Origin of the sequence: Bacillus sp. FSL K6-0073 (genome assembly GCF_038006085.1) — a bacterium.
In the GTDB taxonomy this organism is placed as follows: domain Bacteria; phylum Bacillota; class Bacilli; order Bacillales; family Bacillaceae_G; genus Bacillus_A; species Bacillus_A cereus.
This window is the reverse complement of record NZ_JBBOUN010000001.1, coordinates 2,702,287-2,758,408: the sequence shown is the minus strand read 5'-3', so window position 1 is coordinate 2,758,408 and position 56,122 is coordinate 2,702,287. Positions and strand designations below refer to the sequence as shown.

The following is a 56,122-nucleotide window of genomic DNA, read 5'->3' as shown; positions in this document are numbered from 1 at the left end:
ATATTTGTAACTTAATATAGCATTACTGGAACTTCAAAATTAGTAGTTAAGGTTGTTACCTTTTAGAGTGTTATATATAACTTAGCTAAAAAAGCACAAATCATATAATTTGCGCTGTTCATTATCTGTTTTTTGGTAAAAAATTATAGTTTTTGTCACATTAATACTGTACGATACATAGTATAAAACACATACTGTATGACATATAGTAATGGAAATGAGGTGAGTGAATGGATACTTTATTAAACTCGTTAATTACTGAGTTAAGAAGAGGGACATTAACGTTAGCTGTTTTAAGTCAATTAAGAACGCCGCAGTACGGATATTCACTTGTCCAGTTATTGGAGCAATCAGGGGTTACAATTGATCAAAGTACTTTATATCCACTACTTCGCCGATTAGAAAAGCAGGAATTAGTGACGAGTAGTTGGGATAAAACGGAGAGTAGACCTCGTAAGTATTATGTTTTAAGTGATTATGGATTAGAAATATTTTTGCAGTTGAAAAAAGAATGGATAAAGGATTCGAAAGAACTTTATAACTTATTAAAGGAGGAGGAAGAGAATGAATTTAATTGATCTCTATATCCAAGAGGTTGCGAAGAGATTACCTGAAAAAAATCGTGAAGATATTACACTTGAACTAAGGTCAACTATAGATGATATGTTACCTGAAGATTATAATGAGAAAGATGTAAAGAGCGTTCTCGAAAAATTGGGGAGTCCGGTTTCATTGGCTAATGGTTATTTGGATAGACCGATGCATTTAATTGGACCACGTTATTTTGATGTATATACAACGTTGTTAAAAATGATTATACCAATCGCAGCTGTCATTGCACTCATATCAATGGTTGCAGAAAATTTTATAGGCAATAGTGGTGATCAAGCAGTATTAAATGTTATTTTTCAATTGATAGGTAAAGGCATTGGGGAAATTTTTGAAGTGGGCCTCCATGTATTTTTCTGGTTGACACTTGTGTTTGTTATTTTAGAAAGAACAGATACAGACAAAGGTATCGAGCCGTTGACGACAAGTTTAAAAAAATGGACACCAGATGATTTGAAAAACATCTCGTATATTCCAAAGAAAAAAGCAATCTCGAAGTTTGAAGTTTTTGGAGGTTTAATGTGGACAGCAGTTTGGGCTACACTTTACTTTTATGCGAATCATCTTGTTGGCGTATATAACGGTACGGCAAATGGACTGAAGTTTGTCTCGCCAACTTTTAATCAAGATGTTTTATTGCAGTACTGGCCAATCGTTGTAATTATGATCGTTTTTGAAATATGTATATCCCTTTATAAATTAGTGCAGGGACAATGGACGCAAAGATTGGCGATTGGGAATGCTATTCTTCAGGTAGCTGGGACGATAGTATTCATTGTAATTGTAGTAAATCCACATGTATTTAACGCAGGGTTTATTACGTATTTGGCAAATGCATTTACTATTTCCCTAGAGGGATTTAAAACGTGGTTAGTTGGCGGTGGAATTGTAATTTACACATTATCTGCTGCAATAAATATATTTGACGGTTTCCGAAAAGCTAGTATTCGTATGTAGATAAAAATCGGAAATTTCGATAAAATAAAACTATTGAAAAGATAGTGATATAAGGTGAACATGATGAAAGGAAGAAAACAATGATAAGGGAAGCAACGAAAAAAGATTTAGCATACATTTTAGATATTTATAACGATGCGATACTTTATACAACAGCTGTATATGCGTATAAACCTGTAACCCTTGAAAATAGAATAGATTGGTATGAACAAAAAAAGGCTGAAGGGTATCCAATTTTTGTATATGAATTAGATAATAAAGTAGTAGGATTTGCGACATTCGGCCCATTTAGAACGTGGCCTGCTTATAAATATTCAGTTGAACATTCTGTGTATGTAGATAAGGCATATAGAAAAAATGGCATTGGGTCTTCATTAATGAAGGAATTAATCAAAATTGCAAAGGAAAGAGAGTATATGACCTTAATTGCTGGAATTGATGCAGAGAATGAGAAAAGTATTGCCTTGCATCAAAACTATGGATTTGTTCATGCAGGAACAATAAAAAAAGCTGGTTATAAGTTTAATAAATGGCTAGATTTAGCTTTTTATCAGCTGGAACTTAACGGTCCTGAAAATCCTATAGAAGAATAAATATTTTTCGGTAGCAAGAAAAAATTCATGCTACCTTTTTCTTATTTTAATAGCTAATGAAAAAGTTTTTTACATTCAATGTTGAAATATTAGAAGTTAATATAACGATATAAAAAGAGGGATAGAAATGGAAACTGTTATAAATAAAATAAAAGAGGTACAATCTAATTATGTGGGAATGGCAATTTATTCTACAAAAAATAATCGTATAGTTGCTTCGTATAATAGTGAATTAAATATTCCGTTAGCATCAGCAGCAAAATTAGTCATTGGATTTGTAGTAACGCAAATGGTGAAGGAAAATAAACATAATTGGAATGATATACTTCATTACATTAAATTTAATCCACATGAAGATAGTGCGCAGTTATATCCGCATTTACAAGGAAGAACTTCTTTAACACTTAGTGAAGCGGTAGAGGTAATGATTGCTTGTCATGATAGTTACGTTGCACAGTCAGTTGTAATGCACTGTGGTGGATGGGATGCTGTGAAAATGTACGCACAAACGTACTTTTCAAAAATTCATATACAAGAGAATGCTAGAGATGAGAAAAATGTTGGAGAATTAAGTGAAGTTCTTGCCCTTTTCATACAAACCTTTCAAGGTTATAAATCAGAACCAGAATTATGGGAACCAATTATTAGCGGCATGGTAAGACAGCAAGGAGAGTATGAAGAAATTCCATATTATCATATAGCTCATATGACAGGTGGATTACTCACAGCTACAATAAATATTGGTATTATAGGAATGTTTAACGAATTTCCACTTCTTTATGTGATTGGGGGAAAAGATTTACCGAATCGCCGTGAAAATAAAGAGGTAGATGAAGCTTTTGCAGTAGTTTTAAAGTACATATACAAAGAATATAGTGAAAGCATGCTAGGAGTGAGCGATTGAAAAGAAACTTAAAGACTTCAACAATCATTATTTTAATTTTAACGATTATTGCTCTTGAAGTTGGAATCGTACTATATGATCACAATTTGTCATTAGATACAATTTACTTTGCAGCAATTCTTATTTGTATTGTATTGCTTTTTGGCACACGTGTTTCTGAAGAGAAAGAAAGTACATCGAAACGAGGACGAAGAAAAATAGCTGTTATATTTTGGCTATCTATTTCATTGTCTATCGCTTGTTTTGCAGTTATAAGTTACATAAGGGTAGGCTATGTCTCTGTACCAGGGATAATTGGCTTTTCATGCTTTGTTACATATGGTGGATTCGTTTTGATTAGTATTTTAAAGGGGAAAAATAAAATGTAGCTTACTAAGTTGAAAGGAAGCAATGTATATGAAACATATAGAGAACGGTACACGTATTGAAGGAGAATACATTAAAAATAAAGTCATTCAATATAATATGTCCATCTTAACAGATGAAGTAAAACAGCCGATGGAAGAAGTAAGTCTCGTAGTAAAAAATGAAGAAGGAAAAATATTTGGTGGTGTAACAGGTACGATGTATTTTTATCATCTTCATATCGACTTTTTATGGGTTGATAAATCAGCTCGTCATGACGGTTGGGGGAGCCAACTTTTACATAAAATTGAAGAAATTGCGAAGGAAAAAGGGTGCAGATTAATATTGCTAGATTCATTTAGTTTTCAAGCGCCAGAATTTTATAAAAAGCATGGTTACCGAGAGTATGGTATCGTTGAAGATCATCCGAAAGGTCATAGTCAGCACTTTTTTGAAAAGAGATTATAATAATATTATGTATACTGATTGATGGGAGAAAGCATATGTACACGTATAAATTGCAACAAGAACAACCAATCTGTGCAGAAAAAATAAAGAAGCTTTATGATTCTGTCGGTTGGTGGCCAGAAAGAAAAGAAGTCGATATTGAAAAAATGTTAAAGAATAGCATAGCCATTGGAGTATGGGAAGAAAATGAATTAGTTGGATTTGCTAGAGTCGTTTCTGATGGTGTTTTTCGAGCATACATTGAAGATGTTGTCGTACATGAGAATGTAAGAAATAAAGGTATTGGAGAGAAAATGCTTACAATATTACTTCGAGAAATATCTCATATTGATATTGTTAGTCTATTTTGCGGAGAGAAGCTAATAAAGTTTTACGGTGAGCAGCAATTTCAAGCAACGAAGCAAATTGTGATGCATCGTAATCAAACAGGGAAAGAATAAGAGGTGCCAATTAAAATGAATGCAACAAGAGCGTACTGTTTATCGAAAAGAAAAGCGACAGAAGATTCTCCAGATGGATGGAGTGCAACATGTATGAGGCTTAATAATAAAATATTTGCGATAGTAAATCATGAAGAAGGTGAAAAGGCTGCGATTACATTGAAGTGTGATCCAGAAGTCGCATTAAGAATAAGAGAAGATTATCCAGAAACAATTATTCCAGGGTATCATATGAATAAAAAACATTGGAATACCGTTTATATTCATAAGGGTATAGAGCAGGAGCAAATTAATAAAATGATTGATTGGTCGTATGATTTAGTACTACAATCATTTTCAAAGAAAAAGCAGCAGGAGTTAATGGATTAATATGTATTAGGAGTGTGTGTAATGAAAGATTCGATTAAAGATACGTATGATAAATTAGCGAGTACATATAAAGAAAATCTAGATTTCGCAAATCCATATAACAGTTATTATGAAAGACCGGCGATGATGGAGCTTATTCCAAAGGAACTAGAAGGAAAAAAGATATTAGATGCTGGATGTGCAGCTGGATGGTATACTTCTCAATTCATAGGAAGAGGAGCAAATGTTACAGCAATTGATGTAAGTCCTGAAATGGTAAAAGCAGCAAAAGAAAATATAGGAAAAGAAGCGACGTTCCTTTGTCATGATCTGCAAGAAACATTGCCATTTGAAGATAATACGTATGATGTGATTGTAAGTTCATTAACTCTTCATTATATAGAAAATTGGAATCAAGTATTTCAAGAATTTCGTCGTGTATTGAAGCCAGGTGGAGAACTTATATATTCTATTCATCATCCTTTTATGGATTTCACAAAGTTTCCATGTGAAAATTATTTTGAAAAACAGTTATTAATAGATACTTGGGTTAAACCGAATATTACTATTGAAGTCAAGTTTTTTAGAAGATCATTACAAGACATACTAAATGAAACTACAAATTATTTTGTATTAGAAGAGATAGTGGAACCGAAGGCAATTGAAAAAATGAAAGAAGTAAGCGAAAAATCATATCATTATTTAAATATGAATCCACATTTTCTTATCATAAAAGCAATCAATAAATAGCTAGTAAAATAACTTTGTTTTACTAGCTATTTACAGTTTTACATTACATATTAGGAGACTTTAAAATGAATACGAAACGAAATAGAGTAGTATATGCACTATTTACTATAGTTGTTATTATTTTAGGTCTTAGCTCAAGAAAGTTTGCTTTTGCACTACCACATCTATTAAATGATTATTTAGGTGATGCATTATGGGCATTAATGATTTTCACTGGCTTTGGATTTTTGTTTCCTAAAACAGAGACGAAGAAGTTGGCTTTTATTAGTTTAATGTTTTGCTACGGGATTGAAGCGAGCCAATTGTATCATGCGGAATGGATAGATAGCATTCGTGGAACGACTTTGGGCGGACTCGTGTTGGGATACGGTTTTTTGTGGAGTGATTTAGTGGCTTATACAATTGGTGTTGGAGTGGGAATACTGTGTGAGGTTATTTTTCGGAAGAAATAAGAATTGTAAAAGGGGTATTGTAAATGGAACAAGCACTGGAAATTGCAAAGCTTTGGTTTCGAAATGAACATGTCACAGCTACTGTAATGCAACCAAAAGTAGCGAAGGTTTTATGCAAGAATAAAGAGTACATTTTAAAGAGAACGGGATCGATAAAGCAACTTCTAGTTGAATTCGATGTTTTGAAGCAACTGTATGAAAAGGGAATTAAAGTACAGAGAGTAGTAAAGACAGAAAATGATGAACAATATGTATTATATAAAGAAAAATATTATTGCTTATATGAGTATGTTGCCGGAAGTGTTTTAGAAATAAAAGATACGAATAAGCTGGAAAGGCTAGCAAGTACAATTGGAGAAGAAATAGCTAATCTGCACAAAGCATTACATTCGGTGAATAGTGACCATGAGTTAATAAAAAGAGATTTATATAAGATGGTATTTGAATGGGCTATACCGATTTTAGAAAAGAATGAGCATGTTCATCGAGAGGTAATTCAAAAGATGGAGCGAATGCACGCAGCTTTCAAGGAAACGGTCCATCCATTACCGAGACAAATTATTCATCGTGATATGCATCTATCAAATGTAATCTTTAAAGATGATAAACTGGAAGGGTTTATAGATTTTGAGATTTTAGAAAATAATGTAAAAATATTTGATTTATGTTATTGCTGTACAAGTATATTAAGCGAGCTATTTAGTGATGAAAAATTAAGAGGGAAATGGTTACATATCGTTAGCAAAGTCTTTGAAGGTTATTATAAACAAAATGATTTAACGAAAGAAGAACTAAAAGCCATTTGGTATGTTATGCTTTCAATTCAAATTATCTTTATTGCTTATTTTGTCCAGTTACCAGATTTATTAAAGTTAAATGAAGAAATGTTCTTCTGGATTTTTGCTAATAAGGAAGCTATTGAAGAAGTTATAGAAGGTATCGTAAAGGTATGAAAAAAATAATATTAATTGGTTCTGGTGGTTCAGGAAAATCTACATTAGCAAGGCAGTTAGGAAATAAATTAAATATTAAGGTGCATCATCTTGATGCATTATTTTGGAAACCGAATTGGGAAGGTGTTCCGAGAGAAGAACAAATAGCAGTTCAAAATAACTTAATTAAAGATGAGAAGTGGATTATTGATGGGAATTATGGCGGGACGATGGATATCAGACTGAATGCAGCTGATACAATTATCTTCCTTGATATTCATAGAACAATTTGTATTTATCGTGCGTTTAAAAGAATTGTAAAATACCGGAATAAAAAAAGACCAGATATGGGCGCGGGATGTGAAGAAAGATTTGATTTGCAATTTTTTAAATGGATATGGAAATATCCTAATGCTAAACGACCTACAATTTTAAAAGGGTTAGAGCAATTGTCCGAAGAGAAAAAGGTTATTGTTTTAAAATCTCCAAATGAGGTTCGGAAATTTTTAGAGCACATATAATAATAGAATGTGACACAACAATTCTTTTTGAATCTTACCGATTAGTTTAATTAAACTAATCGTTTTTTATTATGGAAAATTTAACGCTTTTGAAAATTGTATTTTGTAATGAGTATATGACTATAAATTCATATAAAATGAACGTTTGGAGGAATAGAAAATGACTAATGATTTAATTCAACTAATTGATTCATTAATGGTAAATATTCCAGCTGGAGAGGTAGTATTAAGAGATGATCGAATAAAAAAAGAATGGCTAGTGCAAATTCAACCATTTCTTCTTGCGAAGTATGCTGTAACAATCGAACTATATGATGCTATTACAAATAGTACATTAAATAATTTTGATAAAAATCATAAACCAGTTGTCAATATTTCATGGAACGATGCCATTGCGTTTTGTAATGTACTTTCAAAAAAAGCGGGATTAAAAGAATATTATTCTATTAGTGATGGTGGTCAAATTGTGAAATGTAATTTAGATTCAAATGGCTACCGATTACCATGTGAGGCAGAGTGGCAATATGCATGTAAAGCAAGTACAACCGGATATACATACGGGAAACTTCATGATATAGCGTGGTATAATGAAAATTCAAATGGAGAGATTCATGACGTTGGCCAAAAAGAACCGAATGCATGGGGACTTTATGATATGCTAGGGAACGTTTGGGAATGGTGTTATGATTTGTATGATGAAACAGTGTACGGATCATACCGCATTTTTCGTGGTGGTAGTTGGGCTGAAACAGCGAGAGGGTGCGGCGCTACTTGTCGTCGTCGAAGCCATCCTACATTTCATATAGATGATCTCGGTTTTAGACTCGCTAGGTCAATTTAGTAGGAACATGCTACGAACAACTAAGAAAAGGGTATGGAGAAAATCCGTACTCTTGCCAACATAGAAACGATTTAACGTAAGGAGTGTTTATTATGGCGCGTGTTTTATTTATTAACGCTGGATCAGAAGGACATATAAATCCAACTTTACAAGTTGTAGAAGAATTGATTTCTCGTGGTGAAGAGGTCGTTTATTTTTCAATAGAAGCTTTCAGGGAGCGGATTGAGAAGACAGGTGCTACTGTACGAACGATTGATGATCAAAAATTTATAAAAGCGTTTCTATCTGGAGGCAGAAATTATTTACAGGAAAGAATAAACGGCCTTCTACATACAGCGAATATTGTAATATCTAGCGTTCTAGAACAAATTGAAGGTGAACATTTTGATTACATGATTCATGATTCTATGTTTGGTTGTGGCCATTTAATTGCTCAAATTCTTAAACTTCCAGCCATAAATTCATGCACATCTTTTGCGCAGGATGAAAAATCCTTTGAGCAAATGTTAGGTCATCTGTCAAAAAATATCCCAGTAGAAATTCATGATAAAATACAGAATGATTTTCAAAACTTAACAAAGGGAATTACTGAAAAATATGGTGTTGAAATAAAATCATCGTATGAAGTTTTCTGTAATCCTGCACCCCTTACTATTGTGTATACAATTAAGGAGTTCCAGCCTTTTGGTGATACGTTTGATGAAACATATAAATTTGTAGGACCATCTATCTCTGCACAAATGAAAAACAGAGACGTTCATTTTACTTCAATTGAAGAAAAAAGTCCGATTTATATTTCATTAGGTACTGTTTTTAATGAAGCGATTGACTTTTATAAACTGTGTATGAAGGCCTTTGAGAATAGTGAGCATACAATTGTTATGTCTATTGGCAATAAAACAAAAATAAGTGATCTAGGCGAAATCCCTAAAAACTTCATTGTGAAAAACTATGTGCCTCAAACCGAACTGCTTACTTATACGAAACTATTTATTACACACGGCGGGATGAACAGTACGCATGAAGGACTATATAACGGGGTTCCGCTCGTTGTAATACCGCAAAGTGCAGATCAGCCAGCAATCGCAAAGCAAGTGGAGAGTCTTGGAGCAGGAGTTCAATTACATATGAATGAATTAACCGTGGAGAAATTGCGTGAAAGTGTGGAGTTAATTTTAAATAACCCTTCATATAAAGAGGCTGCTTTGAATTTGAAGGAATCATTCCGAACATCGGGTGGATATAAGGAAGCTGTTGATGAAATTTTTACATTTGTAGATCAGTAATAAATATAAAGTTATACATGAAAAAAGTGTCTATATTAAATGATATAGACACTTTTCTGTTGTAAGAAGAGAAGAATTGTTTAAATGAAAATACTAAATGTGAATTTTGAGAACTAAGTCTACAATTTCTGCTGCACACTTTTATTTTATCCCGTAGTAACCGACCGTAAAACCCCAACTAATTAAAGTTTTACTTTATGATTTCAGGATGTGGTTTTATATGTTAGTAATAATTTCACTGTTTCTGCACAACTTCTGCACATGCTTAGGCGAGTTCTATGTCATGATATATTCATAAAGTGAAATGTTTCACAAGGAAAAAATATATTTTCACTGCGGTGTATGCATAATTAATACATACATCGGTACAAGTTTGTCTCTTTTTATTCTTTTACATCAAAGCCCACATTCCACTACAAAGTATAACAAGAAGGAGACATGAGCATGAATAATCGATTTTTAAAACAACTACAAAATATGAAAATGAACAAAAAAAGTTTAGGAGCTGTAGCATTAACAGCTGGAATTATTAGTACGACACTTATTCCTCAAAATGCTTATGCGCACGGTTTTGTTGAAAAGCCCGGTAGCCGATCCGCTTTATGTAGTCCAACTTATGGTGCGCTAAATGTAAACTGTGGAAGTGTTATGTATGAACCACAAAGTTTAGAAGCTCCAAAAGGGTTCCCGCAAGGTGGTCCAGTAGATGGACAAATTGCTTCAGCAGGCGGAAAATTTGGTGGTATTTTAGATCAACAAACAGAAAATCGTTGGTTTAAAAATACAATCACTGGTGGGGAAAATACATTTACTTGGAAGTATACTGCGCCTCACTTAACGAGTAAGTGGCATTACTATATTACTAAAAAAGGATGGAATCCAAATAAAGCGCTAACAAGAGCAGATTTCGAACCAATTGGAACTGTACAACATGATGGTTCTGCAGCTTCAAATAATTTAACTCATAAAATCAATGTACCTACTGATCGTAGTGGATATCATGTGATTTTAGCAGTATGGGATGTAGCTGATACAGCAAATGCATTCTATAATGTAATTGATGTTAATCTTATTAATGATGTGAAACCAGACATAGAAGCGCCAAGTAGTCCAAATGGACTTCAGACGCAAAAAGTAACAGCGAATAGTGTAGAACTAACATGGAACGCTTCTACGGATAATGTAGGGGTAAAAGGATATCAAATCTTCCGTAACGGAGAGATGATTGATACAGTACCAGGGACTCATTTTATTGATAAGAAGTTACAACCAAGTACAGAATACTCTTATACTCTAAAAGCAATTGACGCAGCTGGCAATGTATCGAAAGAAAGTACAGCGCTTACAGTAAAAACGACAGTTGAGACTCCTGATACAGAAGCACCAACACGACCAAAAGGATTACATAGTATGGGAACGACAGCGTCAAGTGTGGATTTAATGTGGAGTCCATCTGACGATAATATTGGTGTAGACCATTATGATATTTATAGAGAAACAGAAGGGTCAATGAAAAAGATTGCAACATCCAATACAACTTCTTATTTGGATAAAAATCTGCTCGCTAATACTACTTATAAATATGTAGTGAAAGCTGTTGATGTAGCTGGAAATGAATCCGTACAGAGTGATATATTCACAATTACTACAAAAACTGAAAGCGCTTCACATGAAGCGTGGGATGCAAAAAAAGCATATAAAAAGGGAGATAGAGTTCTACACGAAGGAAAAGTATATGAAGCAGTCCAGAGTTATCAAGGAAATGGTGATCCAAACTGGATTTATGCATTATCATTATGGAAAACAGTGTAAGTTTTACCTAGGTATGAACTAAAAGATGATGGGCTTTGATGCAAAAGGTAATTTTGAGAATTCACTTTTCTATTAATAAAAAAGGGTAGTGTATGAATACATAAGATTCATATACTACCCTTTTTATTATGATAACACTTTCGTCATAAGTATGTGCGGAATGCCATCTTCCATAAATATATCAGAAGAAGTTTGATAGTCTAATTTTTTATAAAATCCTTCAGCTTGTGTTTGACCGTGTAGCTTCACTTTTGTAGCTTGTTCGTTACGAGCAATTTCTTCTAACGTTTGAATGATGACTTTACCTAATCCATATGTACGATAATCTTTTAAAATACAAATACGTTCTAATTTTCCGACACCATCAACAAATCGTATACGCCCTGTGCCTACAGGAAGATCATGATAATAAACTAAAATATGTTTACATTGCTCTCCGATTTCATCGAATGTATCGAATTCATCTGTAAGAGGAACACCTTGTTCTTTTACAAATACTTCTTTTCGAATATGAAAGGCAGTTTCTAAATCAGTAAGTTCTGTTATAAGTTTGGATTGCAAAATGTTCAGTCCTTTCTAGTGTAATCAGTTTGCGTTTTCCTAGTATATCATAATAAAGCACTATTAAGAGAAGAAGAACATACTAAAAAGCCAACTTTAAAAAGTTAGCTTTTATTACAATTTCTTTATCCCATTTTTAGTGCCAATAATTGCTGTACTCGTCATACTTATAAACAACCCTGTTTCAACTACACCAGTAATCATTTTTAATTGGGTGTGTAAATGGGCAGGATTAGAAATATGATTAGGGAATATACAATCGATAATCATGTTATTGTTATCGGTTATATAGGTTTCATTATTTTTTAAACGTAACGTTGTTTGACACCCTAAAGACTGAATTTTATTTTCGGTTTGTTTCCATGAAAAAGGGATGATTTCAACAGGTAATGGAAAATTACCTAAATGTGTTACAAGTTTCGATTCATCAGCAATGATAATTAGTTCTTTAGAGGAAGAGGCAACGATTTTTTCACGAAGTAATGCACCGCCACCGCCTTTTATAAGTTGTAAATTTGAATCAATTTCATCCGCTCCATCAATTGTAAGATCAAGACTTTGTACGTCGTTTAACGAAAGTAGGGGGATATTTAGTTGATGTGCTAATGCTTCAGTTTCCTTTGATGTTGGTACAGCTTGAAATGATAATCCTTCTTTTACACGCTCACCTAATTTTTGTATTGTCCAATATACAGTAGAACCTGTACCAAGCCCAATCTTCATGCCATCATTTACAAAGTTAGCGGCATATTCGCCAGCGAGCTGTTTTAAATTCATCGCTTTACTCCGCCGGACGCGGCCCGGCATCAAGACCTGAATTTTCAACTGTAAGTACCGGACGAACGACTATATCTTTATGTACACGCATTTGACAAGATAATCGTAAATGATCTTCAATTCCTTTTTCCGTCATTGCATGTTTCTCATTCGCACTTGCTTCACAGAAATCACCTGCTAGTATTTCTACTCTACAAGTTGTGCAACGTGCATTCCCGCCACAACGATGAAGAATGTTGACACCGCTATCTTCAATTGCTAATACTAACTTTGTTCCTTCTTTCACATCAAAAGTTCCCGCACCTTCAATTGTTAATTTTGGCAAATTTGTTCCTCCTCACGTAAAATTGTACATAACATATTTATGACCGCGAATTATTGAACATAAACATTATTTTTTTATATCCCCGTAACTTTTTTTAATGTTGAATCGTTTATTAAGTAAGCGCTGAAAAGGAGTGGTTATTTTGTGCACAAAAGTAACTCATGTTTCAAAGAACCATATCGATATGAATCATTCAAATATAAACTTTTTAATTGAACAATATGGAGAGTTAAAAAGATACTGTACTTTTTTAACGAAAAACAAATGGGATGGGGAAGATCTCGCCCAAGAAACAGTGTGTAAAGTGCTTCAAAAATATAGAAATAAAGATATTTGTATGACACTCGTCTATAAAATAGCAAGAAATCGTTGGTTAGATCAGATGAAGTCTAAGTCTGTTCATGAAAAAATAAGAGCACAAATCACTTTTGAAGAACCACATGAGAACATTGCAGATTTGCATGAAATGGTAGGGAAAGTATTGTCTTCATTAAATGTACAGCAATCCGCAATTTTATTATTAAAAGATGTTTTTCAATATAGTATCGCTGATATTGCTAAATTGTGTTCTGTATCAGAAGGTGCAGTGAAAGCTTCTTTATTTCGGAGTAGAAATAGGCTGAAAACTGTAAGTGAAGAAGGGATTGAGATAGTCGAATTCACAGAGGATATTGAAGTTGTTGTAACATCTATTCGTGAGGAAAGACCAGAATTATTAACGAAGCTTCTTCCGACAATAGATTTTACTAAATTACCATCTAAACAGCCAGTCTTATTATTTAATGTGAAAAACCCTTCTTCCTACAGTTATATGCTTTACGCAGCATAACAAGTATTGGAGGGATTTAAAATGAATGCAATTCCATATGTAGTAGAACAAACAAAATTAGGAGAACGTTCCTATGATATATATTCAAGGTTATTGAAAGACCGCATTATTATTATCGGCTCAGAAATTAATGATCAAGTAGCGAGTAGTGTCGTAGCGCAATTATTATTTTTAGAAGCAGAAGATGCAGAAAAAGATATATTCTTATACATCAATAGCCCTGGCGGTTCAACGACAGCAGGTTTTGCAATATTAGATACGATGAATTTAATTAAACCAGATGTGCAAACGCTATGCATGGGCTTTGCGGCATCATTCGGTGCATTATTATTATTATCAGGAGCAAAAGGAAAACGGTTTGCTCTCCCTAACAGTGAAATTATGATTCATCAGCCGCTTGGTGGTGCACAAGGGCAAGCAACAGAAATTGAAATAACTGCGAAAAGAATATTAAAGTTAAAGCATGATATTAATAAAATGATTGCAGAAAAAACAGGCCAACCGATTGAAAGAGTAGCACATGATACAGAAAGAGATTATTTTATGACTGCAGAAGAAGCCAAGGCATATGGGATTGTAGATGACGTTGTTACGAAAAAATAAGTTAAAAACAGGCTAGAGGATATGCTAACCCTCTAGCCTATTTTTATTAATCTTTTACCCATTCATCAACTAGCGCTTGATTCTTCTTAATCCATTTTCGCACCGCTTCTTCGGGATCTTTCGTTTTATTTAACTCGACCATTAACGTACCAAGCTGTTCATCGTTCATCTTCCATTTGTCAAAGTATTTTATGATATCCGGATGGTCTTTTTCGAAACCTTTACGAACAGAGTAATAAATGTCATCTTTTTCACCATATACTTTCTTAGGGTCTTTTAAATATTTTAAGTCAAATTCTGAAAAGCCCCAATGCGGATTCCAAAGCGTAACAGCGATTGGTTTCTTTTTCGTATATGCTTTCTTTAGTTCACTCATCATCGCAGCTTCAGAAGATTGGACAAGTTTTAGTTTTATATCATATTCTTTCATTGCTTTATTCGTTAAATTCATAAGACTACTACCGGGTTCGATACCGACAATTTTATTCTCTAGTTCATCTTTATGAGCATTTAAATCTTCGATACTGTTTATGTTTTTCATATAAGAAGGGACGACTAAACCTAGTCCAGTACCTTCGTACCATTTTGATTTTAAGACAATATCATCTTTATAACGATCGTTTAGCGGTTTATCTGTAACTGGTAGCCATACTTCTAAATTCGCATCAACATCACCACGAGCGACACCAGTCCAAATTGCGGCTTTTTCTAAATACATAAGTTCAACTTTGTAGCCTTTTTCTTCTAATAAAACTTTCCACATGTTTGCGGTTGCAATATTTTCTTTCCAACTTGTTACACCAAGTTTAATTTTTCCTTTCGAATTTGCATTTGTTGCATTACATGAAGTGAAAATCATAGTAATAAATAATGCAAGGCATATAAACCAAATTTTCTTTCGCATCGAAAACCTCCTAAGTAACGTTTGCCTTATAAAATAAATGTATAAGTAAGCATTCTTATTATGAACGGAAACGAGAATTTTAAAGAAATCTTATGAATGTCATTTTTATGTAATATTTCTTTGTAAAATCGCAACACTATGTGAATAGATGGGTAGAAAAGGAGTAGTGACATGGATAATACAAAGGTGCGTGTTGAAAACGTAACAAAAGTATTCGGGAAACATCCGCAAAGGGCCCTTTCCTTATTAAAAGAAGGAAAAAGTAAATCGGAAATTTTAAAAGAGACAGGAATGAACGTTGGGGTGAAAAAAGCAACGTTTGAAGTTTACTCTGGAGAGATTTTCGTTATTATGGGTTTGTCTGGTAGCGGGAAATCTACGCTAGTTCGTATGTTAAATCAATTGATTAAACCAACTGCAGGTCATATATACATAGATGGTGAAGACATCGCAACGATGGGAAAAGAAGAGTTACGGAGAGTAAGAAGAACGAAAATGAGTATGGTATTTCAGAAATTCGCTCTATTTCCGCATCGTACAGTTATACAAAATGTTGCATATGGTTTAGAAATTCAAGGAGTTCCGGTTGAAGAGCGAGAGAAAAAAGCGTTAGAATCGCTACAGTTAGTAGGACTCGATCATCATAAAGATAATTACCCAAGTCAACTTAGTGGTGGTATGCAGCAGCGCGTTGGAATCGCAAGGGCACTAACGAATAATCCAGATGTATTACTAATGGACGAGTCATTCAGTGCATTAGATCCACTTATTCGAAAAGAAATGCAAGATGAATTGTTAGAGTTACAAGATAAAATGGAAAAAACGATTATATTTATTACGCATGATTTAGATGAAGCGCTTCGAATTGGAGATCGTATCGCATTAATGAAAGATGGAGAAATTGTCCAAATTGGAACACCAGAAGAAATTATGATGAGCCCCGCTAATGAATTTGTAGAAAAGTTTGTTGCGGACGTGAATTTAGGAAAAGTAATTACGGCTGAGTCTATTTTAAAACGACCAGAAACTTTATTAATTGATCGTGGACCTCGTGTAGCCCTTCAAATTATGAGGAATGCAGGTGTCTCAACTGTATATGTTGTAAACAAAAAGTATGAGTTTTTAGGTATATTAACTGCGGATGATGCGAGTAAAGCAGTACAAAAACAGTGGCCGATTGCTGATTTATTACTTAATGATATTCCGCATGTGTATTTGGATACTTTACTGGAAGAGACTTATGCAAAAATGGCGGAGATGAAATATCCGTTACCAGTAATCGATGAGAAGAAAAGGCTAAGAGGAATTATTAAACGTGAAAGTGTCATTCAAGCTCTTGCAGGAAACATTGAGGAAGAGGTGAAAGACGATGAATAGTATACCGCGTATTCCATTAGGGGAATGGGTCGACTCATTTGTTGCAAGTTTATATGAGCACTTTGAAGGCTTATTCCGAGGATTCTCTTATATTATTGGCGGATTTGTTGATTTACTCACTAATTTTTTAACAATAATACCTGCCATATTGATGATTATTATCTTATGTTTCCTCATTTGGTACACAACGAGGAAATTATCTTTAGTCATTTTTACGCTCATTGGATTATTATTTATTTTGAATATTAACTACTGGGCACAAACGATGCAAACATTGGCACTCGTACTTACGTCTGTTATTATTTCAATTATTGTCGGAATTCCAATTGGTATATTAGCATCTCAAAATGAACGTTTCTCAAAATTTTTAAAACCAACATTAGATTTTATGCAAACAATGCCTGCATTCGTATACCTTATTCCAGCGATTACATTTTTCGGAGTAGGTGTAGTACCTGGAATTATTGCATCAGTAATCTTTGCAATGCCACCGACAATTCGTTTTACTGACTTAGGAATTAGACAAGTTTCAGAAGATTTAATTGAAGCAGCGAATGCATTTGGATCCACAGCATCACAAAAACTATTTAAAGTACAATTACCACTTGCAACCGGAACGATTATGGCTGGTGTGAACCAAAGCATTATGCTTTCGTTATCGATGGTTGTAACAGCATCACTTGTAGGAGCTCCAGGACTTGGAGTTGATGTATATCGCTCTGTAACACAAGTTAATATCGGAATGGGATTTGAAGCTGGATTAGCTATCGTAGTAATCGCAATTATATTAGATCGAATTACACAAGGGTTCCATATGAAAAGAAAATAATGAATAAAAAACACACTTTTATAATACAAAGTGTGTTTTTTATTGCATCCAGATCACATACGAACGATAACAGAACCTCCAGCTGGTGCACAAACTTGGTTTTTTTGTTGTTACATTGATTTAATTAATTGATTATTTTCCTCGATTAATGAGATTAATTTAGTTAATTGATTTTCAAGACTTGCAATACGCTGCATCATATATTGTGAATCATGATGCAATGTATTCCTTGCGGGATGAGGGGAATAAACATACTGTTGATTTATATTTGGATTCCAATGAGGATACATTTGAATCGTTCCTCCTTCAATAAATTACGAAGCTTTCTTATAGTAAATGCCTATGTATAATTAATAGTTACTTGAAAATTTTCCAATATAAAAGGAGTATGTACAGAAAATGGAAAATATTATATGTGAAGTTACAGGACATTTTTTGGAAATATTTAAGCGAGATAGTGCGTATATTAATACATTCAAGTAAATGTATGTTATTTAGGGAGAAATGGTGGGAGGAGATGTAATTTTGGCTAAAAATAAAAAAAGAAATGATGCTTTGGCAATAGGTGTCGGTATAGGGGTTGTAATTGGTGTATTTCAAGGGCACTTTACAAATAATTTAGTAATCGGAATTGTGATTGGGATTATAATTGGGATTGCGTTTTTGAAGAAGTAATGAGATGTAAATTCATTTCAAAAATTGTTGTATCAAAAGAATGAAAATTCGGAATATGAAACCTGTTTTTCCTTTTATTGTGATATTATATATGAAAAGGAAGGTGATGGATATGTCAACAAACAATCAAATAGAACAAAACTGTTTCATTTGCAAAAAACATATAGGAAATATTATAGTTCCAGGTGGAGCTATTTACGAAGATGAACTCGTTTACGTTGGACATGTCCACCGGGATAGTGAAGAAACATACCTGGGTTATGTAATGATAGATATAAAAAGACATGTACCTGGCCTTGCTGAACTAACAGATGAAGAAGCGAAAGCGTTCGGACTTATAACAAGTAGAGTAAGTAAAGCGCTAAAAGAAAGCGAAGGTGCAGAGCATATTTACACTTTTGTTTCAGGAAATGGTGCACCACATATGCATATGCACATTATTCCGCGTTATCCGAATACACCAAAAGAGTTTTGGTCACCAACCGAGATAGCGAAATGGACTGGCGCACCATATGGTGACGAAGAGAAAATAAAAAAACTATGTGAAAGAATACGAAAGTATATGGTAAATGAGTATGCATACAAAAAATAATACACAATATTCATGGGTTGGAAATATAGAAATGTGTTTAGGAGAAATTTCAGTTAAACAATATGGTGATATTGTACTTGGTAAATATGGCGGGAATAAAAGTGCTGGAGCGAAAAAGAATGAAGATGGTGCATTAGTTTGGTCAAATGGTGAATGGGAATTTGCAGCTATTCTAGATGGACATAATAGTGCGGAAAGTGTTGAGTTAGTAGTAAATACAATCGAAAAAGAATATGAAAATATAAAAGTAATTTTGAATGAACCAATTAATTCAGTATTTCAGTCTGTTGAAAATCATATACTTACAATTTTTCAGTCATCTTCATTTAAGGAAAAGTGCAAAAAAGTTAAAGGTGAAACAGCTTGCTTACTATGTGTAAGGAAAGAAAATTATATATGGTGGCTTTCTATCGGTGATTGTTTAGTGTATGTATTTCATGAAGAGTTACATAAGTTAGGACAATATGCATTAAATCAACGTCATTTTTACGAATGGATTGGAAATGTAAACACATTTGATTTACCTGTTCCTTGCTATTCATCAGGTATTCGTGAATTACGTACTGGAAAGAACCGAATTGTAATGGTGACAGATGGAGTATTAGAATGTGGGGAACGCCGATATGAAATACCTGTAAATTTGTATAATGCTATGAACAGAAATGATAAAACACTTAAAGAAAATATTCACAATGTTTTAGAACACGTGCATCATCAGTTGGGACGTGATAGTGCGACAATTATTAGTTGGGACGTAGAAAATAAAAGGAATGCTACGTATCCGAGTGATCAGCCGGAGAAAAGGTAAAGGAGGAAACATCACTGTTTTGGGTTAAAGGAATTTTATTAATAGTATGGATTATATCCTTAGTTGTTTTTGAAAAAGTAGTGAGGAAAAAACTAAATATACCGAAACAAACAGACTGGAATAGTAAATATGTAAACAACTTTCATAAATGGGGCACTAGGGCTCTTATTATTTCTTATATAATTTTTACGATGATATGTGCTACTTTAAATCCCGTTTATATTAGTAATTTACCCATTTTATTTTTAATAACTTTATACTGCTTTCAATCATTTATGGAGTGGAAATTTGATAAAGAATCGAGGGAATATGTCATTTCTTTAGGAACGGTTCCGCTATTAGTAATAACAGGAATTATTCTTAATTTTTTCTTTTATACCTATTGGATTTAATCATATGTGGAATGAATGGGGAGACAAAATGAAAAATCCTAAATTACGTGCTGAAGCAATGATTTTAAATGAAGATCATTCTAAAGTACTTGTACAATGCGATGAAAATGGATCATTTTATCGTTTTCCAGGTGGCTCTATTGAATTTGGTGAAACGTCAAAAGAAGCAATAATTCGAGAGTTAATAGAAGAATACGATTTGAAAGTTGATGTTCAAGAGTTAGCAATTGTAAATGAACACATTTTTGAGTGGGACAACGAAAAAGGTCATCATTGTACATTGATACATTGGGGGACTGTTGAAAAAATCATTACAAATGAAATAAGGCATAAAGAGCATGAGGATATTATATTAATTTGGAAAAGTCTAGAGGAATTACAGGAGAAGCCGACATATCCTGAAGGCATCATAAGTTATTTAGAAGGGGATAACCGTAATATAGTCCAATTTATTTCAAGTAATTAAATGAAATAACTAATAAACAAGAAACCATTTACTACTAAATGGTTTCTTGTTTATTTAAGCATTTATTTTAGTTAATATAGATGTAATGAAATTAGTTTTATCCTCTGCATACTTATGTTTATCAGTAGGATTAGCTTGTGAAAGTTGAATCTTTAACTGTTCATACTGCATGCGTGCAGTTTTATTGTCTATTAAGTAATCACGAAATTGTAATTGTTCTATTAAATATGTATTCCCTTGTTCATACATATGAATTTGATGAGTTCTTGGTTCACCTTTATTAAAATAGTATCTTTCGGGTAATACTTCTTTTCTATATTTATAGTTTAGTAGTTCTAACTTTTTAATACAATGTATACCGTCCGTATAATTTTCTAATTCAATTGCTATATCAATAATTGGCTTTGCACTTAAATATGGAATAGAAGTACTACCAATATGGTGTATCGCTAAAATATGTTCGCCAATTTGTTCCTCAATGAGTTGTTTCTCTTTCATAAACTCACTTTCCCATACGGTAAACCTAACATTTAATTAGCATCCCTTTCAAAATAGTTTTCAAAAAGTTTATTACATTTTCTTAAAGCTTCTCAAAACAAGGTGTTCCCACAATCTCCAAGGAAGAATCTTCTTCGCAAAGATCATAAATTTCACACCTTTACCGATTGGATATCGTAAATTTGTACGCTTAGATTCAGCAATTTCTACAATTTTATTAGCAACATCTATCGGATTACCAAATGTATCACTACCGCTATTAATATGTTTTTGTATTTTATCCATATACTCTTTGTAAGGAGATGTTGTATCAGATTGGTTTTCAGCTAGTTGTTTCCCAACCTCCCATATGTTTGTGTTATAAGAACCTGGTTCAATTAAAGCAACATCTATTCCGAAAGGTTTTACTTCTAAGCGAAGCGATTCACTCCAGCCTTCTAATGCATATTTTGAAGATACATAAGGAGATAAACCAGGGAATCCAACTTGGCCGCTAATGCTGCTTATATTAATGATTTTTCCACTTCTTTGTTTTCTCATATACGGTAAGACAAGCTGGGTAATTGATATAGCTCCAAATAGGTTCGTTTCAAATTGTTTACGGTATTCCTCTACTGGAATTTCTTCTACAAAGCCGCTATTTGCATATCCTGCATTATTAACAAGTAGGTCTACTTTTTGTATTTCTTTTAAAAATAATTGGAAGTTATGTATAGAGTTTTGATCGGTTACATCTAATTGTTGAATTTTTATGTTTTGTTGTAAGTTGAGTTGAGCGGCTTGAGATAGTAAGTTCACTTGTTTTTCAAGGTTCCGCATTGTAGCAATAACTAAATAATCTTTTTTTGCGAGTTCGAGTGTAGTTAATAGTCCAAATCCACTTGAGGCTCCTGTAATTATTGCGATTTTTTTATTCATTTTCCGCCAGCTTTCTTTTTCTTTTATCATAACGAGTTATGATAAGAAAATCTATTATTCTTACATTCAGTATGAAATCAATTTGTATGTAAAAAAGGGGATTATAGGGAATGAGCGTATATAGAGTAGTGTATATTAATATGATAATGAAATGAGGGAAGAAAAATGGTCCATGTGAAGGATGTATTAGCAGATCAATTGTTGGCGAATGCAAACGATCCCAGTTGGTATATTCCATTTTCAGATGCAGTGAAAGATCTATCTGAGAGAGAAGCTTTCTGGAAACCGAATGAAGAGAGTAATAGTATAGCTGAAATTGTACAACATTTACTGTATTGGAACTCAACGTGGCAAACTAGGTATAAAGAATCAAATGTGAATGCAGTACCCGCTATTGGAGATAATAACAAAAGTTTTATGCTTTCAGATAATCAAACTTTCGATGAATTACGGGAAAAACTATTAGAAAAACTGTTACAATGGCAAAATCTTATAAATGAAGAAAAGGTTGAAAGTGATGTAGTAGGATTTCCTGTTTCTGTAAAGTGGTGGGAAGTGTTAGCGAATGTAACAACTCATAATGCATATCATATTGGCCAAATTATTTACATCCGAAAATTACAGCAGAGCTTTGATAATGAATAAAATAATAGTTCTCAAATTAGGTGAACAAAAGTGGACAAAACGAGACAGATGTCTCATTTTGTCCACTTTTTTATTATGAAAGAAAAGAGAAAACCTATTAAATCAAGGATTAGAATTTGGCACGGTACTTGCAATATAAAAGATGATCAAGAAAATAGGAGGGCTGGATATGTTAAAAACAACTGAAAGTAAAGAGAATGAAATTACGAAAGAACAAGCTTGTTGGATGTACGAAAAAATGTTAGAGATTCGTAAGTTTGAAGATAAGGTGCATGAATTGTTCGCGCAAGGCGTTTTGCCAGGTTTCGTTCATTTATACGCAGGTGAAGAAGCGGTAGCAGTTGGTGTATGTGCCCACTTAACGGATAGTGACAGTATTACAAGTACACATAGAGGTCATGGACATTGTATCGCAAAAGGTTGTGATTTAAATGGTATGATGGCTGAACTTTTCGGGAAAGCGACAGGATTATGTAAAGGTAAAGGCGGTTCCATGCATATTGCGGATTTAGATAAAGGAATGCTTGGTGCTAATGGCATTGTAGGCGGGGGGTTCCCACTTGCTTGCGGTTCAGCATTGACAGCTAAATATAAAGGAACAAAAGATGTAAGTGTTTGTTTCTTCGGTGACGGAGCAAATAATGAAGGAACATTCCATGAAGGGGTTAATTTAGCGGCGATTTGGAAGTTACCAGTTATTTTTATTGCAGAAAATAACGGTTACGGTGAAGCAACTACATTTGAATATGCTTCAAGTTGTGATTCTATTGCGGATCGTGCAAAAGCTTATAATATTCCAGGTGTTCAAGTAGATGGAAAAGATCTTCTAGCTGTATATAAAGCTGCTGCAGAAGCAGTGGAACGTGCGCGTAATGGTGATGGTCCAACAATTATTGAATGTATGACATATCGTAATTACGGTCATTTTGAAGGTGAAGCGCAAACATATAAAACATCAGAAGAAAAAGAAGAACATTTAAATGAAAAAGATGCGATTGTGAATTTCCGTAAGCATTTAATTCATGAAGGTTTATTAACGGAATCTGAACTTGTTGATATGGAAAAAGCAGTAGATGATGCAGTACAAAGATCCATTGAATTTAGTGAAAATAGTCCATACCCAGACGATGAAGAATTATTAAAAGATGTATACGTTTCTTACAAATAAGAGGAGGGTGAAAAAATATGACTAGAACAGTAAGTATGTCAACTGCAATTAATGAAGCAATGAAAATCTCAATGCGTCGTGATGAAAATGTAATTTTAATAGGTGAAGACGTTGCAGGCGGTGCACAAGTTGATCATCTGCAAGATGATGAAGCTTGGGGTGGTGTTCTTGGTGTTACGAAAGGACTTGTACAAGAGTTTGGCCGAAATCGTATATTGGATACACCAATTTCTGAAGCGGGTTATATGGGAGCTGCGATGGCAGCTGCTGCAACTGGGTTACGTCCGATAGCTGAATTAATGTTTAATGATTTTATCGGTAGTTGTCTTGATCAAGTATTAAACCAAGGTGCAAAATTCCGCTATATGTTTGGTGGTAAAGCGAAAGTGCCAGTTACGGTACGTACGATGCACGGTGCAGGTTTTAGCGCAGCTGCACAACATTCACAAAGTTTGTATGCCTTATTTACGAGCATTCCAGGTATAAAAGTTGTCGTTCCTTCTACTCCATATGACGCAAAAGGCTTATTATTAGCGGCAATTGAAGATGACGACCCGGTAATCTTCTTTGAAGATAAAACACTTTACAATATGAAAGGTGAAGTGCCGGAAGGGTATTATACAATTTCTTTAGGAAAAGCAGATATTAAACGAGAAGGTTCTGATGTAACAATTGTCGCAATCGGAAAACAAGTTCATACAGCACTTGCAGCTGCAAAGCAATTATCGAAAAAGGGGCTTGAAGTAGAAGTAATTGATCCACGATCTTTATCACCGCTTGATGAAGATACTATTTTATCATCTGTTGAAAAAACAAATCGTCTTATCGTTATTGACGAAGCGAATCCAAGATGTAGTATCGCAACAGATATTGCGGCAATTGTAGCGGATAAAGGTTTTGATTTGTTAGATGCACCTATTAAACGAATTACAGCACCACATACACCTGTTCCGTTCTCACCACCACTTGAAAAGTTGTATTTGCCAACGCCAGAAAAAGTAATTGAAATTGTATCAGAAATGATTGGAGACCAATCTTTATTACATGTGTAATAAAACGATGAGAAGGGAGAGAGACACATGGCTGTAGAAGTTGTAATGCCGAAGTTAGGTATGGCGATGAAAGAAGGTATTATTACGAGCTGGAATATTAAAGCAGGCGATAATGTAGCAAAAGGAGAACTAATTGCTAGTATTAATTCAGAAAAAATTGAAACGGAAATTGAAGCGCCAGCTGATGGTACGGTACTTGATATAGCTGTAAGTGAAGATGAAGGAGTGCCGCCTGGTACTGTAATTTGCTACATCGGTAAACCAAATGAAAAAGTAGAAATGCAGGAAAGCACACATGTGGTAGAAGAAAAAACATCTAATATAGAAGTACAAAATCAAGAACCAAATGGGAAAGAAGTAGCGAAGCAAAGAATTAAAATTTCACCTGTAGCGAAGAAAATTGCAAAGTCTGAAAATCTGGATATCAAGGCATTAGTTGGTACAGGTCCTGGCGGAAGGATTACAAAGGCAGATGTATTAAAGGCGCTAGAAGAAAGAGTAGCAAATCCAGAAGTACCTGAACAAGAAGAAAGTACAGTCGTTCCTGTTACTGGTATGAGAAAAGCAATTGCGAGTCGTATGCATGCAAGCTTACAAAATAGTGCGCAATTAACGTTAACGATGAAAGTAGATGTTACAGATTTAGTTGCATTACATAAAGACATAGCGGAAGTTGTGCAAAAACGATACGAAAACAAACTAACCATTACGGATTTCGTTTCTCGTGCTGTTGTATTAGCACTTAGAGAGCATAAAGAAATGAACAGCGCTTATATAGATGATGCCATTCATCAATTTGAACCTGTGCATTTAGGCATGGCAGTCGCATTAGAAAAAGGATTAGTCGTTCCAGCTATTCGCTTTGCAAATAATTTATCTTTAGTAGAGTTGTCTAAAGAGATTAAGGATATGGCACAAAAGGCGCGAGCAGGTAGCTTAAGTAGTGATGATATGCATGGAACGACATTTACAATTAGTAATTTAGGTAGCTTTGGTATTGAATATTTCACACCTGTATTAAATACACCTGAGACTGGTATTTTAGGTATTGGCGCAATTGAACATGTTCCTGTATATAAAGGGAAAAAAATTAAAAAAGGTAGTATGTTACCTTTAAGTTTAACATTCGATCATCGTGTACTAGACGGTGCACCAGCAGCAGCATTTTTACGCACAATTAAACATTATTTAGAAGAACCTATAACAATTCTTTTATAAAGAGGAGGTGAGAGAATGAGTAAACTAGTTGTAATTGGAGGCGGACCAGCTGGATATGTAGCGGCAATTACCGCGGCTCAAAATGGAAAAGAGGTCACTCTTATTGATGAAGCTGACCTTGGCGGAACGTGTTTAAATGTTGGGTGTATGCCGACGAAATCACTGTTAGAAAGTGCTGAAGTACATGACATTGTGAGAAAAGCGAATGATTATGGGGTTACGCTTAATACAGGAAGTATATCAATTGATTGGGATCAAATACAGGCGAGGAAATCACAAATCGTAATGCAACTCGTCCAAGGAATACAATATTTAATGAAGAAAAATAAAATTAAAGTTGTAAAAGGAAAAGCGAAATTCGAAACGGATCATCGTGTGCGAGTTGTACAAGGAAATAAAGAAGAAGTAGTTGATGGAGAGAGCTTTATTATCGCAGCTGGTTCCGAACCTACAGAATTACCATTCGCTCCGTTTGATGGACAATGGATTTTAAATAGTAGCCATGCGATGTCTCTTAAGGGTGTACCATCTTCATTGTTAATCGTTGGCGGTGGTGTAATAGGATGTGAGTTTGCAAGTATTTATAGTCGCCTTGGGACAAAAGTTACGATTGTTGAAATGGCACCGCAATTATTACCAGGTGAAGATGAAGATATCGCACATATTTTAAGAGAGAAATTAGAAAGTGATGGCGTAGAAATATTTACAGGAGCTGCTTTAAAAGGATTAAATAATTATAAGAAGCAAGCTTCATTTGAATATGAAGGTAGTATCCAAGAAGCTAACCCGGAATATGTTCTCATTTCTGTCGGCCGAAAACCACGTGTACAACAATTAGATTTAGAAAAAGCAGGGGTTCAGTTTTCAAATAAAGGGATTGCTGTGAACGAACATATGCAAACGAACGTATCACATATTTACGCAGCTGGTGATGTGATCGGTGGAATTCAGCTTGCTCACGTTGCCTTCCATGAAGGAACGAAAGCAGCATTACACGCAAGTGGAGAAGACGTGAAAGTAAATTATCACGCTGTGCCTCGATGTATATACACAGCTCCAGAAATAGCTAGTGTCGGGTTAAGTGAAAAAGGTGCAAGAGAACAATATGGTGATATTCTCATCGGAGAATTTCCTTTTACAGCGAACGGAAAAGCTCTTATTTTAGGAGAACAAGTAGGGAAAGTAAAAGTCATTGTGGAACCTAAATACCAAGAAATTGTAGGGATTTCTATTATCGGTCCTTATGCAACTGAACTTATTGGTCAAGGAACCGTAATGATTCATACAGAAGTTACCGCTGATATAATGAGAGATTATATTGCAGCACATCCAACTTTATCTGAGGCGATTCATGAAGCGTTAATGCAAGCGGTAGGACATGCTGTACATGCTTAGAGGGAAATATAATAAACCACTATTCTCTAAATAAATAAGAGAATAGTGGTTTGACTTTTAATAATACCTTATTACTATTTAATTTCAATCGCTGAAGTAATATCGTTCCAATCAGCAGCTAAATTAGCAGTTTTACCGTACCAATCAGCATGTTTAAATAAAACGCCTTTTCCATATCCTTGTGTTGAAGTGTGCTCCCAAAGTGTCGTTGAATAACTTGCAGAAGGTGACGCTGTACTTACAGAAGAAATTCTGTCATTCCAGCTAGATGGTAAGTTTTTAAAGCCGCTACTCCAGTAAATATATTGGCCACCTTTATCTTTATGTTCATAAAAATCAGTACTACCAGCACCGCTACCTAAAGGATTAATTTTATTTTTAATTGCTTTTTTATCCTTTTCAATATACGCATCTAATGTTTCACGGCTAGTAAAACCATAAGCTAGCCAATCTCCATTTTCATTTTGCTCTGGTAATACCATAGTAATTTGGATATCTTTCTTATCCTGATCACTTAATTTTGCAAATGAATTAACATTTTGTTCATCCACTTTTAAATAATCAAATGACTTAATTGTGTTACTTTTTTCTTCAGCACTTACCGCACCTAGTCCTCCAGTTAGTGCAAAACCCGCTACTAATGTCCCTGCTACTAATTTCTTCAACATATAACCATCCCTTTTTGTTTGAATTTTTGTACAGGTGAATCTTGTACAGCTAAAATGTATTCTAATTTTATACTTTTGTAAATATTCTGAAGTTTTAGAAATAATAGGCGGAATATTTATAGTTTTACATTTTTTCTTTAGAAAGAATGGTTATTGGAATGATACAATAAGTGGATATATTGTTTTTACTGGATGTAAAGATGTTTTAGGAGAGGTGTCATTGAAATATTTTACAAGAGATTGGTATAAAGAAATGCAAGTTTTAGAATTTGTAAGTTTTATAGATTCTATAAAAGAATGGTCGGAAATGGATATAGAAAGTTTAAAGGAGGAAATGGAGAAAAGGAAAATAGATTTATTAAAATTCCTTCCTGAATCGATATACTCAATTATACAAAACATCACAACTAATTCAAAATACCCATCAGGTGAACTGAAAAAACGTATGCAAAAGTGGACAGCAGATTATGAGAAAAGAGTGGCACAATTAGATCAATTATACGTAGAATATTTTAATTCCATTGAGAAAAAACTTCCGTCAAATGTCGCTCAGTTACACAAGACATCACTACACGATAGTGTAATTAAAGTAGTAAAGAGAAAGTCAGAAGATACTTTGTCTATCATATTAGATTGCAGTGGTACTTTTAGTGAATTTGATAAACTTGAAGTAACCTTTATCCCGCATTAACGGGCAGTAAGACACCCACCTCAAAATGCAGCGAAAACAAAGAAGTTAGGTGGGGATCAACTGCCCGTAAAGCCCGATTGGTTAGAGCTAATAATCAGTGGGGGATGAACAAAACCCCCGCTGATTAAAGTTTCACTTTATAGGAGTAACAAAGTGTTCTATGCCGGAAAACTTTGAAGATGCTTGGTGGTTATATCATGAAATAGCTCTTACTGAAGATGGTTTTGAACTAGGTGTTTTATTTGACTGTCCATTTAGAGAAGTGACGATTTGCGCGGCAGATGCATTACTTGTGAAGAAATAACTTTTTATGGAGCATTACAAACGTTTGACATAATAAAAAAATAAAGTTATTGTAGAGACATGAAGTCTACAATAGGGGCTGTACTATGAAATATTCTAAAGCTACAAATTATGCTCTTCATACAATACTTTTTCTGGCAAAGGCTACACCAAATAAGTTAGTTAGTGTTCACCAATTAGCAGAAATGCAAAATGTTTCACCAACGTACTTGTCTAAAATACTAACTAAGTTGACGAAGGAAGGGATGATACATTCATCATCTGGTCCAAAGGGCGGTTACTCGCTTAGTAAGAATTGGGAAGATATTTCATTTTTAGATATTATACATGCAATTGAAGGTAAAACATCATTGTTTGAATGTTGTTTACATGACAAACCTGGATGTTTAATTAATGAAGTAATGCTTGCAGCAGAAGAGAAAATGGAAGAAGAGTTACGAAATCAAAAAATCGTAGATCTTGCGAAAAAAATAAAAGTGGATTTTTAATCTGCTTTTATTTTTAAATTAATTAAGGATAAAAAGACTCTTTGATATCTTTAATTGTAGTTAGAAAATGATATGAAGAAGGAGAGAAGATGATGACTAAATTTTGGAATGATTGATATAAATCAGATGAATATTTTTACGGGGAAGAACCTAATACATTTATTAAAGAACAAGCATTTCGTTTAGCAAATCACAATAAAGTAATAGCTTTCGCGGAGGGAGAAGGTAGAAATGCTGTATTTCTAGCAAGACAAGGGAACGAAGTAACAGCTATTGATTATTCGGAAGATGGATTAGAGAAGACAAAAAAATTGGCAGAGAAGCATAATGTAAACGTGCATACAAAAAAAGTAGATTTATTAGCTGATAGTTTGCCAGAAAATGAATATGATGCAGCAATTATGGTATTTGGACATTTTCATGATGATTATAAAAAAATGATATTAGGTAAAATGATACAAACGATAAAGCCTGGTGGTTTAATTATGTTTGAGGTTTACTCAAAAAAACAAATAAACTATAGTACTGGTGGACCAAAAGATGTTGATATGCTGTATGATCCAATTGATATTCTTACTTGGTGTGAAGAACATAAGGTAATTCATTTCTTTAATGGAGAACAAGAGCGAGTTGAAGGGAAAGGGCACACTGGTTTAGCTGATGTTATTCAAGTTGTTATTAGAAAATGAATATAAGTGTTAATGAAAGGTAAATATATGAATGTAAAAAGACCAGTCATGTAAGACTGGTCTTTCTATTTAGATACTAAATTATCAAGCTTCCAATATGTATCTGTTAACGGCGCAGCTTTGCTATCTATGTATAAATACATATTATTTAAATCTTTTGGTGAAGTTTTCAGTTCAAACACAACGTCAGTAGTTAAAGAGAATTCGTGTGGAACATTTTTATAGTGCTCGTCATCTATCGGATGAGCTTCACCTTCATATTTCTGACCAGTTTTTTCATCTTGTATGAAATATTTTATTTCCGAAAGATCAATAGTTTGTCCATCGTCCCGAACATTATTAATCATAACACGAGTAGTAAGGCGCCGCTCTTTGTCTATTTTTTCAAACTTTGCATTTTCAACTGTCGCTCTATAGTATTCGTTTTTAACTATTTCTCCATAGTGCATTGCATTCTTTTCGAGAGCGCTCTTTTCTTGTTTTGATGTAGTATTGCTATTACATCCTGTCAATATTCCAGTAAATAATAATGCTGTACATGTCGTTTTGATTAATGATTTCATAGTAATCCCTTTCTGTGTTAAAAAGTAAAACATAGGAATAATTTTACATCAATAGGAAGGTGAATGGAAGTATTTTTGCGTAATATACAGATATACATTTATTTGGTTGTCAAGTTAACAGGATAGAAAGAGGGAGAAGACTGTATAAAACGGAATAAATAAGAATTGAAAATATTGTAAAACAGAAGAGGCATGCATATAATTAAAATAAAGTTTAAGTTTCTGAATCTTCAATAACGGTGGTGATAACATGTTTACTGAAGAGCGTCGAGAGAAAATTTTAGAACTACTTAATACAGATGGAAGAGTAATCGCAAAGGATCTTGCGGAAAGATTTGATATGTCTATTGATTCTATAAGAAGAGATTTGTCTATTATGGAAAAGGATGGTTTATTAAAAAGAACGCACGGAGGTGCAATTGAACTTACGCGAGTGAGAAATTTAGCCGCGGAACCAGCTAAACGTTATAGTGATAGCTCAATATATGAGGACACAATTGCAAGAGTTGCGGTATCTTATATACAAGAAGGTGATTCAATTTTTATTGGCGGGGCTCCCGTTCATAATGCGATGCTGAAATATTTACCGGAAGTATCATTTACGGTTATTACGAATTCTATAGAAATAGCTGGTTATCTACGAGAATATAAGAATATTGATACGTATTTAATTGGCGGAAAAGTAAAACCTTCAGGGAATATTACTGATACACTTGCCTCTGAATTGATAAGTAGATTTTCTATTGATCTTTATTTCTCTACAGGTGGAGGCATTTCATTACAAGGTATTAGTACTGCAACACCTGAAGTTGCTTATTTTAGTAAAAGAGTAAGTGAAATTGCTAGAAGAAATATTTGTTTAGCTCCGCATAATAAACTTGGAATAGATTGTTTTATAAGAGGAGAGTCTTTAAAAGAAATTGACATTATTATAACTGACGAACAGGCGAGTAAAGAAACTGTTCAGGACTTTGAGAAACAAGGTAAACAAGTTGTAATAGCGCCATTATATTGATTTGAAAGGAGTTTGACATGATTGTAAAAGAGCAAGAGTTTCATATAAATGGATTAACTTATACAATTCGTTCTGCAGCTGAGAAAGATGCTGAGCAGTTATCGAAAATTAGAGTTCAGATTGATGGAGAAACTGAAAATATGGATAAAGATGCTGGAGAGGGATTTATAGATGACCTAGGGTTTCAAAAAATAATAAAAACAGATAGTGAAGAAACGAAGAATCTCTTTTTAGTTGCAGAAGTGCACAATCGAATCGTTGGATTTTCAAGGTGTGAAGGATCAAATTTTAAGAGATTATCTCATAAAGTGGAGTTTGGTGTTTGCATTTTAAAAGAGTTTTGGGGATATAAAATGGGTAAGAGCCTATTACAACAATCTATTAAATGGGCTGACGAAAATGCAGTAAATAAAATATCTTTACAAGTATTAGAGACAAACGAGAAAGCTATTCATCTTTATAAAAAAATAGGTTTTGAAGTAGAAGGCATTTTGAAAAATGACAAAAGACTATCGGATGGAAAGTATTATAATACGGTAGTGATGGGAAGATTTACTAATACTTTTCATAAAAGAGGTGAAGAAGTATGTTTTACAGAAGGAAGTACTATGTAGTGAAAAATGAATTCATAGAAGTATTTAATGATCATTTCAATCACACGAACTTACCTAATCAATTAAAGCATGGTTCTAGGCTAATAGGACGCTGGATGAAAGATAATAAGAATGGTACGTCTGAAGTATTTGCCATATGGGAATATGATAGTTATGAACAGTATAATGAAATAGAATCGAAAATTAGAAGTGACGAGAGGCATATTAAAGGAATACATGAATGGTATGAAAACCATGGCGGGAAAGAATATGTTTTACAGGAGTACATAGTAGAGATGAAAAATGAAGAGTTAGTATGTACTGTAAAGTAACAGAGGGGTGAGGGATAATAGAAATTAAAACAAAATTATATTTTAGTTTAGCATCCACTATTTTATTTGCAATAGCCGTGATTGTTTTCTTTATAAATGGTAATCCACAAAAGTGGTTTTGGTTATGTATTTTCTTTGCGTCCATTATACAAAATATAGTGCTACTAAAAAAGAATAAAGAAGTGCATTAAGATATTCAAATTATTAACATATTTGTGTTGTCTTGCTAGTTGCATTGAAAACGCTTTTATTCAGTTTTATAATAAAAGTATGTTTTATAAATCTCCAAAACAATTAAAAGGGAGATGATACAATGTTAGCTTCACCGTTTTACTTACATACATGGAAAAAGTTTGTTAATGAAGGTGTTCTTGATTCAAATCGCATAAATCAAAGAATTTCAGAATCGTGGCATCGATGTAAACAGGCTAATGTTAATCCTCACATGAATAAAGGTCAGAAAATTTTGTCTTCTAACATTTTTCAAGAACAAAAGAAAAAGAGTGAAATTTTCCTTGATATCGCATTACCTCAAATACAAAATATGAGAAAAACCATTGATGAACTACAAATGATGGCATTATTAATCGATCCAGATGGTTATGTTCTATCGTTAAGTGGAAATAAACAAACGTTAAAGCGAGCGAAACATATTAATTTTATTGAAGGTGTAAAATGGACGGAATCAGCTGTTGGCACAAATGCAATTGGAACAGCGCTAGAAATTGAAGAAGCTATTATGATAAGTGGTACTGAACATTACACCGTGGCATCTCATAGCTGGAGTTGTGCGGCTGCTCCCATTCATAATGATGATGGGAAATTAATTGGTGTTCTAGATTTCTCCTGTCCAATTGAATTTTCGCATCCATATATGCTCGGTATAGTAACTTCAATTGCACATGCGATAGAACGTGAATGTAGCATAAGAGTTCATCAAAATGAATTACATTTAATTCATCGTTTTTTAGATGTTATTGATAGTGATGAACAAGTAGTTATTTGTAATCATCGTGATGTTATCGTTTCTGCGAGTAAGAGCGTTCGTGAACGAATAAATAATTGGTCAAGAATGAAACTTGAAGAGTTAATGCACCATGGATTGGAAACTAAATTAGAGATACCAGTATATAGTAATGAAAGAATGATTGGGAAATGTATGTATTTAAAGGAAAATAAACAAATGAATACATATTCTGCTCTCACATTTATAAAAGGGATTACTTTTTCAGGAGTTACCGGGACAAGCAGAGCATTTCAACACACACTAGAAGAAATTAAGCTTGTTTCACCGACTGATGCTAGTGTGTATGTATGTGGTGAGACAGGAGTAGGAAAGGAATATGTTGCGAGAGCGATTCATGAAAATAGTCCAAGAAAAGACGGGCCCTTTATAGCTGTTAACTGCGGTTCTTTGCCTAAAGAATTAATGGAAAGTGAATTGTTCGGTTATGCTGAAGGTGCATTTACAGGTGCGCGACGTCAAGGATATAAAGGGAAATTTGAACAAGCAAACGGAGGAACATTATTTTTAGATGAAATTGGTGAAGTACCACCAGAGATGCAAGTAGCATTATTGCGTGTTTTACAAGAACGCACAATAACTCCAATTGGGAGTTCAAAATTGGTACCAGTAAATATTCGTATTATTACTGCCACACATAAAGATTTACTACGGTTAGTAGAAGAAGGGAAATTCCGTCAAGATTTATATTATCGTTTGCACGTTTATCCGTTATATGTTCCATCGTTAATAGAAAGAAAAGAGGATATCCCATATTTTATACAACACTTTTGCGAACGGAAGAATTGGAATGTTGTATTTCCAAAGAGTATATACAATCAATTTTTACAACATACATGGCCCGGAAATATTCGGGAACTAGTAAATGTATTAGAACGCATTTACATTTTGTCGCAAGGACGGGAAATATGCGAAAAACAAGTAGCTTTTTTGTTACAAACAATGAGGGGAAATCAACAACAACTTGAGTTACAAGTTGAAAATAAAACAGAACATACATTACATTTTCGCGAAAAAATACAGCGTGATAGCATGATTGAAGCATTACAAAAGACAAATGGAAATGTTTCGTTAGCTGCAAAACTATTAAATGTACCCCGTAGTACATTTTATAAACGAATGCAAAAATATAAGTTATAAAGTAGATTTTTGTAATCTACTTTTTCTTTGTGGGCTCATGTTCTGTCGGAATGTGCGCTTACCGGGGAAATAATAGAATTGTTAGAAGGGAAATTTCCTAATGGAGGTTAGTGTGTGAAGTACATTGAAATTGGAATCGGGAATAGGTGGTTTGTTCGAACGGAAACTGAAAATAAAGATGGGACTGAATTTGAAGAACGAGGTATTATAAAACCTATTTATTTTGAGTCATTATACGTACGTATTTGGTTTCGGAAAACTTGTTTTATTTTTGATACGAAAGAGGGTTTTAAGAAAGATAAGAAGAGAAGGGTTGAATATAAATTTATTGTTGGAATTGTAAGTAGACTGAATAAAGAAAAAGTGGGCTAACATGCGTAGTTATATTGGACAGGAAATTCTTTTGACTTATATCAAATTCATGAAAAGCACATTTACTAAATATAAATTGTTAATAAAACCGCTAAGAAAACTTAGCGGTTTCTTTTTAAAAAGGGAGGGTTTGCGTATGAATAGGATCGTAACTGTTTTACTTGCAATTATTATAATGGGGTATTCCATTTATAGTTGGAATGATACTTCGGAACTGAGTATGCTAATTTTACAAACGCTTTTAGGGTTTATGTTAGTTAGCTTAGGCGTGCAAAATTTAAAAAATAACGGAAAAGAAAATAGAAGTATAGGAATTGCTTTACTACTCGTGGCTTTGTTTTTAATTGTTGTATCTTTAATAAAATATTTTATATGAATAAGTTTTTAAATTAATAAAAAATGATTATTTATTGAATCCCCCTCACAATAAAAAGTTGAAATTCTACTTGTATTTCACTATATAAAATATGGCATAATGATTTAGTTAAAATAGAAATGGATAGGGTATTTGAGAGGGGCAGTATAATGAGTTTTGCAATTGAAATAGTAATAAAAGCACCATTGGATGTTGTATGTGACTACATAATAGAAGATGAAAAAATAAAAGAATGGAATACGTTTATAATAGAAAATCGCTATCCTTCAAATATGGATAAAGAGAATCCACGTGTAGGAGATAAATATATTACTGTTCAAAAAGTCGGTAAGAAAATATTCGAGGCTGAAGTAGAAATCCTTGAATACGATGCACCGCATATTATTTCACTTGGTAGTGAAATGAAGCAAGGATATTCAGCAATGACTTATATGTTAGAAGAAGATGAGGAAGGTACAGCACTAACAGTAATTTCAGAATATGAACCTAGTAATTTTTATTATAAAATTATGTATAAGTTAACAGGCTGGATATCACGAGGTATAACTATGGAACAAATGGAGCGTCTAGCAGAATGTGTAGAAACTGCTTATAATAAAGAAAATTAATATTAAAGAAATATTAAGGGGAAAACGTTACTCAAAGGATTGAGTAACGTTTTTATTATTTTAAGATTTTTCATTGGAAATCTTAAAAGCTCTTTTTTATATTTCTTTATCAATACAAAATCTCTTTGTTATCCAATAAGTAAGTTCAGAAGAGGTAAGGTTATGTTCTCTTTTCTTACCTTGGAAAATACGGTATATGTATGTCTCAATGGAAGGAAAAAAATGACCTGTTTTATTACCTTTTTCCCAGTCAATTATTTTAGTAAGAGTTTCCCACTTTACTTTTTCTTGATGAGCTTTAATAAGTTCATTTAAAAACTTTAAGCTAGTATGCTGTTTTGTAGCACCTAAAAATGATAGAAAACTATTTACTAGTTGTTCTTGAGACATTTTCTTGTCCTTTCTATATAGGAATTGTTATTGGTATTATTATACAATAGATGTCAGGAAATAAAGGTATTTACTAATGAAGTGGGGGAGAATTTTATGTCTATGTCGCTATATTATAAAAAAATCCGTGAGCAATTAGGACATGAACTAATATTCATGCCAAGTGTAGCTGCTGTTATAAAAAATGGGCAGGGAGATATTTTGTTTCAATATCCTGGCGGGGAATACTGGAGTTTGCCAGCTGGAGCAATTGAACTTGGGGAAACTCCAGAAGAAGCAGTAATTCGGGAAGTTTGGGAAGAAACAGGATTGGAAGTACAAGTAAAAAAACAAAAAGGAGTATTTGGAGGAGAAAAGTACCGCCATATATATCCGAATGGTGATGAAGTAGAATATATTGTTGTTGTGTTTGAGTGTGAAGTTACTAGTGGCGAGTTAAGATCGATAGATGACGAATCGTTAAAACTAAAATATTTCCCTTTATCTGAAAAGCCCCTTTTAGCATTGCCATACCCAGATAAAATATTTTTATAAATGTAAAATAGCACACCGTATTTATTACAGGTGTGCTATTTATATAACCCTGTCGTATACATTTCCGTCAATGTATGTATTATCTCTTCTAACTCTAATTTTTTATCATTTTTCACAATCGTCCAAAGAAACATCTCATTCATTGCGAACCAAGCACGTGCTACAATTTCTTTATTTAATTCAGGCTGTGCTAATCCACTTTCTTGAGAGTATGTAATATCCTGCGTAATATTGTTTATGAAGCGTTCCCGTATCTCGTCCCAGTTTTGACGTATCTCTTTTGATAATCCGATTGCTTCTTCTACAACTTGTAAAATAGCTCGTTCTTTCTTTGCTAGTTGTAGAAATGCTCTAACTTGATTTTGAATCATTTTATGTGCTTCTTCCTTCGTTTGAGGCAAAAAGGAGCGCTTGGTAATATCATAAAATTGATTCATAACATCTTCCATTAAAACGATAAGGAGATTATCTTTGTTTTTAAAGTATACATATGCTGTACCATATCCGGTTTCTGCATGTTTAATAATTTGTGTAATTGTCGTTTTTTGAAATCCGTTACGTATAAAAATAGTGTAACCAGAGTGTAATAGTTTCTTCTTGGTTTCTAAGGAGCGGTGTTTTCTTGATGAAAGGGTACTGTTTTTCAAAGAATCACCTCTTTATACTGAAATATCTGAAAATATAACTGTATTGTAAAAGAAATTCATATATAAAGTCAACTGACATAATATCATTGACGTCGTATCAATTGAGGTGATATATTTCAATTAGTTAGAATAAAAAGAAAATTAAGAGAAGGTGACACCATGTATAAAGAACCATTTCAACCGAATTATGAATATGCGCTTGAATGTGATAAACATGATGAACTGAAAGATTTTCAAACTGAATTCTATAAAAAAGAAGGAACGATATATTTAGATGGAAACTCATTAGGACTACTTTCAAAAAGAGCAGAGAAATCGTTACTTACTTTGCTAGATTCATGGAAAGAGTATGGCATTGACGGCTGGACAGAGGGTGAGCATCCGTGGTTTTTCCTCTCGGAGAAATTAGGTGAGTTGACTGCACCTCTTATTGGAGCTTTACCAGAAGAAACTATTGTAACCGGTTCCACGACGACAAATATACACCAAGTGATTGCCACATTTTATGAGCCGAAAGGAATACGTACAAAAATTCTTGCGGATGAATTAACATTCCCGTCAGATATATATGCACTTCAAAGTCAAATTCGTTTAAAAGGATTAGATCCAGATGAACATTTAGTAAGAGTGAAAAGCAGAGATGGTAGAACACTTTCTGAAGAAGATATTATCCATGCGATGGAAGATGATATCGCTTTAATTTTATTACCTTCTGTTTTATATAGAAGTGGTCAAATTCTTGATATGAAACGTTTAACAACGGAAGCTCATAAACGCGGTATTCATATTGGATTTGATTTATGCCATTCAATAGGATCTATTCCGCATCATTTCAAAGATTGGGATGTCGATTTTGCTGTTTGGTGCAATTATAAATATTTAAATGCAGGACCGGGTGGCGTTGCAGGAATTTATGTAAATAGTAAACATTTTAATAGACTGCCAGGGTTGTCTGGATGGTTTAGTTCTAGAAAAGATAAGCAGTTTGATATGGAGCATACATTAACAGCTGCCGATCATGCAGGTGCTTATCAAATTGGTACACCGCACGTATTAAGTACAGCACCTTTAATTGGTTCTCTTGAAATGTTTAAAGATGCTGGTATTGAACGTTTACGCGAAAAATCTTTACATATTACAAGATATATGCTGAATTTAATTGATCACGAATTAAAAGATTTCGGATTTACAATTGGAAATCCATTAGAGGATGAAAAACGTGGCGGGCACATATATTTAGAACATGCAGAAGCAGCACGTATTTGTAAAGCGCTAAAAGCAAATGGAGTTATCCCTGATTTCCGAGCACCTAATGGAGTAAGACTGGCGCCGGTCGCTTTATATAACACATATGAAGAAGTGTGGAAATCTGTACAAATATTAAAGAAAATTATGAAAGAAGAAGAGTATAAACAGTTTGAAAATAAGCGAGAGGTTGTGGCATAAGCATGAAAACATCAGAGTGGATTGATATTTCACAACCGCTAAATAATGATATTGCAACGTGGCCAGGAGACACACCGTTCTCATATGAAGTTTCATGGTCAAAAGAAGAAAGTGGCTCGGTAAATGTTGGAAAGTTAACGATGAGTATTCATACAGGCACTCATATTGATGCACCATTTCATTTTGATAATGATGGAAAGAAAGTATTGGATTTAGATGTTCAAGTTTATGTTGGCCCAGCACGGATTATTGACGTTTCTAATCTTGAAAGCATCGGGGAAAAGGAATTAGAAAGCTTTCATTTAGAAGGTGTAGAACGATTATTATTACGTACATCTTCACATGGAAAAGCTGAAGAATTTCCAGATGTGATCCCTCATTTACGTGCAGACATAGCACCTTTTCTTTCGGAGAAAGGTATTCGTTTAATCGGAGTAGATGTACCATCAGTTGATCCGCTAGATGATAAAGAATTAGCAGCGCATCATCAATTATTTAAACATGGAATTCATATTTTAGAAAATGTCGTACTAGATCATGTAGCAGACGGTGATTATGAATTGATTGCATTACCACTTGCATTAACTGATGCAGATGGAAGTCCAGTTCGAGCCGTTATTAGACCAATATAAGTAGAATGATATAAAAGGGGCGTTTGGCTAATATGAAAGAAAATGAAAAAGTAATTATGGAAAAAGGGATTCATACGGATTTTAAAGAGAATATGACGTATGGGGAATATTTACAATTAGATAGTTTACTATCTTCTCAAAAAAGATTATCAGACCATCATGATGAAATGTTATTTATCGTTATTCACCAAGCAAGTGAGCTTTGGATGAAGCTCATTTTACATGAGCTAAATGCGGCGATTGAATCTATTAAACAAGATAAATTACAACCAGCTTTTAAAATGTTAGCACGTGTATCAAAAATTCAGTCTCAAATTATTCAATCTTGGGATATTCTTGCGACATTAACACCATCAGAATATATTGAGTTTCGTGATTCACTCGGTCAAGCTTCAGGTTTTCAATCGTATCAATATCGTATGATTGAGTATGCACTTGGCTATAAAACGCCACATGCATTAAAAATTTATGAAAAGGATCCAGAATTACATGCACGACTTCATAAAGCGCTACATGCACCAAGTCTATATGATGTCGCGATTCAAGCATTAGTAAAAGAAGGATTCCTTATTCATAAAGATGTGTTAAACCGTGATATTACGCAGCCTTATGAAGAAGATGCAACAGTAGAAGCAGCATGGTTAGAAGTGTATGCGGATGTGAAAAAATATTGGAACTTATATCAGCTTGCTGAAAAATTGATTGATATTGAAGACTGGCTACAACAATGGCGTTTCCGTCATATGAAAACAGTAGAAAGAATTATTGGACATAAAATGGGTACAGGTGGATCCTCCGGTGTTTCTTATTTAAAGCGAGTACTTGATCAACAATTCTTCCCAGAGCTTTGGAATGTTCGTACGAAATTATAAAAATAAACCTGTCAGTTCATTATGGCTGACAGGTTTATTTTTATTTGAGCACAATTATGTTTAAAATGAAGGAACAAGATATAATAAATGGATTAACTATTTAAATGGAGGTAAAGTTTTGGATTTCAAGCAACTAGAAAATAAATTCGAAAAGAAAAAAGTGAATACATTTCTTGTTTATCAAAAAGGACAATTAACAACTGAGTATTATAAAACACCCGAATGTGCAAATAACTTATATAAAATAAATTCGATTACAAAAAGTATCGTATCTTTATTAATTGGTATTGCAGTTGATAAGGGCTATATAAATGATATACATACACCGATCACAGAGTGGATTGAAAATGTACCTAGGGGAAAACATAATTTAACACTATATCACTTATTAACAATGACTACTGGTGAGGACTGGAAAGAGTTTGGGAATGGAGTAGTATTCCCAAATGACTTTGTAGAATCAGAGAACTGGGTACAGTACATATTAGAAAAGCCAATAATTGAAGAACCTGCTACAAAAATGAATTATAATTCAGGTTCTTCTCATTTACTGAGCTATATTATTCAAGAAGCTACTGGAATGTCGACAGAGCGGTTTGCAAAGAAATATTTATTTAATCCATTAGAAATTAACGAATACGAGTGGCAACAAGATCCGCAGGGTATATATGTCGGCGGCTTCGGTATGAAAATGAAATCTACCGATTTATTAAAATTAGGAAAATTATGTTTGCAAAATGGATATTGGAATGAAAAAGAAATTGTATCAGCGAAATGGTTAGAAGAGTCAAGTAGGGCGCATTTTGAAACATATGAACATGTCGGCGCATATGGATATCACTGGTGGGTATTACATACCGAAAGATTTCACATACCGTATTGTATATATTTCGCTATGGGATACGGCGGACAATACATCGTTATCATTCCTCAGTTAGAAGTAGTAGCTATTATAAGTAGTCATATGCCAAAACGTGGGCTCGTTCCATTAAAACTATTTATTGAGCATGTACAGGGAATTTCTAATTATATATAAGAAAAGGAGGGAATGTATGAAGGATGAAAAAATTTTATCTTTATTTAGATTCTGTTTAAGTCTTCTAGTATGTAGCGCCATTATTACGCAATTCATAATCAGGGCACAAGTGAAACCGTTCAATCCAGTTAACTTTTTTAGTTTCTTTACTATCGAAAGTAACATTTTAGTTGCATGTATTCTCCTTTTAAGCAGTATCGGAACAGCTACATTTGGTCGCTCAGAACAGTTTAGTATACTTCGTGGTGCGGCAACGGTATACATACTTACGACAGGACTCATTTATTTTTTGTTACTAAGAGGGTTAGAAGAGTCACTTCAAACGGCAATACCATGGGTAAATACTGTGCTACATTATATCATGCCGATTGCAATGCTTTTAGATTGGATTTTAAATCCACCTATTAAGAAAATCACTTGGAAACAATCTGCAAGTTGGCTCTTATTCCCGTGTTTTTACGTTGTATATAGCTTAATACGTGGCCCAATCGTGAATTGGTATCCATATCCGTTTTTAGATCCAAGAATAGGTGGGTATGGTAAAGTACTTTTATACAGTATAGGGATAGCAGTTGTAATCGGTGCTATTTGTATATTGGTAAGATTTTTAGGGAATCGAAACTTTAGAAAAGAATTTTAGAAATGCAAGAACCCCACTGTGTCTGTTTTTAACAGTGGGGTTTCACTTTATCCAGCTATTTGTCGGGCTGCCCGTAAAAGTCCGATTGGTGAGGGCTGATGATTAGTGGGAGATGAACAAAACCCCCACTGATTAAGGTTTCACTTTATCTACTCGTCTTCTGAAACGACAACTTTATAAATTTCTCCGTCTTCGTTTCAAATTCTACATCAACAAAAACACCGTATTCTTTTCCATCTTCACGTAACCACAATTTAAATTTTTCAACAGTTATTTGAACTGTTTTTGGTTTTCTACCTATATGAAGATAGTCAATAATTTCTGCTTTTGGGTATTGTTCTTTCGTCTTTTCTACGGCAAGCTTACCCCATTTGGCATACGGCGGCTGCGCATGAACAATTGATGAGCCTGTATATATATTTGAACATGTTGTTAGGAACAGAATGACAAGTGCGACACGCTTTAACAATTTCTTCATGATGAACTCCTTTTATCTTTTTTGTATATTGTTTACATATTTTTTCAACGATATGAGTTTGGATTTTTTTGTCTTCTTTACATAAAAGCGAGGCTTTTACAAAACATAACCAAGAAATCATTTCCGTAATTAAGGAGGGAAAATTATGCGCCAAAAGGCTATTTTTAAAATAGCAGTTTTACTTGCGTTCATAGGACTGTCTTTAATGGTCAGTAGTATACAACTAAAGAATGTAGAAGCTTTTTCTAATCAAGTCATTCAAAGAGGGGCATCTGGCGAAGATGTCATTGAACTGCAATCTCGTTTGAAATATAACGGATTTTATACGGGAAAAGTGGATGGTGTTTTCGGATGGGGTACATATTGGGCACTTCGGAATTTTCAAGAGAAATTCGGATTACCCGTTGATGGTTTAGCTGGAGCTAAAACGAAGCAAATGCTCGTGAAAGCAACAAAGTATGACAAGTCAACTGCTAATAAAGGGACGACAACGAATAAAGGAAATAGTGGTGGCACTGCACAAGAGAATAAACCACCTCAAAATAAAGGGACAAATGTTCCGAACGGTTATTCTCAAAATGATATTCAGCTTATGGCAAACGCAGTATACGGAGAATCACGCGGTGAACCATATTTAGGACAAGTTGCAGTAGCTGCTGTCATTTTGAACCGTGTTACAAGTGCATCATTCCCAAATACTGTTTCAGGTGTAATCTTTGAGCCTAGAGCATTTACAGCGGTAGCCGATGGACAAATATATTTAACGCCAAATGAAACAGCAAAAAAAGCAGTTTTAGATGCGATTAACGGATGGGATCCAACAGGAAATGCTTTATATTATTTCAATCCAGATACTGCGACTAGTAAATGGATTTGGACTCGTCCACAAATTAAAAAAATCGGTAAACATATTTTCTGTAAATAGAGCGGAGGTGGGACAATGTTACGAGGTATTATTATTGTATTATTAACAGTCGGTGTAGTAGGAACAGGATATTGGGGCTATAAAGAGCACCAAGAGAAAAATGCGGTTTTAATTCGAGCGGAAAATAGCTATCAACGTGCATTCCATGATTTAGCATACGAAGTCGATTTATTACACGATAAAATTGGCACAACACTTGCGATGAATTCACGATCATCTTTATCACCTGCATTAGCAGATGTATGGCGTTTAACATCTGAAGCTCGCTCAGATGTAGGACAACTTCCTTTAACATTAATGCCATTTAATAAAACGGAAGAATTTTTAGCGAATATCGGTGATTTTAGTTACCGTGCAGCCATTCGTGATTTAGAAAAAGAACCGTTAAATGAGCAAGAATATAAAACGTTGCAAACTTTATATTCAAATGCAGGAAATATACAAGATGAACTAAGAAAAGTACAACATCTTGTTTTGAAAAATAATTTACGCTGGATGGATGTAGAAATGGCACTTGCATCAAATCGCGATCCAGCAGATAACACAATTATTGATGGATTGAAAACTGTAGAGAAAAACGTAACATCATATTCTTCTACAAACTTCGGACCGACCTTTACAAGTGCGCAAAAAAATAAAAAAGGCGGATTTGAAGCGGAAGGAAAGGCAATTTCTAAAGATGAAGCGGCGAAAATTGCCAAATCGTTTTTGAATTTAAAAGGAAATGAAAAAGTAGATGTTGAGAAAAGCGGAAAAGGTGCGAAAGAATCCTTCTATAGTGTGAAAATTAAAGATGAAGCAACGAACAATGAGTTCTATATGGATATTACCGGAAAAGGCGGATATCCAATTTGGGTTATGAATAACCGCGAAATTAAAGAACAGAAAGTTAGTTTAAACGATGCAGGTAGTAAAGGTTTGAAATTTTTAAAGGACCATAAGTTTAATAATATGGAGCTTTATGATAGCTCTCAATATGATAATGTTGGTGTATTTACGTATGTAGTAAATGAAAATGGAGTACGAATTTATCCAGAAGCAATCCAAATGAAAATTGCTTTAGATGATGGTTCTATTGTTGGGTTCTCCGCAAAAGAATATTTAGCATCACATCAAAAGCGAACAGTTCCATCGGCAAAGCTAACTGCAGCAGAAGCAAGAAAGAAAATCAATCCGGATGTAAAAGTCATGGAAGAACGTAAAGCTTTAGTAGTCAATGATTTGCATAATGAAGTACTTTGCTATGAATTTGTAGGCACTTTAGGAAAAGATACGTACCAAATATTCATTAATGCTAATAGCGGGGCCGAGGAAAAGGTAAAGAAAATGCAAGCTGTTGAAAAAATTTATGATTAAACCTTAATAGTGAAGTGGTGAAAATAATGAAAACTCTAATATATATATTGATGCTTTGCTTTGTTATAACTGGATGCAGTATTGGAAAAAAAGACAATCCAAACGAAAAAACGGAACAAAAAAATGTTTCAATGAAAAATGTTAATTATACGAATAAATCAAATAAGCCAAATGAAAAAGCAGCAGATCATTTAGCATCTTTAGCGGCAAGTGTGCCAGGTGTGAATGATGCAACCGCGGTCGTTGTTGGAAAATATGCTATTGTAGGTATTGATGTAAAAGCAAAACTTGATCGAACTCGAGTTGAATCAATTAAATACTCTGTTGCAGAAAGTTTAAAAAATGACCCTGACGGTGCTAATGCAGTCGTTGTAGCAGATGTTGATACGTATGAACGCCTCAAACAAATTGGAAAGCAAATTAAAAAAGGAAAAACAGGTGAAGGTATACTAGATGAATTAGCCGCTATTGTGGGCCGAGTAATGCCACAAGTTCCAAATGATATGATAGAAAATAGAGAAACGAATCCAATTAAAGATAATGATAAACAATTACCAAAAGATGAAGAACAAGAGTTAAGAAAAGAACAGAATGATCAATCAAATAATCATTTGAATAAATGAAATTAGCCTCGTACTTAATTGTACGAGGTTTTTAAATATAATATTAAATATTCAGTTTATTTTTAAGGGAAAATATGGTTTAATTATGATGGGAGGGACAACTGTTATGATGAAAAAAAGCGCATGTATATTGTTTAGTTTATGCTTAGGTTTCAGTATGACAGCGTGTGAACAGAGAAAAGAAGTGAAAAATCAAACAGCAACTTCTTCTACTGTGATGGAAAAGCAACAGAAAGAGTCTATCAATATAAATCATTTCTCGAGTATAAATGAAGGGATGACTTATACAGAAGTGAAAGATTTAATTGGTTTTGAAGGAGATTTACTTATAGAAGAAGGGGTAGAACATTCTACACAAATTAAACAAATTTTTGCTTGGAAAGGAAACAATCCAAATTCATTTGTTGAAATTACCTTTTTAGATGGAAGAGTGCATTCAAAAGCACAGCAAGGTATAGGTTAATAAGCTAAAAAATGGGAGAGTTTAGCATGAACATACACACAGGGGAAATTCAATTAGTTCCGTATAAGGAGAAATATAAAGAAGTTATACAAACATTTACTTTACCAAGTGAACAAGTTCAGTTTACATCAGATCCAAGCGCATTACTGGAGAAAGCAAAAAGTGATCGTACAAAAAATGTGATTGTTATTTTAGATTACAATGGGGTACCGGTGGGTCTTTTCTCATTGCAAACAGGCGATAGAGTACAGGAATTTACAGACAATAAAAACGCTTTACTTTTAACCTCATTTTCTATAAATCACAATAGACAAAGAAAAGGATACGTCAAAAAGTCATTGTTATTATTAGACGAGTTTGTAAAACGTTATTTTCCAATAAAAAATGAAGTTGTACTTGCTGTGAATGAAAGAAATATTCCTGCACAAGATTTATATGCAAAAGTCGGCTTCCAAGATAAAGGTTTTAGAAGAATGGGACCAATAGGCCAACAAATAATAATGCATTTGTCTATAATGAAATAATGAGATAGAAAACTTACTCTTGAATATTCATGTAGTAGGTTTTTTTATTTTAACAATATATAATATATGTATATAAAATGAAATAGAAATGAAGGATATAAAAAATGAATCAAGATAGAAAATGGAATATCGTTGGGGGAAGAGTGATTAAAACTGAGATTGCAGTTTTTCTTACAGTGTTAGTTTGTGAATTTTTTAATATCTCAACTTGGAGTTATAAAAATGATTTAAAAGATTATAAACCAAATCATTATCATCACCATTTTTCAAGTGAGTATATTATTTTATTTGAGGTATTATCTATTCATGATATGTTAGAAGAATTAAAACAAATATCCGAGAAATATGAGTGGGAAAATCGATTCAATTGATAAGTTCATTTTATTGTGGGGGGAATAGTATGACACTTTATATTGCATTACTAAGAGGAATCAATGTCGGTGGACATAAAGTAATCAAAATGGCTGAGTTAAAACGAGTGTTTGAATCAATAGGGTTAAAACAAGTGAAAACGTATATACAAAGTGGTAATATAGTGTTCGAATCTGAGGAAGATATAAACTTTCTAAAAGACCGAATACAAATGGAAATAAAAAATGAATTTGATTTCGATGTTCCAGTCATGCTAAGAACACATGATGAATTTATAAATATTATTAAGCAATGTCCGTATGAAGTTCATTCATTGTTAGAAGGAGAAAGTGTTCATATTGCTTTTTTAGCTAATGTACTTTCTGAAGAAGAGAGTAGTCAATTGCTTATATTTAAAAGTGAACTTGAAGATTGCTATATAGATGAGAAGGTCGTTTATTTGTTTTTCAAAAATAGCATTCGAAATTCTAAATTAATGAACCAGTTTCAGAAGTTACATACACCAGCTACAGTTAGGAATTGGCGGACTGTGAACAAATTAAAAGCAATTGTAGAGGGTATGTAAATATAAAAAGATGAGGTTTTCTACATGTAGAAAACCTCATCTTTTTATTTATATTGTTTTGCAACTACGAGTTCGACAATAGGATAAATAAAGAATGAAGAGCAAATTGCGATGAACAGAGGGAGGTTTTTTACTCCATCTAAATTAGCCCCCATAGAAAATCCTTCAGAGAAGATTAATATAAGGAACATTACAACTACAAGCACAAAATATGCAATTTTAAAGCTTTTATATGTAATTTGTTGTCCCATTTCATCTTGACTTTCTTCTGATACACCGTGGGGATCTCCCCAAGTAATGTAATTAATTAAATTACTAAGTATTAACGAAATAGCAAAAATCGTACCGCCCAAAATAGAACCTTCAGTTATGTATTTATATGTGCCATGTACTAGTATTGCAATTAATGCTAAAACAATGATTATAAAAATAGTTTTTTTAGTATTCAATAAATAATTGCCCCCTCGATTGTAAAAAACTCTTTACAAATATAAGTATAAAATTGGAAAAGTATCATGTCAAATACTTTTTACATGAAATATGTAAGTATGTAATATTTTAGTTCTATGATAAATAAAAAATTACAATACATTTGAATGTAAAAGAATGGGCTCGCATATATTTGGAAGGGATGTCAGATTAATTTAGGGGGTAGTTATGTCTATACTTTTAAAAGCTGGTGCAGATGCAGGAAACAACGGTTTGAAGTTAATGGTGAAAGGGCAAGACCCTATTTTTATTCCGAGTATTTATTCTTTATATATAGGTGAGCCTACAGGACTCTTAGATGAGGTAGATGTTTCATTATCTGAATTAGAAAACCACATTGATGTGACTATAAGTTCGCCATCGTTAATGCTAAATAATGTACGATACATCGTTGGAGAAAAAGTCATTCAAGATCAATTAAAAGGTACTGAGGTAGAGAAGAAATCAAATAAGTCAACGGATGAGTTAATGGTTATTACAATACTATCAGGTTTGGCGGTAAGCGCTATGCGTCAAAGTCCAACTTCTAGCCATATTAATATTCGTTATGATTTATCTGTCGCTCTTCCTATGCAACTTATTACACAAGAAATAGCTGCTGAAAATGCAAAACGTTATATGGGAAATCATAAGGTTATTTTCCATTATCCGAACGGACGCGATGTGACAATTAATGTTTCAATTGAGTATTGTAAATGCCTGCCTGAGGGTGCTTCTGGGACGTGGGGCATTGTATACGATGAAGAAGGAAATGTTGTGAAACATAAAATAGAATGTGAGCAAAATCAAGTTTCTGAAATTGATTTTGTAGATAAAACGCTACTCTCTTTTGATATTGGCGCAGGGACGACAGAAGAAGTCGTTTCATTAGGGGTGAATTTCCGTCCGCAACTAAGTAAAGGTTTATCTTATGGTGTAAAAGAGACGTTACTACAAATCATTACGAGATGGAACCGGAAGTATCCAACTAAAACGATTGATAGTATTACAGAATTCAATCAAATTTATTTAAATGATAAGCATCCGAGAAATACATTATTAGTTGAGGAATCACAGCCAGCACTATTAGGTTTAGCAGCACGTGTTGCAACAGATATTATAAATAAAATTGATGATATGAAAGACGATCCATACGTGTTTATTTATGGCGGGGGTGCAGTAATTATTAAAAACAGTTTAAAAATGATTTTAAAGCAAAAAGGACGACTCAAAAATGTAATCTTTGTAGATAATCCGTTATTTACAAATGCACGAGGATTATTAGTCTATACTTGTTCGCCAAAATATAGAGAGCATAAGCAAAAAGAGTTAGGATTTACAAACTTAACGATAAGTTAGTTGGTGGAAGTATGCGATCTAGGCGATATAAACGTGGTGATCGAGTAAAAATCAATATTCATAAATCGGTATCACCTGAAATGCTTGCGTGGCTGAATAAACAATCAAATCCAACTAATTTCTTCTTCTTTGCTGCGCAGCAACTATTTAAACAAGTAGGAGATATTGACGTTTCTAAAGCTTTACCAAGCAGCCATGTTTTCTCATTATATGTGGAGCCTTCATCCTTATTAAAAGTCGAGGTAAACCCTTTTAAAAACATGACACTAGACACAAATACATCCACCGAAAATGCAAAAAAAAAATTATGGGAATCTGTTGATCAATTAGATTGTCCATTTTTTTAAACATAGAAAAATATAAGAAGTCCCCATCACTATACATACGAATACAGTGATGGGGTTTTGTTTGTAAATAGAAGGGGGCACAATACAATTTGTGCCCCTTCCATTAGTTATTTATCTAAATTTTAGATGTATGTTTAGAAACAGCATTAATTATGCTTTCCCAGTCATCTGGATGGTTTTCATGGCCTGCCCCTTTAAGAGTTAATAGCACTGAGTTTGGAATTTCATCAATTAGTGCGAGGCCATGTTCAAATGGGAGTGCTGTATCGTCTGTTCCGTGAATAACCAATGTAGGTGCTTGTATGGAGTGAAGTACACCCTCATATGCATCATCACCTTGAAGTAAAGCGTGATTAAACATACTTAATAAATTGTTTGCGCGTTCTATTTCTTGTTTTACTTGTTTATAAACTCTATTTTCATCAAATATTCGTTCTGATCCACATAATAGACGAGATCCTGAAACTAAATACTCTGCCACATCATTTTTATTTGTCCAATCTATACTTGTGCCATTTACATGATGTGTTAAAATCCTTTCATCCATTGGAGGTAAATCGCGAGTATTGTCATCAGATCCTATTACACTAGTCGCTAGTAAAGTTAGCGTCAAAATTCTTTCGGGATGTTTTACAGCGGCAATTTGAGCAATCATACCACCTAATGACATACCAAATAGGTGAGCTTTATCAATATGATAAGCATCTAGTACTCCAATTGCATCTTCAGCCATATCTGTTACTGTATAATTGGAAGTTCTAGGTTCATAGGTAACAGAGCGTCCAACATCACGGTTATCAAAGCGAATAACAAACTTCCCCGTACTAGCCAACAGCTCACAAAACTCTTCATCCCAATAAACCATGGAACATGTAGCACCCATAATTAATAAAATAGCAGGGTTCTTAGGGTTTCCAAAGCTTTCTGTACATATATCAATTTCGTTTATTTTAAATATCTTTTCACTCATATAGTTAGCCCCATTTCTTTTGAATTTAATTAATAAAACAGTTTTGGATGATTCTAAGATGTGTGTAAGATTCGTATTGGAATTCATCCCGCTATTTGCTGGTCAGTAAGAGTCCCGTCTCAAAATTCAGGGAAAGTAAAGAGGTTGGGAGGGGACCAACTGCCCGAAAAAGCCCAATTGGCGAGGGTTGATTAAAGTTTCACTTTATAATGCTTCTTGCATAATTACCCCCAAAAATAATTATATGTTAATTCAAGGAAAAAAATTTTGAGAAATAATTGTATGTTATTAAAATAAACAGCAAGGAGGAGAGGAAATGAAAGCAATTGTTATTGTTCAATATGGTAGTGTTGAAGAATTAAAAGAAAGGCAAGTTTTAAAACCGGTTGTTAAGAATAACGAAAAAGCTCAACAATAAATAATATCCCATACTATACATTTTCATTTGCGGGTATTATTTATTGTTAGCTATTGTGATATTACTTCTAACAAATACTGTTTCGTATTGTATCGTGTAATTTTTCTAATCCAATTTCCATATCTTTCTCGTTTAACATTGAATAGCTAATTCTTAATTGGTTATCATTTGTTTCGTAATTTAATAGACAAGCCGTTCCTGGTAAAAAAGAGACATCTACTTCATTTGCTTTTTGTAATAAGGTAAAGGGATCTATCGAATCAGGCAGTGTCACCCATAAATTAAAACCTCCATTTGGTATTTCAAAGTTTAGTTCTTTTAATGACGACAATATATCAATTGTTAAATCACGTCTCATTTGTAAAGCTGTACGTAATTTTTCTAAATGGTTTTTCATACGTTCTGCACGTAAAAACGGTAGAAGTGCCTTCTGTGTTAATAAAGGACTACCGATATCCATCGAACCTTTTACTGCATATAGCCATTCAAAAATAGGGCCATCGGCAATAAGTGCTGCGATACGCAGTCCTGGTGCTAACGTTTTACTAAATCCTTTTATATATATTACGTGGCCATCTTTATCAAAACTTTTGATTGGGGGCGGGATTATAGCATCCTCAAAATATATTTCTCCGAAAGAATCATCTTCAATGATAAAAAATTGATATAGCTCCGCTAGTTCTATAAGTTCCATTCTTCGTTCTTTACTCATTACTGTACCTGTCGGATTCTGGAAGGTTGGATTCGTATACAATAAAACAGGATTTTTACTTTGACAAATATCATCAATTAAGTCGGAGCGAACTCCATGATTATCAAGAGAAACGGGAATGATTTGAACACCTTTATTGATGAAAACATCAAGTGCAGCACTGTAACATGGACTTTCTACTAATACAATATCTCCAGGTTTTAATAATGTTTGAGCAATTAAATCAATTCCTTGTTGTGCTCCGCTTGTAATTAATAATTGAGATGGGTCTGTCACTAATTTCTGGTGTTCATTTAAGTAATTTGCTATTTCAACTCGCAATTCATAATCGCCTTGAACTGGCCCATAAGTTGCTAACAACATCGGATTTTTATCCAGCAATTTATGCATTTCATCTGCCAAAAATGGATTTGGTAACAGACGAGGATACAGAATTGCTTGTGAAAAATTATAATATTTACGGTGCTTATTCATTGCATATTGAGAACGCATAACATTAATGGTTTTCGTTTGTTGCCATTTATACGGAATTGGTTTGAAATCTTTCTTTACATGTTTATGTATATAAGCACCTTTACCTTGTTGGATGCGTATATATTCTTTCTTTTCTAACTGCTTATATGCTTTACGAACAGTTAATAGACTAATCTGCAAATTTTCGGCCATAGAGCGTAAAGATGGGAGTGAGTCACCATGCGAAAGCATGCCACTTTGTACTCTTTCTACAATTTGCATATATATTTGCTGATAATACGGTATGTTGGATTCTTTACGAAGGACAATCTTCATGGTTTCACCTTTTTCGTTTTTATTTAATTAAAGCGAAAAATATAAATAGAATCAACTATGATTTTAGGTAACTGTTATATACGCAGATACACTGTTATACACCATACCCTCTATACTCATTTTAAGAGTAAAAAGGAGGAAGAAAAATGGTCATTTTTAATTACATTTTAGTATGTATTATTTTCGGGACAACATTTTTAACGATAAAAATTGGAATTGAAGCAGGCGCGCCACCGTTGTTTTCAGCAGGAATTCGCTTCTTTTTAGCGGGCATAATCCTTATGATTATTTTTAAATTCAAGCGAAAAGAAATTATGCCACATATATTTTCAAAACGCATTATGTATGCTGGATTTTGTTTAACATTTATGACATTCGCAAGTTTATATTGGTCAGAACAATATATTTCTTCAGGATTAGCTGCTGTTCTTTCTGCTACGGGACCAATGATGATTTTGTTAATACAAGCAAAGAAGAATAGGGAGAAATTACAAAAGGAACAACTCGTTGCTTTAGTTATTGCACTAATAGGTGTTATATTTGTTTCTTTACCAGGAATGCATCAACAAGTAAGTTTCATATGGAGTATTGCTTGTATTGTTTTAGTTATAGGAGAGTTATTTTACGGAATAGGCTCTATTCGTTCGAAAGAAATACTTTCAGATTTATCAAATGTATCACCATTTCTTATTAACGGTATTCAAATGTTTTATGGAGGGATTTTACTCCTAATCACATCTATTATTGTAGAACAACCAAATGTAACCGTATTAACTTCATGGAGTGTGCAATGGCCTATTTTATATCTCATACTTATCGGATCGATTGGTGGACACGGATTATATTACTGGCTCTTATCAAAAACAAATCCAGTATTTCCATCGACGTGGTTATATGTATCACCATTAATTGCAATAATTGTGGGATATATCATTTTAGGGGAACCTTTAAATCCTACAATGGGAATGGGGGCTTGTCTTATATTGATTGGTGTATTTTTGGCCAATCGTTCAACGCTACGGGCTTATTTCAAAAAAGGGCGGTTATTAGAGAAGGAGATGTAGTTCCATAAAGCAACAGCCCTGTATATTACAGGACTGATAAAATAAAAAACACAGTTGGAAAAATAACCAACTGTGTTTTTTATAATTAATTCACTTTTTTAATAAAGCCTTTATAATGACGTTTTACAAGCTGGCTTTCTAACGTCTTCATAGTTTCTAGTGCTACACCGACAATGATAAGTAAGCTTGTACCACCAATTTGAGCAGAAGGTGGTAACGTAGCAATTTTCGTGAATACGAGCGGTAATATAGAAATAGCACCTAAGAAAATTGCACCGATAAATGTTAAACGGTATAGAATTTTAGTTACATATTGTTCAGTTGCTTTACCAGGACGAATACCAGGAACATATCCATTTTGCTTTTTCAAATTCTCAGCCATTTGTTCAGGATTTACTTGAATAAATGCGTAGAAGTATGTGAAAGCAACGATAAGACCGACATAAAGTGTCATTCCAATTGGATGTGCGAAATCAAGATTTGCAACTAACCATTTTGATACGCTTGAATCAGGGAAGAGCTGCGCAATTGTACGTGGCGTCATTAAAAATGCAGAAGCAAAGATAACTGGTATAACACCAGCACTATTTACTTTAAGAGGTAAATGAGTGTTTTTTGCTCCTTGATATGGATTGTTTCCTGAAACAGCTTTTGCATATTGGATCGGTATTTTACGTACAGCTTGTTGAATGTAAATAACGCCAACAACTATCGCTAAAATTACGAGTCCAATTAAAACAATTTTTATTATGTGCATGAATAGCTGATCTCCAGCATTTTGGAATTGTTGTAAATAAATTTGATTTGCAACATTTGGAATCGCAGCAACGAGACCTGCGAAGATAATCATCGAAATACCATTACCAACTCCGTTAGCGGTAATTTGTTCGCCTAACCAAAGTAAAAATGCAGTACCTGCAGTTAAAACTGTCGCAATAAATAAGTATGTAGTCCAGCTTTGATCTGTTATTAATTGTCCACCTGCTATATTATTAAAGCCATAAGACATTCCGATGGCCTGTATGAATGCGAGAATGATTGTAAAGTATCGAGTGAATTGAGCTGATTTCTTACGGCCCATTTCTCCTTGCTTTGCCCATTCCGAAAACTTAGGTATAACATCCATTTGTAGTAATTGTACTATGATGGAAGCTGTAATATATGGTGTAATACCTACAGCAAAGATTGAGAAGTGTTGCAATGCTCCTCCGCCAAATACGTTTAACATACCTAGAACGTTAGCTTGATCTTGTACTTTTAATACCTCTGCGTTAGTATGAGGAACTGGAATAAACGTGCCAATTCGAAAAACGATTAACATCGCTAGTGTAAAAAGGATTTTCCTTCTTATCTCAGCTACTCTCATGAAATTTGAAATCGTACGAAACATTATGTCGCCTCCTATATTTTTATCAGTAAAAAACTGATTATTATACCCTATGAAGTAACCACAAACCTCCTTCCACACTAAATTCATTTGACAAATGGATTTTCATACACTTTGTAGTTTTCACGGATATAAAAATATAAGGTGTTATATAAGCGACCTATACACTTTACGTAATCATTCAATACCCATAATATATCGAATAAATTAACAAATGTACATACATACGCATTAAAAATGAATAAATAGGGTCGTTTTTTACATTTATTTAATGATAAATTGATAGGACATTATACTGGTAAATGCGCTTCGTATATTCCTTTAATCAATTAAAATCCTCCACCTTTTTATTTTCTTACAATCAATATATCGATTTAAAAAGACTTTAAAATCAAATAAAAGTATGAAAGTACATACTACTTTAGTAGTAGTAATAGTAATCAATTGTATTTCAATTAAAATTCATGTGATTAGAGGATTCTTTTTATTTAAGAAGGAATAAATATTTAAAGAAAGCTAAATAAACAGTGTACATATTTATAGGGGAGAAGATGTAAATGAAAGTTTTTATAAAAAAATTACCACCATTAGAAGTAGCATATATAAGACGAACTGGTAGCTACTTTGAACCACAAGATCACTGGGGAAAGTTACTAAATTGGTCAATTGAAAATAAACTTTATCCACCAGAGCAATCATTTATCGGAATATCATTAGATAATCCTGAACTTGTTGCAAGTCATAAGTGCCGGCATGATGCATGTGTTACGATTCCTGAAAACTTCGATAAAGAAAAGCATCATGATGTGCAATTTAAAAGATTAGATGGAGGTACATATGGTCTATACCAGTTCTATGATGAACCTCATAAATTAAGTGAAGCGTATCAATACATGTATGCAGAGTGGCTACCAAATAGTGAGTATGATGCAGATTATGATAGAGATAATTTA

General features: G+C 33.6%; 69 protein-coding genes and 4 pseudogenes (1 of these 73 cut by a window edge). 57 read left to right on the top strand and 16 right to left on the bottom strand.

Translation table 11 applies throughout. From position 1 onward, the window contains the following. Positions 1-230 precede the first annotated feature (230 nt). From MHB52_RS14345 to MHB52_RS14275, 15 genes are all read left to right on the top strand, one after another. Positions 231-578: a PadR family transcriptional regulator gene (locus tag MHB52_RS14345; protein WP_000380301.1), complete on the top strand. Its 348-nt coding sequence runs from the start codon at positions 231-233 to the stop codon at positions 576-578. Then, positions 565-1,566: an HAAS signaling domain-containing protein gene (locus tag MHB52_RS14340; RefSeq protein WP_061663205.1), complete on the top strand. Its 1,002-nt coding sequence runs from the start codon at positions 565-567 to the stop codon at positions 1,564-1,566. The genes MHB52_RS14345 and MHB52_RS14340 overlap by 14 nt, the downstream gene beginning before the upstream one ends. An 80-nt stretch (positions 1,567-1,646) precedes the next feature. After that, positions 1,647-2,159 carry a GNAT family N-acetyltransferase gene (locus MHB52_RS14335; protein ID WP_000617513.1) on the top strand — a complete coding sequence of 171 codons (513 nt, stop codon included), beginning with the start codon at positions 1,647-1,649 and terminating at the stop codon, positions 2,157-2,159. 127 nt (positions 2,160-2,286) lie between these two features. Beyond that, positions 2,287-3,063 carry a serine hydrolase gene (locus MHB52_RS14330; protein ID WP_000450750.1) on the top strand — a complete coding sequence of 259 codons (777 nt, stop codon included), beginning with the start codon at positions 2,287-2,289 and terminating at the stop codon, positions 3,061-3,063. Beyond that, positions 3,060-3,431: a hypothetical protein gene (locus MHB52_RS14325; RefSeq protein WP_061663206.1), complete on the top strand. Its 372-nt coding sequence runs from the start codon at positions 3,060-3,062 to the stop codon at positions 3,429-3,431. Before MHB52_RS14330 ends, MHB52_RS14325 begins: the two co-directional genes overlap by 4 nt. A 28-nt stretch (positions 3,432-3,459) precedes the next feature. Then, on the top strand, positions 3,460-3,876 hold the full coding sequence (locus MHB52_RS14320; RefSeq protein WP_000680411.1) for a GNAT family N-acetyltransferase: 417 nt from the start codon (positions 3,460-3,462) through the stop codon (positions 3,874-3,876). Between the two features lie 35 nt (positions 3,877-3,911). Further along, positions 3,912-4,316, top strand: a complete 405-nt coding sequence (locus tag MHB52_RS14315; RefSeq protein ID WP_000288969.1) for a GNAT family N-acetyltransferase — start codon at positions 3,912-3,914, stop codon at positions 4,314-4,316. Between the two features lie 15 nt (positions 4,317-4,331). Beyond that, positions 4,332-4,685 carry an MmcQ/YjbR family DNA-binding protein gene (locus MHB52_RS14310; RefSeq protein WP_000994622.1) on the top strand — a complete coding sequence of 118 codons (354 nt, stop codon included), beginning with the start codon at positions 4,332-4,334 and terminating at the stop codon, positions 4,683-4,685. A gap of 21 nt (positions 4,686-4,706) precedes the next feature. Beyond that, the gene (locus tag MHB52_RS14305; protein ID WP_044797634.1) at positions 4,707-5,414 is read left to right on the top strand and encodes a class I SAM-dependent methyltransferase; all 708 of its coding nucleotides are present in this window, start codon (positions 4,707-4,709) and stop codon (positions 5,412-5,414) included. A 65-nt stretch (positions 5,415-5,479) separates the two neighbouring features. Next, on the top strand, positions 5,480-5,866 hold the full coding sequence (locus MHB52_RS14300; protein ID WP_001093462.1) for a ribosomal maturation YjgA family protein: 387 nt from the start codon (positions 5,480-5,482) through the stop codon (positions 5,864-5,866). Positions 5,867-5,889: 23 nt separating this feature from the next. Further along, positions 5,890-6,819 carry a phosphotransferase enzyme family protein gene (locus MHB52_RS14295; protein ID WP_061663207.1) on the top strand — a complete coding sequence of 310 codons (930 nt, stop codon included), beginning with the start codon at positions 5,890-5,892 and terminating at the stop codon, positions 6,817-6,819. After that, the gene (locus tag MHB52_RS14290; RefSeq protein WP_000720551.1) at positions 6,816-7,319 is read left to right on the top strand and encodes a DNA topology modulation protein; all 504 of its coding nucleotides are present in this window, start codon (positions 6,816-6,818) and stop codon (positions 7,317-7,319) included. The genes MHB52_RS14295 and MHB52_RS14290 overlap by 4 nt, the downstream gene beginning before the upstream one ends. Before the next feature lie 160 nt (positions 7,320-7,479). Then, a complete protein-coding gene (locus MHB52_RS14285) occupies positions 7,480-8,160 on the top strand; it encodes a formylglycine-generating enzyme family protein (RefSeq protein ID WP_025966128.1) in 681 nt (226 codons plus the stop codon). Between the two features lie 92 nt (positions 8,161-8,252). Next, entirely contained in the window at positions 8,253-9,446 is a 1,194-nt protein-coding gene (locus MHB52_RS14280) for a macrolide family glycosyltransferase (RefSeq protein WP_061664194.1), read from the top strand. A 444-nt stretch (positions 9,447-9,890) separates the two neighbouring features. After that, a complete protein-coding gene (locus MHB52_RS14275) occupies positions 9,891-11,258 on the top strand; it encodes a lytic polysaccharide monooxygenase (RefSeq protein WP_061664196.1) in 1,368 nt (455 codons plus the stop codon). A 126-nt stretch (positions 11,259-11,384) separates the two neighbouring features. On the opposite strand, the gene MHB52_RS14270 is transcribed toward MHB52_RS14275, so the two are convergent. The 3 genes from MHB52_RS14270 to MHB52_RS14260 all read right to left on the bottom strand — a co-directional run bounded on the left by MHB52_RS14270 (position 11,385) and on the right by MHB52_RS14260 (position 12,921). Continuing rightward, entirely contained in the window at positions 11,385-11,819 is a 435-nt protein-coding gene (locus MHB52_RS14270) for a GNAT family N-acetyltransferase (RefSeq protein ID WP_001190880.1), read from the bottom strand. A gap of 114 nt (positions 11,820-11,933) precedes the next feature. After that, positions 11,934-12,596, bottom strand: a complete 663-nt coding sequence (gene rpiA, locus MHB52_RS14265) for a ribose 5-phosphate isomerase A (protein ID WP_001049985.1) — start codon at positions 12,594-12,596, stop codon at positions 11,934-11,936. A gap of 4 nt (positions 12,597-12,600) precedes the next feature. Next, positions 12,601-12,921, bottom strand: a complete 321-nt coding sequence (locus MHB52_RS14260) for a 2Fe-2S iron-sulfur cluster-binding protein (RefSeq protein WP_001125388.1) — start codon at positions 12,919-12,921, stop codon at positions 12,601-12,603. 142 nt (positions 12,922-13,063) lie between these two features. Here MHB52_RS14260 and MHB52_RS14255 point away from each other — a divergent pair, with 142 nt between their 5' ends. Both MHB52_RS14255 and clpP read left to right on the top strand, forming a co-directional pair. After that, complete coding sequence (locus tag MHB52_RS14255) at positions 13,064-13,750, top strand: RNA polymerase subunit sigma-70 (RefSeq protein ID WP_000337523.1); 687 nt, start codon at positions 13,064-13,066, stop codon at positions 13,748-13,750. 21 nt (positions 13,751-13,771) lie between these two features. Continuing rightward, on the top strand, positions 13,772-14,353 hold the full coding sequence (gene clpP / locus MHB52_RS14250) for an ATP-dependent Clp endopeptidase proteolytic subunit ClpP (protein ID WP_000991610.1): 582 nt from the start codon (positions 13,772-13,774) through the stop codon (positions 14,351-14,353). 46 nt (positions 14,354-14,399) lie between these two features. Here the strand turns inward: clpP and MHB52_RS14245 are convergent, their stop codons facing one another. After that, positions 14,400-15,257 carry a glycine betaine ABC transporter substrate-binding protein gene (locus tag MHB52_RS14245; protein ID WP_061664198.1) on the bottom strand — a complete coding sequence of 286 codons (858 nt, stop codon included), beginning with the start codon at positions 15,255-15,257 and terminating at the stop codon, positions 14,400-14,402. A gap of 171 nt (positions 15,258-15,428) precedes the next feature. On the opposite strand from MHB52_RS14245, the gene MHB52_RS14240 reads away from it, so the two are divergent. Both MHB52_RS14240 and MHB52_RS14235 read left to right on the top strand, forming a co-directional pair. Then, the gene (locus tag MHB52_RS14240) at positions 15,429-16,634 is read left to right on the top strand and encodes a quaternary amine ABC transporter ATP-binding protein (RefSeq protein ID WP_000370606.1); all 1,206 of its coding nucleotides are present in this window, start codon (positions 15,429-15,431) and stop codon (positions 16,632-16,634) included. Beyond that, entirely contained in the window at positions 16,627-17,463 is an 837-nt protein-coding gene (locus MHB52_RS14235; RefSeq protein ID WP_061664200.1) for an ABC transporter permease, read from the top strand. Before MHB52_RS14240 ends, MHB52_RS14235 begins: the two co-directional genes overlap by 8 nt. A 110-nt stretch (positions 17,464-17,573) precedes the next feature. Here MHB52_RS14235 and MHB52_RS14230 read toward each other — a convergent pair whose 3' ends face one another. Continuing rightward, a complete protein-coding gene (locus MHB52_RS14230) occupies positions 17,574-17,753 on the bottom strand; it encodes a hypothetical protein (RefSeq protein ID WP_061664202.1) in 180 nt (59 codons plus the stop codon). Positions 17,754-17,970: 217 nt separating this feature from the next. On the opposite strand from MHB52_RS14230, the gene MHB52_RS14225 reads away from it, so the two are divergent. The 5 genes from MHB52_RS14225 (at position 17,971) to MHB52_RS14205 (ending at position 20,396) form a co-directional block, all read left to right on the top strand. Beyond that, the gene (locus MHB52_RS14225) at positions 17,971-18,138 is read left to right on the top strand and encodes a hypothetical protein (RefSeq protein ID WP_000508470.1); all 168 of its coding nucleotides are present in this window, start codon (positions 17,971-17,973) and stop codon (positions 18,136-18,138) included. 91 nt (positions 18,139-18,229) lie between these two features. Continuing rightward, entirely contained in the window at positions 18,230-18,730 is a 501-nt protein-coding gene (locus tag MHB52_RS14220; protein ID WP_137026416.1) for an HIT family protein, read from the top strand. Then, a complete protein-coding gene (locus MHB52_RS14215; protein WP_154698675.1) occupies positions 18,714-19,538 on the top strand; it encodes a protein phosphatase 2C domain-containing protein in 825 nt (274 codons plus the stop codon). Before MHB52_RS14220 ends, MHB52_RS14215 begins: the two co-directional genes overlap by 17 nt. Before the next feature lie 53 nt (positions 19,539-19,591). After that, positions 19,592-19,930 carry a DUF4181 domain-containing protein gene (locus tag MHB52_RS14210; RefSeq protein WP_074628857.1) on the top strand — a complete coding sequence of 113 codons (339 nt, stop codon included), beginning with the start codon at positions 19,592-19,594 and terminating at the stop codon, positions 19,928-19,930. Between the two features lie 28 nt (positions 19,931-19,958). Next, entirely contained in the window at positions 19,959-20,396 is a 438-nt protein-coding gene (locus MHB52_RS14205; protein ID WP_000795352.1) for an NUDIX domain-containing protein, read from the top strand. A 54-nt stretch (positions 20,397-20,450) separates the two neighbouring features. On the opposite strand, the pseudogene MHB52_RS14200 reads toward MHB52_RS14205, so the two are convergent. Together MHB52_RS14200 and MHB52_RS14195 are read right to left on the bottom strand one after the other, a co-directional pair. Next, positions 20,451-20,909, bottom strand: a pseudogene (locus MHB52_RS14200) (GrpB family protein); the annotation flags it as partial. Between the two features lie 57 nt (positions 20,910-20,966). Continuing rightward, positions 20,967-21,812 carry an oxidoreductase gene (locus MHB52_RS14195; protein ID WP_061664203.1) on the bottom strand — a complete coding sequence of 282 codons (846 nt, stop codon included), beginning with the start codon at positions 21,810-21,812 and terminating at the stop codon, positions 20,967-20,969. Positions 21,813-21,977: 165 nt separating this feature from the next. On the opposite strand from MHB52_RS14195, the gene MHB52_RS14190 reads away from it, so the two are divergent. From MHB52_RS14190 to lpdA, 5 genes are all read left to right on the top strand, one after another. Then, positions 21,978-22,457 (top strand): DinB family protein, encoded by a 480-nt coding sequence (locus MHB52_RS14190; protein WP_000233783.1) that lies wholly within the window; start codon positions 21,978-21,980, stop codon positions 22,455-22,457. Between the two features lie 169 nt (positions 22,458-22,626). Further along, a complete protein-coding gene (acoA, locus tag MHB52_RS14185; protein ID WP_000921259.1) occupies positions 22,627-23,625 on the top strand; it encodes an acetoin:2,6-dichlorophenolindophenol oxidoreductase subunit alpha in 999 nt (332 codons plus the stop codon). Positions 23,626-23,642: 17 nt separating this feature from the next. After that, positions 23,643-24,677: an acetoin:2,6-dichlorophenolindophenol oxidoreductase subunit beta gene (gene acoB / locus MHB52_RS14180; protein ID WP_061664205.1), complete on the top strand. Its 1,035-nt coding sequence runs from the start codon at positions 23,643-23,645 to the stop codon at positions 24,675-24,677. Positions 24,678-24,704: 27 nt separating this feature from the next. Beyond that, positions 24,705-25,895 (top strand): dihydrolipoamide acetyltransferase family protein, encoded by a 1,191-nt coding sequence (locus MHB52_RS14175; RefSeq protein WP_000257769.1) that lies wholly within the window; start codon positions 24,705-24,707, stop codon positions 25,893-25,895. A 15-nt stretch (positions 25,896-25,910) separates the two neighbouring features. Then, on the top strand, positions 25,911-27,290 hold the full coding sequence (lpdA, locus tag MHB52_RS14170; protein ID WP_000041214.1) for a dihydrolipoyl dehydrogenase: 1,380 nt from the start codon (positions 25,911-25,913) through the stop codon (positions 27,288-27,290). Positions 27,291-27,364: 74 nt separating this feature from the next. Here lpdA and MHB52_RS14165 read toward each other — a convergent pair whose 3' ends face one another. Beyond that, positions 27,365-27,958 carry a hypothetical protein gene (locus tag MHB52_RS14165; RefSeq protein WP_000914434.1) on the bottom strand — a complete coding sequence of 198 codons (594 nt, stop codon included), beginning with the start codon at positions 27,956-27,958 and terminating at the stop codon, positions 27,365-27,367. 220 nt (positions 27,959-28,178) lie between these two features. Here MHB52_RS14165 and MHB52_RS14160 point away from each other — a divergent pair. From MHB52_RS14160 to MHB52_RS14145, 4 genes and pseudogenes are all read left to right on the top strand, one after another. Next, positions 28,179-28,634: pseudogene (locus MHB52_RS14160) on the top strand (DUF4085 family protein); the annotation flags it as partial. Positions 28,635-28,785: 151 nt separating this feature from the next. Then, positions 28,786-28,953, top strand: a pseudogene (locus MHB52_RS14155) (DUF4085 family protein); the annotation flags it as partial. 85 nt (positions 28,954-29,038) lie between these two features. Beyond that, on the top strand, positions 29,039-29,440 hold the full coding sequence (locus MHB52_RS14150) for an Rrf2 family transcriptional regulator (RefSeq protein WP_000877642.1): 402 nt from the start codon (positions 29,039-29,041) through the stop codon (positions 29,438-29,440). A gap of 161 nt (positions 29,441-29,601) precedes the next feature. After that, a complete protein-coding gene (locus MHB52_RS14145; RefSeq protein ID WP_253703503.1) occupies positions 29,602-30,129 on the top strand; it encodes a class I SAM-dependent methyltransferase in 528 nt (175 codons plus the stop codon). Between the two features lie 65 nt (positions 30,130-30,194). Here the strand turns inward: MHB52_RS14145 and MHB52_RS14140 are convergent, their stop codons facing one another. Then, positions 30,195-30,692, bottom strand: coding sequence for a hypothetical protein (locus tag MHB52_RS14140; protein ID WP_000838469.1), 498 nt, complete (start codon positions 30,690-30,692; stop codon positions 30,195-30,197). Between the two features lie 250 nt (positions 30,693-30,942). Between MHB52_RS14140 and MHB52_RS14135 the strand changes: the two genes are divergently transcribed. From MHB52_RS14135 to MHB52_RS14105, 7 genes are all read left to right on the top strand, one after another. Next, complete coding sequence (locus MHB52_RS14135; RefSeq protein WP_061664207.1) at positions 30,943-31,707, top strand: DeoR/GlpR family DNA-binding transcription regulator; 765 nt, start codon at positions 30,943-30,945, stop codon at positions 31,705-31,707. Between the two features lie 17 nt (positions 31,708-31,724). After that, a complete protein-coding gene (locus MHB52_RS14130) occupies positions 31,725-32,321 on the top strand; it encodes a GNAT family N-acetyltransferase (protein WP_061664209.1) in 597 nt (198 codons plus the stop codon). After that, positions 32,294-32,632, top strand: coding sequence for an NIPSNAP family protein (locus tag MHB52_RS14125; protein WP_000499983.1), 339 nt, complete (start codon positions 32,294-32,296; stop codon positions 32,630-32,632). The genes MHB52_RS14130 and MHB52_RS14125 overlap by 28 nt, the downstream gene beginning before the upstream one ends. 313 nt (positions 32,633-32,945) lie before the next feature. After that, positions 32,946-34,796: a sigma-54-dependent Fis family transcriptional regulator gene (locus tag MHB52_RS14120; RefSeq protein WP_061664211.1), complete on the top strand. Its 1,851-nt coding sequence runs from the start codon at positions 32,946-32,948 to the stop codon at positions 34,794-34,796. Between the two features lie 114 nt (positions 34,797-34,910). Then, positions 34,911-35,168, top strand: a complete 258-nt coding sequence (locus MHB52_RS14115; protein WP_000873842.1) for a DUF3977 family protein — start codon at positions 34,911-34,913, stop codon at positions 35,166-35,168. 136 nt (positions 35,169-35,304) lie between these two features. Next, the gene (locus tag MHB52_RS14110) at positions 35,305-35,544 is read left to right on the top strand and encodes a DUF3953 domain-containing protein (RefSeq protein WP_001080075.1); all 240 of its coding nucleotides are present in this window, start codon (positions 35,305-35,307) and stop codon (positions 35,542-35,544) included. Between the two features lie 149 nt (positions 35,545-35,693). Next, positions 35,694-36,152, top strand: a complete 459-nt coding sequence (locus MHB52_RS14105) for an SRPBCC family protein (protein WP_000006409.1) — start codon at positions 35,694-35,696, stop codon at positions 36,150-36,152. Between the two features lie 99 nt (positions 36,153-36,251). On the opposite strand, the pseudogene MHB52_RS14100 reads toward MHB52_RS14105, so the two are convergent. Beyond that, a pseudogene (locus MHB52_RS14100) lies at positions 36,252-36,542 on the bottom strand (hypothetical protein); the annotation flags it as partial. Between the two features lie 96 nt (positions 36,543-36,638). Here MHB52_RS14100 and MHB52_RS14095 point away from each other — a divergent pair. Further along, positions 36,639-37,076 (top strand): NUDIX domain-containing protein, encoded by a 438-nt coding sequence (locus MHB52_RS14095; protein WP_000062930.1) that lies wholly within the window; start codon positions 36,639-36,641, stop codon positions 37,074-37,076. A gap of 35 nt (positions 37,077-37,111) precedes the next feature. Here MHB52_RS14095 and MHB52_RS14090 read toward each other — a convergent pair whose 3' ends face one another. Continuing rightward, on the bottom strand, positions 37,112-37,723 hold the full coding sequence (locus MHB52_RS14090) for a TetR/AcrR family transcriptional regulator (RefSeq protein ID WP_000798556.1): 612 nt from the start codon (positions 37,721-37,723) through the stop codon (positions 37,112-37,114). Between the two features lie 159 nt (positions 37,724-37,882). Here MHB52_RS14090 and kynU point away from each other — a divergent pair, with 159 nt between their 5' ends. From kynU to MHB52_RS14065, 5 genes are all read left to right on the top strand, one after another. After that, the gene (kynU, locus tag MHB52_RS14085) at positions 37,883-39,169 is read left to right on the top strand and encodes a kynureninase (RefSeq protein WP_000276259.1); all 1,287 of its coding nucleotides are present in this window, start codon (positions 37,883-37,885) and stop codon (positions 39,167-39,169) included. Between the two features lie 2 nt (positions 39,170-39,171). Continuing rightward, entirely contained in the window at positions 39,172-39,801 is a 630-nt protein-coding gene (kynB, locus tag MHB52_RS14080; RefSeq protein WP_000858060.1) for an arylformamidase, read from the top strand. 32 nt (positions 39,802-39,833) lie between these two features. Beyond that, positions 39,834-40,673 (top strand): tryptophan 2,3-dioxygenase, encoded by an 840-nt coding sequence (gene kynA, locus MHB52_RS14075; RefSeq protein ID WP_000661953.1) that lies wholly within the window; start codon positions 39,834-39,836, stop codon positions 40,671-40,673. Between the two features lie 118 nt (positions 40,674-40,791). After that, positions 40,792-41,709, top strand: coding sequence for a serine hydrolase domain-containing protein (locus MHB52_RS14070; protein ID WP_000346264.1), 918 nt, complete (start codon positions 40,792-40,794; stop codon positions 41,707-41,709). A gap of 16 nt (positions 41,710-41,725) precedes the next feature. After that, entirely contained in the window at positions 41,726-42,349 is a 624-nt protein-coding gene (locus MHB52_RS14065; protein WP_061664212.1) for a Pr6Pr family membrane protein, read from the top strand. A 145-nt stretch (positions 42,350-42,494) separates the two neighbouring features. On the opposite strand, the gene MHB52_RS14060 is transcribed toward MHB52_RS14065, so the two are convergent. Next, on the bottom strand, positions 42,495-42,827 hold the full coding sequence (locus tag MHB52_RS14060; RefSeq protein ID WP_000734901.1) for a DUF3889 domain-containing protein: 333 nt from the start codon (positions 42,825-42,827) through the stop codon (positions 42,495-42,497). 145 nt (positions 42,828-42,972) lie between these two features. On the opposite strand from MHB52_RS14060, the gene sleB reads away from it, so the two are divergent. The 7 genes from sleB to MHB52_RS14025 all read left to right on the top strand — a co-directional run bounded on the left by sleB (position 42,973) and on the right by MHB52_RS14025 (position 47,655). Further along, positions 42,973-43,752 (top strand): spore cortex-lytic enzyme, encoded by a 780-nt coding sequence (sleB, locus tag MHB52_RS14055; RefSeq protein ID WP_001249053.1) that lies wholly within the window; start codon positions 42,973-42,975, stop codon positions 43,750-43,752. 15 nt (positions 43,753-43,767) lie between these two features. Beyond that, positions 43,768-45,108, top strand: a complete 1,341-nt coding sequence (ypeB, locus tag MHB52_RS14050; RefSeq protein WP_000943727.1) for a germination protein YpeB — start codon at positions 43,768-43,770, stop codon at positions 45,106-45,108. 26 nt (positions 45,109-45,134) lie between these two features. Further along, positions 45,135-45,731 (top strand): YhcN/YlaJ family sporulation lipoprotein, encoded by a 597-nt coding sequence (locus tag MHB52_RS14045; RefSeq protein ID WP_000854059.1) that lies wholly within the window; start codon positions 45,135-45,137, stop codon positions 45,729-45,731. A 106-nt stretch (positions 45,732-45,837) separates the two neighbouring features. After that, positions 45,838-46,194 (top strand): hypothetical protein, encoded by a 357-nt coding sequence (locus tag MHB52_RS14040; protein ID WP_000976442.1) that lies wholly within the window; start codon positions 45,838-45,840, stop codon positions 46,192-46,194. Positions 46,195-46,205: 11 nt separating this feature from the next. Then, positions 46,206-46,718 carry a GNAT family N-acetyltransferase gene (locus MHB52_RS14035; protein WP_137026717.1) on the top strand — a complete coding sequence of 171 codons (513 nt, stop codon included), beginning with the start codon at positions 46,206-46,208 and terminating at the stop codon, positions 46,716-46,718. A 104-nt stretch (positions 46,719-46,822) separates the two neighbouring features. Then, positions 46,823-47,089, top strand: coding sequence for a hypothetical protein (locus tag MHB52_RS14030; RefSeq protein ID WP_061663195.1), 267 nt, complete (start codon positions 46,823-46,825; stop codon positions 47,087-47,089). Between the two features lie 29 nt (positions 47,090-47,118). Further along, positions 47,119-47,655: a DUF1697 domain-containing protein gene (locus MHB52_RS14025; RefSeq protein WP_016118045.1), complete on the top strand. Its 537-nt coding sequence runs from the start codon at positions 47,119-47,121 to the stop codon at positions 47,653-47,655. Between the two features lie 44 nt (positions 47,656-47,699). On the opposite strand, the gene MHB52_RS14020 is transcribed toward MHB52_RS14025, so the two are convergent. Continuing rightward, positions 47,700-48,104, bottom strand: coding sequence for a hypothetical protein (locus tag MHB52_RS14020; protein WP_001093144.1), 405 nt, complete (start codon positions 48,102-48,104; stop codon positions 47,700-47,702). Positions 48,105-48,312: 208 nt separating this feature from the next. Between MHB52_RS14020 and MHB52_RS14015 the strand changes: the two genes are divergently transcribed. Together MHB52_RS14015 and MHB52_RS14010 are read left to right on the top strand one after the other, a co-directional pair. After that, a complete protein-coding gene (locus tag MHB52_RS14015) occupies positions 48,313-49,482 on the top strand; it encodes a ParM/StbA family protein (RefSeq protein WP_000025622.1) in 1,170 nt (389 codons plus the stop codon). 11 nt (positions 49,483-49,493) lie between these two features. After that, positions 49,494-49,829 (top strand): hypothetical protein, encoded by a 336-nt coding sequence (locus MHB52_RS14010; RefSeq protein WP_001257760.1) that lies wholly within the window; start codon positions 49,494-49,496, stop codon positions 49,827-49,829. A gap of 115 nt (positions 49,830-49,944) precedes the next feature. Here MHB52_RS14010 and MHB52_RS14005 read toward each other — a convergent pair whose 3' ends face one another. Both MHB52_RS14005 and pdxR read right to left on the bottom strand, forming a co-directional pair. After that, the gene (locus MHB52_RS14005; protein WP_044797657.1) at positions 49,945-50,799 is read right to left on the bottom strand and encodes an alpha/beta fold hydrolase; all 855 of its coding nucleotides are present in this window, start codon (positions 50,797-50,799) and stop codon (positions 49,945-49,947) included. Positions 50,800-51,284: 485 nt separating this feature from the next. Further along, positions 51,285-52,718 carry a MocR-like pyridoxine biosynthesis transcription factor PdxR gene (gene pdxR, locus MHB52_RS14000; RefSeq protein ID WP_061663196.1) on the bottom strand — a complete coding sequence of 478 codons (1,434 nt, stop codon included), beginning with the start codon at positions 52,716-52,718 and terminating at the stop codon, positions 51,285-51,287. A gap of 146 nt (positions 52,719-52,864) precedes the next feature. Between pdxR and MHB52_RS13995 the strand changes: the two genes are divergently transcribed. Continuing rightward, positions 52,865-53,782, top strand: coding sequence for a DMT family transporter (locus MHB52_RS13995; RefSeq protein WP_061663197.1), 918 nt, complete (start codon positions 52,865-52,867; stop codon positions 53,780-53,782). An 85-nt stretch (positions 53,783-53,867) separates the two neighbouring features. On the opposite strand, the gene secY is transcribed toward MHB52_RS13995, so the two are convergent. Continuing rightward, positions 53,868-55,172: a preprotein translocase subunit SecY gene (gene secY / locus MHB52_RS13990; protein ID WP_000490131.1), complete on the bottom strand. Its 1,305-nt coding sequence runs from the start codon at positions 55,170-55,172 to the stop codon at positions 53,868-53,870. A 554-nt stretch (positions 55,173-55,726) separates the two neighbouring features. Between secY and MHB52_RS13985 the strand changes: the two genes are divergently transcribed. After that, a protein-coding gene (locus MHB52_RS13985; RefSeq protein WP_061663229.1) for an AraC family transcriptional regulator crosses the window boundary here: on the top strand, positions 55,727-56,122 show its 5' portion. It continues 81 nt past the right edge of the window; only the first 396 of its 477 coding nucleotides appear in the window; the start codon lies at positions 55,727-55,729; its stop codon lies off the right edge, out of view.

Excerpts from the sequence above, each read along its gene's own strand:
- MHB52_RS14190 (WP_000233783.1), top strand. The coding sequence starts at position 21,978 with ATGGTCCATGTGAAGGATGTATTAGCAGATCAATTGTTGGCGAATGCA.
- MHB52_RS14335 (WP_000617513.1), top strand. The coding sequence starts at position 1,647 with ATGATAAGGGAAGCAACGAAAAAAGATTTAGCATACATTTTAGATATT.
- MHB52_RS14220 (WP_137026416.1), top strand. The coding sequence starts at position 18,230 with ATGAAAAGGAAGGTGATGGATATGTCAACAAACAATCAAATAGAACAA.
- MHB52_RS14105 (WP_000006409.1), top strand. The coding sequence starts at position 35,694 with ATGAGTTTTGCAATTGAAATAGTAATAAAAGCACCATTGGATGTTGTA.
- lpdA (WP_000041214.1), top strand. The coding sequence starts at position 25,911 with ATGAGTAAACTAGTTGTAATTGGAGGCGGACCAGCTGGATATGTAGCG.
- MHB52_RS14175 (WP_000257769.1), top strand. The coding sequence starts at position 24,705 with ATGGCTGTAGAAGTTGTAATGCCGAAGTTAGGTATGGCGATGAAAGAA.
- MHB52_RS13995 (WP_061663197.1), top strand. The coding sequence starts at position 52,865 with ATGGTCATTTTTAATTACATTTTAGTATGTATTATTTTCGGGACAACA.
- MHB52_RS14060 (WP_000734901.1), bottom strand. The coding sequence starts at position 42,827 with ATGAAGAAATTGTTAAAGCGTGTCGCACTTGTCATTCTGTTCCTAACA.
- MHB52_RS14045 (WP_000854059.1), top strand. The coding sequence starts at position 45,135 with ATGAAAACTCTAATATATATATTGATGCTTTGCTTTGTTATAACTGGA.
- MHB52_RS14240 (WP_000370606.1), top strand. The coding sequence starts at position 15,429 with ATGGATAATACAAAGGTGCGTGTTGAAAACGTAACAAAAGTATTCGGG.
- acoA (WP_000921259.1), top strand. The coding sequence starts at position 22,627 with ATGTTAAAAACAACTGAAAGTAAAGAGAATGAAATTACGAAAGAACAA.
- MHB52_RS14290 (WP_000720551.1), top strand. The coding sequence starts at position 6,816 with ATGAAAAAAATAATATTAATTGGTTCTGGTGGTTCAGGAAAATCTACA.
- acoB (WP_061664205.1), top strand. The coding sequence starts at position 23,643 with ATGACTAGAACAGTAAGTATGTCAACTGCAATTAATGAAGCAATGAAA.
- MHB52_RS14005 (WP_044797657.1), bottom strand. The coding sequence starts at position 50,799 with ATGAGTGAAAAGATATTTAAAATAAACGAAATTGATATATGTACAGAA.
- pdxR (WP_061663196.1), bottom strand. The coding sequence starts at position 52,718 with ATGAAGATTGTCCTTCGTAAAGAATCCAACATACCGTATTATCAGCAA.
- MHB52_RS14320 (WP_000680411.1), top strand. The coding sequence starts at position 3,460 with ATGAAACATATAGAGAACGGTACACGTATTGAAGGAGAATACATTAAA.
- MHB52_RS14215 (WP_154698675.1), top strand. The coding sequence starts at position 18,714 with ATGCATACAAAAAATAATACACAATATTCATGGGTTGGAAATATAGAA.
- MHB52_RS14330 (WP_000450750.1), top strand. The coding sequence starts at position 2,287 with ATGGAAACTGTTATAAATAAAATAAAAGAGGTACAATCTAATTATGTG.
- MHB52_RS14015 (WP_000025622.1), top strand. The coding sequence starts at position 48,313 with ATGTCTATACTTTTAAAAGCTGGTGCAGATGCAGGAAACAACGGTTTG.
- ypeB (WP_000943727.1), top strand. The coding sequence starts at position 43,768 with ATGTTACGAGGTATTATTATTGTATTATTAACAGTCGGTGTAGTAGGA.
- secY (WP_000490131.1), bottom strand. The coding sequence starts at position 55,172 with ATGTTTCGTACGATTTCAAATTTCATGAGAGTAGCTGAGATAAGAAGG.
- MHB52_RS14010 (WP_001257760.1), top strand. The coding sequence starts at position 49,494 with ATGCGATCTAGGCGATATAAACGTGGTGATCGAGTAAAAATCAATATT.
- MHB52_RS14065 (WP_061664212.1), top strand. The coding sequence starts at position 41,726 with ATGAAGGATGAAAAAATTTTATCTTTATTTAGATTCTGTTTAAGTCTT.
- MHB52_RS14025 (WP_016118045.1), top strand. The coding sequence starts at position 47,119 with ATGACACTTTATATTGCATTACTAAGAGGAATCAATGTCGGTGGACAT.
- MHB52_RS14300 (WP_001093462.1), top strand. The coding sequence starts at position 5,480 with ATGAATACGAAACGAAATAGAGTAGTATATGCACTATTTACTATAGTT.
- MHB52_RS14165 (WP_000914434.1), bottom strand. The coding sequence starts at position 27,958 with ATGTTGAAGAAATTAGTAGCAGGGACATTAGTAGCGGGTTTTGCACTA.
- MHB52_RS14315 (WP_000288969.1), top strand. The coding sequence starts at position 3,912 with ATGTACACGTATAAATTGCAACAAGAACAACCAATCTGTGCAGAAAAA.
- MHB52_RS14125 (WP_000499983.1), top strand. The coding sequence starts at position 32,294 with ATGTTTTACAGAAGGAAGTACTATGTAGTGAAAAATGAATTCATAGAA.
- MHB52_RS14295 (WP_061663207.1), top strand. The coding sequence starts at position 5,890 with ATGGAACAAGCACTGGAAATTGCAAAGCTTTGGTTTCGAAATGAACAT.
- MHB52_RS14135 (WP_061664207.1), top strand. The coding sequence starts at position 30,943 with ATGTTTACTGAAGAGCGTCGAGAGAAAATTTTAGAACTACTTAATACA.
- MHB52_RS14285 (WP_025966128.1), top strand. The coding sequence starts at position 7,480 with ATGACTAATGATTTAATTCAACTAATTGATTCATTAATGGTAAATATT.
- kynU (WP_000276259.1), top strand. The coding sequence starts at position 37,883 with ATGTATAAAGAACCATTTCAACCGAATTATGAATATGCGCTTGAATGT.
- MHB52_RS14310 (WP_000994622.1), top strand. The coding sequence starts at position 4,332 with ATGAATGCAACAAGAGCGTACTGTTTATCGAAAAGAAAAGCGACAGAA.
- MHB52_RS14035 (WP_137026717.1), top strand. The coding sequence starts at position 46,206 with ATGGGAGAGTTTAGCATGAACATACACACAGGGGAAATTCAATTAGTT.
- MHB52_RS14195 (WP_061664203.1), bottom strand. The coding sequence starts at position 21,812 with ATGAATAAAAAAATCGCAATAATTACAGGAGCCTCAAGTGGATTTGGA.
- MHB52_RS14245 (WP_061664198.1), bottom strand. The coding sequence starts at position 15,257 with ATGCGAAAGAAAATTTGGTTTATATGCCTTGCATTATTTATTACTATG.
- MHB52_RS14305 (WP_044797634.1), top strand. The coding sequence starts at position 4,707 with ATGAAAGATTCGATTAAAGATACGTATGATAAATTAGCGAGTACATAT.
- MHB52_RS14095 (WP_000062930.1), top strand. The coding sequence starts at position 36,639 with ATGTCTATGTCGCTATATTATAAAAAAATCCGTGAGCAATTAGGACAT.
- MHB52_RS14120 (WP_061664211.1), top strand. The coding sequence starts at position 32,946 with ATGTTAGCTTCACCGTTTTACTTACATACATGGAAAAAGTTTGTTAAT.
- MHB52_RS14140 (WP_000838469.1), bottom strand. The coding sequence starts at position 30,692 with ATGAAATCATTAATCAAAACGACATGTACAGCATTATTATTTACTGGA.
- MHB52_RS14130 (WP_061664209.1), top strand. The coding sequence starts at position 31,725 with ATGATTGTAAAAGAGCAAGAGTTTCATATAAATGGATTAACTTATACA.
- kynB (WP_000858060.1), top strand. The coding sequence starts at position 39,172 with ATGAAAACATCAGAGTGGATTGATATTTCACAACCGCTAAATAATGAT.
- clpP (WP_000991610.1), top strand. The coding sequence starts at position 13,772 with ATGAATGCAATTCCATATGTAGTAGAACAAACAAAATTAGGAGAACGT.
- sleB (WP_001249053.1), top strand. The coding sequence starts at position 42,973 with ATGCGCCAAAAGGCTATTTTTAAAATAGCAGTTTTACTTGCGTTCATA.
- MHB52_RS14235 (WP_061664200.1), top strand. The coding sequence starts at position 16,627 with ATGAATAGTATACCGCGTATTCCATTAGGGGAATGGGTCGACTCATTT.
- MHB52_RS14230 (WP_061664202.1), bottom strand. The coding sequence starts at position 17,753 with ATGTATCCTCATTGGAATCCAAATATAAATCAACAGTATGTTTATTCC.
- MHB52_RS14345 (WP_000380301.1), top strand. The coding sequence starts at position 231 with ATGGATACTTTATTAAACTCGTTAATTACTGAGTTAAGAAGAGGGACA.
- MHB52_RS14275 (WP_061664196.1), top strand. The coding sequence starts at position 9,891 with ATGAATAATCGATTTTTAAAACAACTACAAAATATGAAAATGAACAAA.
- rpiA (WP_001049985.1), bottom strand. The coding sequence starts at position 12,596 with ATGAATTTAAAACAGCTCGCTGGCGAATATGCCGCTAACTTTGTAAAT.
- MHB52_RS14030 (WP_061663195.1), top strand. The coding sequence starts at position 46,823 with ATGAATCAAGATAGAAAATGGAATATCGTTGGGGGAAGAGTGATTAAA.
- MHB52_RS14205 (WP_000795352.1), top strand. The coding sequence starts at position 19,959 with ATGAAAAATCCTAAATTACGTGCTGAAGCAATGATTTTAAATGAAGAT.
- kynA (WP_000661953.1), top strand. The coding sequence starts at position 39,834 with ATGAAAGAAAATGAAAAAGTAATTATGGAAAAAGGGATTCATACGGAT.
- MHB52_RS14340 (WP_061663205.1), top strand. The coding sequence starts at position 565 with ATGAATTTAATTGATCTCTATATCCAAGAGGTTGCGAAGAGATTACCT.
- MHB52_RS14110 (WP_001080075.1), top strand. The coding sequence starts at position 35,305 with ATGAATAGGATCGTAACTGTTTTACTTGCAATTATTATAATGGGGTAT.
- MHB52_RS14280 (WP_061664194.1), top strand. The coding sequence starts at position 8,253 with ATGGCGCGTGTTTTATTTATTAACGCTGGATCAGAAGGACATATAAAT.
- MHB52_RS14040 (WP_000976442.1), top strand. The coding sequence starts at position 45,838 with ATGATGAAAAAAAGCGCATGTATATTGTTTAGTTTATGCTTAGGTTTC.
- MHB52_RS14150 (WP_000877642.1), top strand. The coding sequence starts at position 29,039 with ATGAAATATTCTAAAGCTACAAATTATGCTCTTCATACAATACTTTTT.